The following is a 56,614-nucleotide window of genomic DNA, read 5'->3' on the forward strand; positions in this document are numbered from 1 at the left end:
CCGGCGGCGGCGTGGCCGATCCGGCCTGAGCGGGCGGCCATCGGCATCGCTATCGGCGCGCGAATGAGGGCCGCCATGCATCGCGCAAGTTATCGCGCCAGGCGGCAGCGCCCGCGCGATCAGGGCGAATCCGCCTGGACGGCCGGTTCCGGCTGGTACCGGACCGTGTTGTTGCGTCCATTGCGCTTGGCCTGATAGAGCGCGATATCCGACTTTTTCAGCACCTCGCCAACCTCCTCCGCCGACGAAGGAAAATGCGCGACGCCAAGCGAAACCGTCACGACCCCACCAGTGGGGTTGGGCGTCTTTTCCACGGCCTCGCGCAAGCGCTCCGCGATCAGGAACGCATTGTCCGCGGTCGTGCCGGGCAGCAAGATGACGAACTCCTCCCCGCCGTTGCGGCAGGTCATGTCGCCGCCCCGGGAGCCGGCCCGCATCAGGCTAGCAATGTGCGTCAGCACCTCGTCACCGACATCGTGCCCGTAGCGGTCATTGATCGACTTGAAGTGGTCCACGTCGAGCGTGATGACGGCAAAGGACTGCCCGCCAAGCTCGTACAGGCTGAGCGCATTGTCCAGCCCGCGGCGATTGCGCAGCCCCGTCAGTGCGTCGGTGATGGATTCATGATTGAGCCGGTCCAGCTTGCTGCTGGTCAGGCTCATGCCCCGCAGCAGCGCTTTTTTGAGACGATCGGCTTCGACATACCTGGCCTGGATCCGCTCGATCCGCGCCATCCCGTCGGGCGTGGTCCCCATCCGGGCATCATCGGCCAACTGCCCCAACGGCCGCGAGATCCAGCGGGAAAACCACAAGATAAAGACCAGCGACAGGAGCAGGATGGGAATGCTGTTGCCGAATGTCACCAGCACCAGGTCATTCAGATCGGCTAGCGTGGCTTGCGTGGATCTTTGCGCCACGATGCCCCACCCGGTGGACGCGACCGGCGCATAGCCTGCAAGCATCTCGACACCGTACTGGTTCAGTATCTGCTGCGCGCCCGCTGCGCCGCTGGTTACCGCCAGCACGACCGAATTCTTGAAGATCGACTTGCCAACATGGGTGTCGTCCGGGTGAAAAATCACGGTGCCTTTACGGTCCACCACATAGACATAAGAGCTATCCCGATAATAATGGTTATCGAGAATTTCATGCAGCAGGTTCTTGGCATTCAGGTAAATCGTGCCCCCGACATAACCAAGCAGCCGCCCCTCCGCATTAATAATGGGATGGGAAATAAAGATAATCAGCCGCCCGCTGGCGCTTGTAAAGGGCTCGCTGATCGCCGGGGTGCGGGTGCTCAGGAGCGTGTGCCCCCAATCGGTCTTCACGCTCTGTCCGCTCCGGCGCAAGGCCGCTGGCGACACGGATAGCACCATGCCGTCCTGGCGGACGATGGCCACCGAATTCAGGCTCCTGGTCTGCAAGCGCAAGCGCTCGGCCTCCTCGTCCACACGGGCCGGATTATCCATGGCCGCAGCTAGCAAACCGGCACTGTACGCCAACTGCTGCATGGTGCTTTCAAGATGGGCTCCCGTGGACTGCGCCAGCTTGGCCGCATAGACACGGTTGGCTTCCAGCGTATTGCGGATCAGCAGGTCACGCTGCACGCGGTAACTGGAGTAGAGCGCATTGGCCATGGTCAGCAGGACCGATCCCAGGGCCAGGAGCAGGATCAGACCACCTAACCCTATTTTGGGCGAGCGCTCCGGAAGCGGCTTACACGGTTGCGCTGACATCTCTTTTGCAGGCCGACAATCGTCTGAACTTCAGAAGGGGCCGATTTTAGCACGGTCCGCTGGCTAATATTCCTGCCACAACACGCAAATGCCAGCCCGCACGGTTAAAGATTGAGAAAGGGATTTCAAGTTTCCCCTCGACTGGCGTATTGATTTCCTCCGATATTTCCATTAACCGTATCCGAGAGACAAATAATGGAATGTACTAGGCAGGCCCTCCGGCACGCTCCCGTTCCGCCGCGAGGTAAGCATCGCGCGAGGGCAGCAGATGGCTACGGCATAGCGCGACAAGATCCTCGCGCCGGCCCTCGCGCAAGGCCTCGATCATGGCCCAGTGTTCCTGCCTGGCACGCTCGCGATAGCCCGCCGCAGCCAGCGACCCAAAGCGGATCGGATGCGCTCGGCGCGCGTATTCCTCGATGGCCTGCCGCAGCACCGCATTGTCGACCAGGGCGAACAACTCCCGGTGAAAGCGCTGGTTGATGCGGAACACCGCACGCGCATCGCCTGCGGCCACCGCAACGTCATGCTCCTGCTGCACGGCCACCAGCGCCTGCAAGCGCGCCGCAGGCACCGGCAGCGCGATCAGGCTGGCGGCATGCGTTTCCAGCACTTCGCGCAGTGCGTACAGCTCCATGACTTCGCGTGCAGGAAAGGCGCGCACCACCGCGCCAACGTTGCGCTTGCGCTCGACCACGCCCATGCCTTCAAGCGTGACGAGCAGCTGGCGCACCACATGGCGCTTCAGGTTGAAGCGCGCCATCAGGTCGTCTTCGACCAGCCGCTCGCGCGGACTCAGCAAGCCAAAGACGATGTCTTCCTCAAGGATCGCGGCGGCGGCCAGCATGGCTTGGGCGCTGCCGGCAGTATCGTCCTGAATGCTACGCGCCGCTTGCGCGCGCGTGCCTGCACGGGTTGGCCGATCCATGACTGGGCGCTCAGGACTTGCGCGGCACGGTTTCGCTGGTCCGCGCGGCACGCAGGAAATCGAAGTCCACGCCCTGGTCGGCCTGCGTCACCGTGGCCAGGAACAACTTGCGATAGCCGCGCTCGGCGGCAGGCCGCACCACTTCGTGCTCGGCCGCGCGGCGGGCCAGCTCCGCGTCGTCGATCAGCAGGGAGATTTCGCGCCGCGCCACCGACAGGCGGATGCGGTCGCCGTTGCGCACGTGCGCCAGCGGGCCGCCGATGGCGGCTTCCGGCGTCACGTGCAGCACGATGGTGCCGGCCGCGGTCCCGCTCATCCGCCCATCCGAGATGCGCACCATGTCCTTCACGCCAGCGCGCGCCAGCTTCCTGGGAATCGGCATGTAGCCGGCCTCGGGCATGCCGGGCGCGCCGGTCGGCCCGATGCGCTTGAGCACCAGGATATCGTCGGCTTTCACGTCCAGCGCGTCGTCGTCGATGCGCAGCGCCATGTCCTCGGCATCTTCGAACACCACGGCGCGTCCTTCATGCTCCATCAGCACAGGATCGGCGGCGGATTGCTTGATGATGGCGCCGCCCGGAGCCAGGTTGCCGCGCAGCACGGCCAGACCGCCAACCGGATAGATCGGCGCGTCGAACGGGCGAATCACCTCCTGCGCGAACGGCGCGGGCGCGGCGTCGAGCTCCTCGCCCAGCGTGCGGCCTGAGACCGTCAGCGTGTCCAGGTGCAGCAGCGGGCGCAGCTCGCGCAGCAGCGCGGGCATGCCGCCAGCCGCGTGGAAGTCTTCCATGTAATGCTGGCCGGAGGGCTTCAGGTCCACCAGCACGGGGGTCTCCCGGCTCATGCGGTCCAGCCCGGCCAGGTCGATGCCGATGCCCAGGCGCCCGGCGATGGCGGTCAGGTGCACGATGCCGTTGGTGGAGCCGCCGATGGCCAGCAGCACGCGGATGGCGTTCTCGATCGCGCGGCCGGTGAGGATGCGCTCCGGCGTCAGGCCGGAGCGGGCCATGGCCACGGCAGTGGTGCCGGTGCGCTCGGCCACCCGCACGCGGTCGGCGGTGACCGCCGGCGCCGATGCACCGCCGGCCACCATCATGCCGAGCGCTTCGGTCAGGCAGGCCATGGTGCTGGCCGTGCCCATCACCGAGCAGGTGCCCACGCTGGCAACCAGTTGGTTGTTCACGTCGGCAATCTCGGGCGCATCGATCTCTTCGGCGCGGTAGCGGCCCCAGTAGCGGCGGCAATCGGTGCAGGCGCCCACGCGCTCGCCGCGATGCGAGCCGGTGAGCATGGAGCCGGTGACCAGCTGGATCGCCGGCACGCCGGCCGAGGCCGCGCCCATCAACTGCGCGGGCACGGTCTTGTCGCAGCCTCCGATCAGTACCACGGCGTCCATGGGCTGCGCGCGGATCATTTCCTCGGTGTCCATCGACATGAGGTTGCGCAGGTACATGCTGGTGGGCGCGGAGAAGCTCTCATGCACGGAGATGGTGGGAAAGTCCACCGGCAGGCCGCCCGCCAGCATGACGCCGCGCTTGACGGCTTCCACCAGTTGCGGCGCGTTGCCGTGACAGGGGTTGTAGCTGCTGTTGGTGTTGACGATGCCGATCACCGGACGCGACAACGCGTCGTCGGTATAGCCCGCGCCCTTGATAAAGGCCTTGCGCAGGAACAGCGAGAAGCCTTTGTCGCCATAGTTCGTCAGTCCCTTGCCCAAGCCGTTCTCGGCGTCTTGCGCCGGCTCGAAGGGGTCCTGGCCGGCCTGTGCCGAGGCGGAAGGGTCCTTGGGGGAATCGTGGGAGCCGGCCATGCACATCTCCAATAATATTATTGATAATTTAGGCAAGCATCATAGCTGGCCTTGCCGCGCAGGTGCAATGGAGAATTTAGCCCTGCACCTTTAATTGAAGATTCAGATCAGTCGATAGAAAAATTTTGATTCTTCTATCAAGAGACGCCCCCTACACTCTGCCATGGCGACGAGCCGGGCGTCCCGCGCCGCACAGCCTTGCTGTGCCTTTCCATCCATACCAACCATACCAACCCGGCGCAGGAGATTCCCCTATGACCGGCATTCGACGCCACGCGCGAACGCGCGTTTCCGCGCCCAGGCGCCAACTGATCCGCTGCGCGCTGGCCGGCGCCATGCTGGCAGGCACAGCCGCCTTGCCTGGCCTGGCCGCTGCCGCCGACTATCCCACCAAGCCGATCCGCCTGGTCGTGCCCTACCCCCCGGGCGGCGCCACCGACGTCATCGGCCGCACCCTGGCGCAGCACCTGTCCACCGCGCTGGGCCAGCAGGTGGTGGTCGACAACCGGGCCGGCGCCGCCGGCAATATCGGCGCGGAGCTGGTCGCCAAGTCGCCCGCCGACGGCTATACCCTGCTGATGGGTGCCCTGACCAGCCACGCGATCAACGCGGCGCTGTACAAGAACCGCGTCTCCTACGACATCGAGAAGAGCTTTGCGCCAGTGGCCATCGTGGGTACCGTGCCGCTTGTGTTCGTGGTCAATCCCAGCGTCAAGGCCAACAGCCTGCCGCAATTGATCGCGCTGGCAAAAACCACCCCTGGCGCGATCACCTTTGCTTCCGCCGGCAACGGCTCGCCCCAGCACCTGGCCGGCGAGATGTTCAAGCGCATGGCCGGCGTGGACATGCTGCATGTGCCTTACAAAGGCAGCGGCCCCGCCATGACCGACCTCATCGGCGGGCAGGTGCTCAGCATGGTCGAGACCGTGCCGGCGGCGCAGTCCTACGTAAAAGGCGGCAAGATCCGCGCGCTGGCCGTCACCACCAGCGAGCGCGTGGCGGCACTGCCCGACGTGCCGACGGCGAATGAAGCGGGCCTGAAGGACTTCGAGGTCAACTCCATGTTCGGCATCGTGGCCCCGGCCGGCACCCCGGCGCCGGTGGTGGACCGGCTCAACGCCGAGCTCAAGAAGATCCTGGCCGAGCCCGATGTGAAGGCCTCCCTGCTCAAGCAAGGCGCCATCGCCACCTGGACCACGCCGGCGCAGACCCAGGCCCGCATCCAGTCCGAGCTGGCCAAGTGGACCGCGGTGATCCGGGAAGCGGGCGTCAAGCCAGAGTAAGCGGCGCCGCAGCCCGATCCCGGAAGCAGGTTGCCCGCGCCGCCCCGATGTGACGAAGTGGGCGCCTGCCGTCGTGCGCCTTGACACCCTGACGATTGCGCCTATGATGACTAGCGCAATGCTGCGGCGCAGCAAGTGACGATTGCCACCGGCGAAATCCCTCGGACGCGTTGCCTCGTCATGAACTATCGGAGACGCTCATGGCTACCCTCTCTTACGCTGAACACGTCGAGGCGCCTCTGCCTTACCCTGTCATCGATTTTGGCCTGGCAAACCCCTGGGCGCAGGTGGCGCAGAAGATCGGCGCGCTGAACCTGCAAACGGCAAAGACGCTCATTGCCGAAGGCACCGACTACTTGCGCGAGGCGGCCGCGCAACCGTTCAGCTTCACCACGTTCCGGCCCGAGCTGGCCGACGTGATGGCGCAGCACATTGCCGCCTACACCCACAGCCTGATCGAGATCGTGTTCGGCGCGAACGCTGACTTTTCCGACAACGTCCAACGCCATTTCGCCACGATCGGCGGCCAGGATCCGTTTCAATGGTGCCTGATGGGCCGGGATTTCCTGCCGGAGTACGGCAACGGGCTGCCCGCCATGGGCGCGGCGATGACGGGATGGGTCGCGGCCTACCTGCCAGGCGGCAAGCTGCTGCCGGAAGCAACCGTCGAAACCGCGCCGCGCAAGACTGCGCGGCTGGTGGCACCGGCCGACGTTGTGGAGCCGGTTGTGGAGCCGGTTGTGGAGCCGGTTGTGGAACCGGTTGTGGAGCCGGCCAGGCCGGCCGAATAAACCCGGCGCCCGCCTTGAGCGGGTGGCGCGAACGGGCGTGGCGAAGTCTCAATGGCAACCGGCCTGAAGTGGGGTTCCCCGGCTGCGCCATCCTGCTCGCGTAGCAAAAAAACGCTGATCCGATGCGTCTGAATCAGCGCTTGCACAGCGCTCTTGGCTACGTCATTGGCAGGCGGTGCCGGGCACAGGCTTGCCCGAGTTGGTCATGCCCTGGCAGGCGTCGCCAACGACGGTGTCGGAGTCGAAGGCGGCGTTGTTATATGGCTTGAGCCTGCCTGCCACCGTGCAGCAAAAGCGCGGCTCGCCCGGGACGGGCGTTGCCGGCGGCGCGCTCTTCACCGTGCGGGAGGACGCAGGCACCTGACTGGCGGCAGGCGTTGGCGCGGGAGCAATACGAGAGGCTGGCGGCTTGGCGGGCTGGTCGACGCTCTGGTCGTCGTCATCCGGAGACACGCACTGGCCCTTCTGGCAGATCCGCTCCCCTTTGCACTGCATGTCATATTGGCAACCCGCCGCGTATGCGTGCAGCGGCGACGCTATCGCCAACGTGGTGGCGAACAGCAAGCCCAGCGTTCTCATGTTTCCCCCTACTCGACTGCCAGCGCGAATCGTACGAACCGCCCGCACCGGATCCTGTATTCCGGCACTGGCGAGCGCCGGGCATCGTGCTGCTTCGCACGGGATACCCGACTCCGGCGTCGGCCGCCGCGTCAGCCGAAGCGATCCACCGCCACCTCTAGCATAGGCATCGGGACCCGCCACAGGGAACCCCGCCATGCAAGCGTGTGAGTGCCGCGCCACCAAGGGCGGCGACGGCAAGAGAGCGCTGCGCGCCGTGCCCGGCCAGGCCGTCCAAACGCCCGTGTGAAACGGCTTGCGACCGGCGCGCGCAACAATTCCAGGTTCTCAACGTTGCCTTTGTGGTGGCCTTCTGCGTAGGTGCCCGCCTGGTGCTGGACGGCGCGCCAGACGACACCCGTCCGATCTGGTCGATGCTGGTGGCGGCCAGCGTGCTGTTCTGCGCCTCCCTGCTGCCGCTGAGCACCAGGGCGTTTTTCGGCGTCATCGCGCTGGCCTGGGTCCTGCTCTTTCCCATGATGGCGGCGCAGGACCTGCTGGAACTCAAAGGCATCCTGGTCGTCTGCTACGCGCTCTATTTCACCGGCATCACGGTGTGCACATTCATCACGCTGCGGCGCGCGAAGCTGCAGAACTTTGTCATGGCGACGACCTTGCTGCAGCAAGCATATGTGGATGCGCTGGCTGAGATTCCCAACCGCCGGTCCTTCATGCTCAACGTAGGCAGCCTGGTACCGCGCGCCACCGCGGAGCAAGATCACTACCTGGCGATGGTGGACATCGACGACTTCAAGAAGGTCAATGACCGCTACGGCCACGATATTGGCGACGAAGTGCTCAAGCACGTGGCCGCAGGGATCAAGCTGGTGATGGGGGACTGCCACTATGCGCGTCTGGGGGGGAGAGGAATTCGGCATTTATCTCAAGGGGATGACGCGCGCCGAGGCGGAAGTCCGCATCGGCCTGCTGTGCCGCAACATCCGGGATGCGCCATCGCCCCCCCGTGACCATCAGCATTGGCGTCACCCACATGGTCAGCGGTGACACGCTCGCCAAGGCGTTCATCAAAGCCGATGAAGCGCTCTATGATTCAAAGAGGACCGGCAAGGACAAGTACACATTCCACCAGGCCCCCTGCCAGCCCGAAGGATCGCCATGACCCGTATCAACCTGCCATGCGCTGCCTGGCTGGCATCCGCCAGCTTTGCCGGCGCGGCGCTGGCTCAGCCAAGCACCGTGGTTATCAACCAGAGCGGCATTTCTGCCTCGGGCACGTCCGGGAGCAGTGTCGTCGTCGTCAATGGCCAGGTGGTGACGTCCCATGACGCCACCAAGGGAGGCGGCCCCGAGAAGACCGAGCAGCGCATGGTCGGCGCGTTCTCCGGCGTGCAGCTCAATGCGCCGGCCGATGTGGTGTTCTCGGTTGCGCGCGCCTACTCCGTTTCCATCACCGGCCCCGAGGACATCCTGGCGCTGGTGCTCACCAGCCTGGACGATGGCAAGCTGACAATCGGCCTGAGCGCGCCAGTCGTGCTCGCGGCGCCGCTCAGGGTGGCCATTACCGGGCCCTCGCTCCAGGCAGTCAGCATTCCCGGCGCCGGCACCCTGCGGGCGTCCGGCTTGCACGAGGCATCCATCGACCTGCGTCTGTCCGGTTCCGGCTCGATCGTGGCCGAGGGCACCGTGGGCAGCGTGCGCGCCGCCATCTCCGGCTCTGGCGAGGTGGATGCCAGCGCCTTGCGCGCGCAGCGGCTGGACGCGCAGCTCAGCGGCTCGGGCCGCATCCTCGGCTACGCGTCGGATGCGGCCAGCGTGGCGCTGACGGGATCCGGCGACATCATCGTGGCCGGCAAGCCGCACCAGCGCGCCGTCAGCCGGACCGGTTCCGGCCAGGTATCTTTCGAGTAGCCAGCCGCGCCGGGCAGGCGGGCGGCGGGCCGGGCAAACGCAGCGGTAAGCGAGCGCAGCGTGCGCTGAGCCTTGTTGACCGCCTCGCCCCGCCGACATGCGCGCGCGCACGACAATTTCCCGCGGCAACGCTTGTTGACGTTGCAGTGCAAGAATGGCAGCATTCCCGGCTTCGGTGGGCTGCCCACCTGGCCAACCACTCGCCCGCCGCCAAACGCGGGCTTCGGAGTATTCAAGTCATGCGCGTCGCATTTATCGGCCTGGGTGTCATGGGCTATCACATGGCGGGCCATCTTGCCGCCAAGGGCCATCAGGTCACCGTCTACAACCGCACGGCTGCCAAGGCCGAGCAGTGGGTCGCCGCGTTCGGCGGCAAGTCGGCCGCCACCCCGGCGCTGGCCGCGCAAGACGCCGAAGTGGTCTGCTCCTGCGTGGGCAACGACGATGACCTGCGCTCGGTCCTCACTGGCAAGGACGGCGCCTACAGCAACGCACCGGCGGGCTGCGTGTTCGTGGACCACACCACCGCCAGCGCCAATGTGGCGCGCGAGTTGTATGCCGCGGGCAGCGAGCGGGGCCTGCACTTTGTCGACGCGCCCGTCTCGGGCGGCGAAGTCGGCGCGCAAAAGGGCATCCTGACCATCATGTGCGGCGCCGACGAGGCCGTATTCGGTCGCGTCGAGGCCGTGCTGGGCGCCTATGGGCGCGCCGTCACCCGCATTGGCGGCTCCGGCGCGGGCCAGCTGGCCAAGATGGTCAACCAGATCTGCATCGCCGGCCTGCTGCAGGGCCTGTCCGAAGCCATCGCCTTTGGCGAGCGCGCGGGACTGGACATGAAGGTAGTGCTGGATGTGATCAGCAAGGGCGCCGCCGGCTCCTGGCAGCTGGAAAACCGCGGCCCCACCATGATCGAAGACAAGTTCGATTTCGGCTTCGCGGTGGACTGGATGCGCAAGGATCTGGGCCTGTGCCTGGACGAGGCGCGCCGCAACGGCGCCAGCCTGCCGGTCACCGCCGTGGTGGACCAGTTCTACGCCGACCTGCAGCAAGACGGCTGCGGCCGTGCCGATACCTCCTCGCTGATCAAGCGCCTGCGTTGATCCTGCGCTGACGCGAGCTGGCTTCCTCAGATAAAAAACGCGCCGCATGAAGATGCGGCGCGTTTTTTATTATTTTCATCGCTGAAAGAATGGCAGCGCCGCCGCACGGATTGGCGGGCAATGCATCAAGAGCGAGTTCAATACGACTTAGGCAAACCCAGCACGCGCTCGGCGATATGGCACATGATGAGCTGTGCGCTGACCGGGGCAATGCGCGGGATATACGACTCGCGCAGGTAACGCTCCACCTGGTACTCACGCGCATAGCCCATGCCGCCCAGCGTCAGGACCGCGGTCTGGCAGGCCTGGTGCGCGGCCTCCGCCGCGAGGTACTTGGCGGTATTGGCTTCGGCCCCGCAGGGCTTCCCGTTGTCATACAGCCAGGCCGCCTTCCACACCATCATATCGGCGGCCTCCAGCGCCATCCACGCTTGCGCCAGCGGATGCTGGATGCCCTGGTTCTGGCCGATCGGGCGCCCGAACACGGTGCGCTCCTTGGCATAGCGCGTTGCCGCTTCCAGTGCGACGCGGCCAAGGCCGACGGCTTCGGCGGCAATCAGGATGCGCTCGGGATTGAGGCCGTGCAGGATGTACTCGAAGCCGCGCCCTTCCTCACCGATGCGGTCGGCCACCGGCACCGTCAGCCCGTCGATAAAGAGCATGTTCGAGTCCACCGCGGCGCGCCCCATCTTGTGGATCTCGCGCACCTCGATGTGCCTGCGGTCCAGCGCCGTGTAGAACAGGCTCAGGCCCTGCGTCGGCTTGGCCACCTTGTCCAGCGGCGTGGTGCGGGCCAGCAGCAGCATGCGGTCGGCCACCTGCGCGGTGGAGATCCAGATCTTGCGGCCATCCACGCGATAGCTGGCGCCATCCGCCGACAGCACGGCCTGGGTCTTGAGATGGGTGGTGTCCAGCCCGGCATCGGGCTCCGTCACGGCGAAGCAGGCCTTTTCGGTCCCGGCGATCAGCGGCGCCAGCGCCGCCTCCTTCTGCCGGTCGTTGCCAAACACCACAACCGGATTGAGGCCAAACACATTCATATGGATGGCCGACGCGCCGGAAAAACCCGCGCCGCAGGCCGACACCGTCTGCATGATCAGCGCCGCCTCGGTAATGCCAAGCCCGGCGCCGCCGTACACTTCCGGCATCGCGATGCCGAGCCAGCCCGCCTGTGCCATGGCCTGGTGGAAGGCATGGGGAAACTTGCCTTCGTCGTCCAGCCCCGACCAGTAGTCGGCGCCGAAGTCGCTGCATAGCTGCGTCACCGCTTCGACGATGGCGCGCTGCTCGGGGGTTCTTTCAAAGTTCATGCCTACCTCATTCCGGCTGGATGCCAGCGTCCTTGACCAGCTTGGTCCACTTGACCAGTTCGCCAGCCACGAAGCCGGAGAACTGCTTGGGCGATTGCCCGAATGCCTCAAAGCCCAGCGCCTCGAAACGCGGAGCGACTTCCTTGCTCGCGGCGATGCGCGACAGCTCGCGGTTGAGCCGCTCGACCACCTCCGCAGGCGCCTTCGCTGGCGCGAACACGCCATTCCAGGACGTGATATCGAAGCCTTTCAGCTCAGGCGTGTCGGCCAGCGGCGGCAGCTCCGGCAGCAGCCGGCTGCGCTGCGCGGTAGTCACCGCCAGCGCCCGCAGCTTGCCCGCCTTCACGTTGGCAATGCCGGCCGCCACGTCGACAAACATCATCGGCACCTGCCCCGCGATCACGTCGGTCATGGCCGGCGGCGTGCTCTTGTACGGCACATGCAACAGGTCCAGCCCGGCCATGCGCCCGAGCGTGGCGCCCGACACGATGCCGGTGCTGTTGCCGCTGGCGTAAGACATGCCCGGATGCGTGCGCGCGTAGGCGATCAGGTCCGCCACGGTCTTGACCGGCAGCTTCGGGTTGACCACCAGCATGAACGGCAGGTTGCCCATGCGCGCCACCGGCGTGAAGTCGCGGATCGGGTCATACGGCAGCTTCTTCATCAGCGAAGGATTGGCCGAATGGGTCGTGTTGGTGGTCATGAACAGCGTGTAGCCGTCCGGCGCGGCCTGCGCGACGATCTCGGCGGCAATCGCGCCATTTGCCCCGGGGCGGTTGTCCACCACCACATTGGCCTTGAGTGCGTCGCCGAGTTCCTTGGCGGTGATGCGGGCCACCGCGTCAGTGCCGCTGCCGGCGGCGAACGGCACCACCATGCGGATCGGCTTGCTGGGATAAGCGTCGGCCGCCGCCGCGAACGGCGCTGCGGCGAGGCTCAGCAATGGCAGCGCGGCGCGCAGCAGCGTGGTGAGGCTTGGCATCGTGTTGTCTCCTGTTTTTTGGCTAGCCATCTCGTTGTCGTGGACTAGCTTTGTTAGCGTTGTCAGCTTTGTCTTTGCGATGCCCCTGGGCACCATGCCGCCTTATGGCGCGGTCTTCTCCTTGTAGTTCGTGTCCTTGACCAGCTTGGCCCAGCGCGCGGCGTCGTCGGCAATGACGGTGGCAAACTGCTCGGGCGTGCTGCCGACGGCCTCATAGTCGATGGCGGCAAGGCGCTCCCGGATATCCGGCATCGCGACGATCCGCACGATTTCCTGGTTCAGCCGGGTGACGATTTCCTTCGGCGTGCCCGCGGGCGCCAGCAGCCCGGCCCAGGAATTGAAGTTCATGCCCTGGATCCCGGCCTCCTGCATGGTCGGCACATCGGGCAGCGCTGGCGAGCGCTTGGGCGACAGCACGGCCAGCGGGCGCAGCCTGCCAGCCCGGATCATCGCCATCGAGTTGAAGGGATCGATGGTCATGTCGACCTCGCCCGCCACCACGGCCTGCATCTGCGGGCCGGTGCCCCGGTACGACACACTGACCACGTCCGGGGTGCCGGCGGTGGATTTGAACGTCTCCCCGATCAGCTCGATCATGCTGCTGCCGGCCGACAGACTCAGCGGACGGCTCTTGGCGCGGGCCAGCCCGACGAACTCCTGCACGGTCTTGGCGGGCACCGACGGGTGGACCACCATCACAAAGCCGATGCTGCTGATCAGGCTGATCGGCGCAAAGCTCTTCAGCGGCTCGTAACCGGCCTTGTACAGCACGGGGCTGAGCGTCTGCGCGCCCGCGGTGTTGAGCAGCAGCGTATAGCCATCGGGGGCGGCACGCGCGACCATATCGGTGCCGATGATGCCATTGGCGCCGGGGCGGTTCTCCACCACCACCGGCTGCTTCAAGGCCTCCGCCAGCCTCTGCGACACCAGCCGCGCCACCACGTCGGAGGCGCCGCCCGGCGCGAAAGGCACCACCATGCGGATCGGCTTGGCGGGATAGGTGCTGCTCCACGCCAATGCGGGCATGGCGCCCCAGATGGCGGCGCAAACGAGCAAACGGCGTCGCGAAGACAGTGTCATTGGAATCTCCTACCAGGCTTGAACAACAAACGTCGTATCGGGTGCGGGCACCCAGGCGAAATGGCAGCAAACTGCAGCGTTCGGCAGCGCTCCTCAGGCGGGACGGATCACGCGCTCCGGGGATTCCTCGTAAGGCGGGGCGTAGATCACCAGCAGCTTCACGGGCTCGTCGCTGATCACCGTGAACACATGCATGGCCTCGGCCGGGAAGAAGCAGCAGTCGCCGGGGCCGAGCTCGCGCGATTGCCCGTTCACCTCGGCGCGCGCCCTGCCCTCCAGCACATAGCAGACCTGCTCGATGCCGGGATGCGCGTGCGGCAAGGCACCTTTGCCGCGCTCGATGGTGCCGTGGATGACTTCCAGCTGGGTGGCGCCGACGTTCTCGCGGCCGATGATGCGTCGGTTCAGCGTGCCGACATGATTGGCCGGGTGGTAGCCGGGCACGTCTTCGGCACGGACAAAGTAGATCGGTGAGGACGACGAGGGGGTCATTGCAGTCTCCATGCCGGCTACGCCGCGACCCCATGAGGGCGGCTGTGATGCCCGGCTGTTTTTCATGTTTGTGAAAGTTATTTTATCCCCATGAAAAAACTAGTCAACTGTTTCAGCCAGCCTACGGCGCCTCAACCGCCTCCGCAGCAGATTTAAATGCCCATTTAGGCACAAAGCAGAAATTTACCGGCAACCCCGGCAGATTCCGCGATCTCGCGCATCAGGGATACAGAGACGCTGCAGCCTTTGCGGCATCGGTCCTGACGCATCTCTCATAGCGCTGTCTTCCCAACTTAGCCCGCCCTCGGAAAGGTAAACCGCACCTTGGCTTCCCGCCTGCCCCCGGACGCTGGACGTTCTCCCCGTTCCTTGCGCGCCTGCCCATCGCCGCGCTCGCCCGCCCCTTCGCTGGCCATGCGGATCGCCTCGCGCGCAGGCGCGGCGATCCTGGGTGGCTACCTGCTCGCCTCGGCCAGCATCGTGGCTCCCGCCGCCTTGCTGCCGGCCTTGCGGGCCGAGGCCGTCATGACGGCCAGCCTGTTCAGCTACGCCATCTACACCGGCGCCGCGCTCTGGGCCTTCGCCGCACGCACGCCCGGCCGCGCCTGGCTGGGCCTGCTGGCGCCCACCGCGGTGCTTCTGCTCGCGGCCGGCGCTGGCCACTGGATGCAGGGCCGGCCATGAAGACCTCTTTGCGCCAATCGATGGCGTGGCTGCATACCTGGTGCGGCCTGTGGCTGGGCTGGCTGCTGTTCGCGGTGTTCCTGACCGGTAGCCTGGGTGTGTTCCACGCCGCCGTCACACGCTGGATGCAGCCGGAACGGCTGATGGTCGCCGCTGGCGCGGTGGACAACGAACGCGCCCTTGCCCATGCCCAGCACTACCTGGAGCGCCATGCGCCGCAATCCGCCCATTGGGAGATCGCGTTTCCCGCCAGCGACGATGCCGCCATGCATCTGCACTGGGATGGGCAGGCCAGCGGCGGCGATGGCCAAGCCCGGGAGGTTCGCCTCGACCCCATCACCGGCACCGTGCTCCCGCCCGCCCGGGACACGCTGGGCGGGCAGCATTTCGTGCTCTTTCACTATGCGTTGCATGCGGGCATGACGGGCGTGTGGATCATCGCTGCCGCCACCATGGTCATGCTGGTGGCAATGGTGTCGGGCATCGTCACGCACAAGCGCTTCTTCAAGGACTTCTTCACCTTCCGCCCGGGCAAGGGCCAGCGCTCCTGGCTGGATGCGCACAATGCCCTGGGCGTGCTGACGTTGCCTTTCCTGCTGATGATCGCCTACACCGGGCTGGTCATCTGGTGGCCGGACACCATGCCAGCGGGCATCCGTACCTACTACGAAGGCAGCGAGGCCAAGCTGTTCCGGGCGCTCGGCCAGGCTGGCTGGCTCGAACCCAAGGCCCTGCCGCCAGCGGGCGCGCCGGCCGCGCTGGTGGCGCTGCCCACGCTGCTGGCTGATGCACGCGAACGCCTGGCCGCCGGGGCCGGCGCGGACAGCGCAGACAGCGCAGACAGCGCGATCAGATCGGTCGCCGTGACGCGGCCAGGCACCAGCACGGCCAGCGTCGCCATCGCAGGCCCCTATCGGTACGACGGCCTGGCCTTTGCCGCCCAGCGCGAACTGCACTATGACGGCGTGAGCGGCGCCTACCTGTCGACCAAGGCCGAGGATGAAATGGTGGGCACCGGCGGCGCCGCGCCGCTGGTTGCCGGCTCGGTCATGCGCACGCTGCACATGGCACGCTTCGGCGGTTATGCGGTGAAATGGCTCTACTTTGCCTGCGGACTGGCGGGCGCCGCCATGATGGCCACCGGCCTGCTGCTGTTTTCGGCCAAGCGCGGCAATCGCAAGGCCCAGGAGTTCGGCGCGGCCAGCGCGCGCGTCTACGGCGCCATCGACCGCCTGAACGTGGCGGCGATCGGCGGGCTGGCGATCGCGTGCGCGGGATACCTCTGGGGCAACCGGCTGCTGCCCGTGGCACTGCCAGAGCGCCACGAGTGGGAGATCGCAGTCTTCTTCGCCATGTGGCTGGCCGCCGCGGCCCACGCACTGGCCAGCCCGCCGGCTAGCGCCTGGCCCCGGCAACTGGCACTGGCCGGCCTGCTCTGCCTGGCCTTGCCGCTGCTCAATGCGCTCACCACCGGCTGGCACGTCCTGCGCTACCTGGCACACGGAGACGGGCAAAGCGCGGGGCTGGAACTCGGCGCTCTGGCCCTCGGCGCCCTGCTGCTGTGGGCCGCCGCCAGGGTCCGCCGGGGCGGCCGGGGCGGCCGCCAGACCATGCCCCGTTCACCGGCCAAGCGCGGCCGCGCCGTGGCCGCGCTTGGGGACGCATGATGGCGCTGAGTTCGATGCCCCCAACGCTCGCCGCCCTGGCCAGCGTGGCGTTCTGCTATGCCGGCATGGCCAGCCTCAGCCTGGCGATGGATCGGCACCACGGCCAGGTCCGGGGGCGCAATGCCGCGCCGCCGGCCGCCCCCGCGCGCTGGCTGCTGCGCAGCTGCGGCTGGCTGCTGCTGGCCCTGGCCGCGCTGCCCTGCCTGCGCGGCTGGGGCGCCAGCATAGGCGCGGTAGTGTGGGCAGGCTCGGTCAGTGCCGGGGCGCTGGCCTTCGTGCTGCTGCTGGCCTATTTCCCGCGCACGGCCGCGGCCCTGGCGCTGCCGGCCACGGCGTTCGCCGCGGCAAGCCTGGCGCTGCCGCCTTAGCCGGCACGGGGGCCGCGCCCACTCTCCCGCTTCTCGATGCCAACCTCCCGCGATACGGCCAGTCCAGCCCGTATCGCCACTTTCTCGACCGAAGACCCCTGACCCATGGCGCTGGCTCACCAACGCCTTCCTCTCACCGGCATCGCCATCCTGGCCATTGGCCCGGTCGAACACGGGCGCCACGCGGCGCGGGTGGACCTTTCACAAGCAGTGGCAAGCGAATGAACAAGATAAACACCCTGCATTCACTGACCCTCCTGGTCACGCTGGCCGCCGTCATGGCCGCCGCGGGCTGCGCCGCGCCGGCCGCGCCCGATGCCGCCCTGCCCACCGCGCCAGCGCAATGGCGCTTCGCGCCGCAGGACCGCGCCGGTGCCGATCCCGTCAGCGCGGCGTGGTGGGAGTCCATCGGCAATGCCGAACTGGACGCGCTGGTGCGGCGGGCCCGCGCGGACAACCCCAGCATCGCCGCAGCCTATGCGCGCGTGCAGCAGGCCCGCGCCAGCGTCGTCATTGCGCGCGCACCGCTGCTGCCGGCGCTTACCGGCTCGGCCGACGCGCAGCACGATGGCAGCTCAGGCGTCAGCAGCAGCGACAGCACCGCGAACTTGCGGCTGGGGCTGGCGGCCAGCTACGAGTTCGACCTGTGGGGCGGCAACCGCGGCGCCGCCGGCAGCGCCGCCGCATCGCTGCGCGCCGCGGGCTTCGCGCAAGATGCGGCAACACTTTCGGTCACCGCAGAAGTCGCGCTGGCCTGGCTGCAGACCGTCAGCCTGCGCGAGCGCATCGGCATTGCCACGCGCATGCTGGAGAACGCGCGCAGCGTGCTGGCCGTGGTCGATGCGCGCCAGCGCGCCGGCAGCGCCACCGCGCTTGAACTGGCCCAGCAGCGCGGCCTGGTGGCCAGCCGCGAGCGCACCTTGCGGCTGCTGGCGCAGCGCGCCAACGATAGCCTGGTCGCGCTGGCGATCCTGCTCGGGCAGTCCGCCAGCGGCCTGGAGGTCGAGACGGCCAGCCTTGCCAGCCTGCGCCAGCCCGCCATCGACAGCGGCCTGCCGGCCGCGCTGCTGACGCGCCGCCCCGACCTGGCCGCGGCCGAAGCCCGGCTCGCCGCCGCCGACGGCAACATCGCCCTGGCCCGCGCGCTGATGCTGCCGCGCCTTGCGCTGACGGCCAACGCCACCGTGGAGAGCGACCACCTGCGCACGTTGTTCGAGAACCCGGTCTACTCGCTTGCCGCCGGCGTGCTGGCGCCGATCTTCAACGCCGGCAAGCTGGCCGCCGGGCACGACCTGGCCATTGCACAAAAGCAGGAACTGCTGGCGGATTACCGCCGCGCTATCGTCGCGGCCTCGGGCGATGTCGAAGTCGCACTCAACACCATGGCCGGCGTGAACGCCCAGCGCATTGCCCAGGATGAGGAACTGGCACAGGCCCGGCACGCCTTCGCGCTGGCGCAGCGGCGCTATCGCGCCGGCGCGCAGACGCTGCTGAGCGTGCTGGACACGCAACGCACCCTGTACAGCGCCGAAGACGACGCCGCCCAGTTGCGCCTGGCGGGCCTGCAAGGCGCGGTGCTCTTGTACAAGGCGTTGGGAGGCGGATGGCAACCGGATGCGTAGCGGCGCCAGCGAGAGGCAGAGGGAAAGGGGATGTACCAATCCGTGCCGGCAGCGATGCATGCCTTGTCTTTGAGTCACGATCTCACATACAATGCGAATCATTCTCAATAGCGTTTGGCGCCGGGCGCCCGCATCACACAGGCGCCATGGTCACGGCAGACACCCTTCCCCAGTCGGAACTCCACGCGCTTTACCGCAATCACCACGGCTGGCTCGTCAACCTGCTATGGCGCAAGCTGGGCAATGCGGACAACGCAGCCGACCTGGCCCAGGACACGTTTGCACGGCTGCTGGTGGCTTGCGACGCTAGCTCGCTACGCGAGCCGCGCGCCTACCTGACCACCGTAGCAAGCCGCCTGACCGCGCAATATTTCCGGCGCCTGGCGCTGGAACGCGCCTACCTGGAAGCGCTCGCCCTGCAGCCCGAAGCCGCCGCCCCGTCGCCCGAGACCCGCGCGCTGGTGGTGGAGGCGCTCACCGCCGTCAGCACGGTGCTCGAGCAGCTTCCCCCGCGCGTGTGCGAGGCCTTCCTGCTGTCGCAACTGGACGGCCTGGCCTACAAGGACATCGCGCAGCGGCTCGGCGTCACCGTCAACGTGGTCCAGAAATGGATGAGCAAGGCCTTCCTGCATTGCTATACCGCGGTGTACGGATGACGCAGCCCGCCAAGGCGCGCATCGACATGCAGATCGTCGAAGCGGCGGCGCAATGGATGTCGCGCCTGCAATCCGGTGAGGCCACCGCTGCCGACCTTGCGGCTTGCGAGCAATGGCGCCAGGCCGACCCGGCTCACGAGCTCGCCTGGCGGCGCATGGCCCTGCTCGGACAGGACCTGCGCGCCGGCCTGGACCAGATGCCGCCGTCCGTCGCCCGCAAGGCGCTCCATGTGGCCAACCCTGGCGGCACCGCCGGGCGCGTGCGCCGGGCCAGCAGCGTCTCCCGCCGCAGCGCGCTGAAATCCATTGCTGGCGTAGGCATCGCGGCAAGCGGCGCATGGCTGGCGCGCGAGCAGCTCTCCTGGCACAGGTGGAGCGCCCTGAGCGCCCTTGCCGCGGACTACCGCACCGGCAGCGGCGAGCGCCGCACCATCGCACTGGCCGACGGCACCCGCGTGGTGCTCAACACCGGCACCGCCATCGACGTGCGCTTCGCGCCGGCGCTGCGCGAGTTGGTCTTGCTGGCCGGCGAAATCCAGGTCACCACAGGTCACGACCCGGCCGCCAGGCCCTTCACCGTCACGACCCGCAACGGCGGCATCACGCCGCTGGGCACGCGCTTCATCCTCCGCGAAGGACAGCTCTCGCCCGACGGCACCACCTACAAGCGCGACCCGATCAACGTCTCGGTGCTGGAGGGCGCGGTGCAGATCCGCACGCGCCAGGGCGGCGAGCCGTTTCGCCTTGATGCAGGCCAGGAAACCGCGTTTACGTCCACCGCCGTCGATACGCCATCAGCCATGCACCCGCAAGCCAGCGCATGGCTGGACGGCATGCTCGTGGCGGAGCAAATGCCGCTGGGCCAGTTCATCGCGGAGCTGGCGCGCTACCGCGCCGGCAGCCTGCGGTGCGATCCGGCGCTCGCCGCCCTGCGCGTGTCGGGCGCCTTCCCGCTCGACAACACCGATGCGGTGCTCGCCATCCTAGAACAAACGCTGCCCGTGCAGGTGCGTTACCTCACCCGCTACTGGGTCCGCGTGGCCCCCAGGTAAGCACGGCGCAGCGCATGCGCCTTGTTCGTCCGCTCTCTCCCGACACTATTTTTGCCGCGGGCGGCAGCTTTCCGTTTCTCGCGCATCAAGTGAATTAGCAACGCTGCAGCAGCCATGCCGCCATGCAGCCAAAAGCAATTCGATGACACGAGAACCAGGAGGAATCCGCACCATGGCGCACCGCCCCAACGCTTGCCCCAACCGGCAAGGGAACATGCCCTCGTCACAGCCTCGCGACCGCTACCGGCACACGCCGCTGGTGCTGGCGCTACGCGCCGCCCTGCTCGGCTGCGCGCTGGGCGCGACAGTGATGATGCCGGCCATCGCCCAGGCGCAGGCCGCCCCGGCCGGCAGCAAGGCATACGACATCGGCGCGGGCTCGCTGGACCAGGTGCTCGGGCGCTTTGGGCGCGAAGCGGGGGTGCTGGTCGCCATCGATCCGGAGCTCACCCAAGGCCTGCGCAGCGAAGGCCTGCGCGGCATCTACACCGTTGCCGAAGCGCTCGCCAAGCTGCTGTCCGGCCAGCAACTCGAGGCGGTCAGCGGCCCCAGCGGCGGCTATCGCCTGCGCAAACGCAGCGCGCCATCCGCCGCGCCTGCGCCGGATGGCGCCCCCATGCTGGCGGAGGTCAAAGTCACGGCCAGCGGCCCGGGCGACGGCATCACGCAAGGCAGCGGCTCCTACACCAGCGATGCCAGCAGCACCGCCACCCGCCTGGGCATCAGCCTGCGCGAAACGCCGCAGTCGGTCAGCGTCATGACCCGCCAGCAAATGGACGACCAGGGCTTGAACGCGCTGACCGACGTCATCACCCGGACCCCCGGCCTCACCATCAACCAGAGCGGCAACCTGGGCTCCGACAGCAGCAGCGCGTACGCGCGCGGCTTTGCCGTGGAGAACTACCAGCTCGATGGCGTGCTGCAGCTCAACAGCGGCTTTGGCGACTTGTTCCAGACCAGCGACATGGCCATCTACGACCGCGTGGAAGTGGTGCGCGGCGCCACCGGCCTGATGAACGGCATCGGCTCGCCCGGGGCCACCATCAACCTGGTGCGCAAGCGACCCACGCGGGACTTCCAGGCGTCGGCCAGCGTCGAAGGCGGCTCGTGGGACTATCGGCGTTTCGGGGTCGATGTTTCCTCCCCGTTCAACGAGGCCGGCACCCTGCGCGGCCGCGTGGTCGCCGCTTACCAGGAAAACAATAGCAGCGTGGAACGCCTGCACGAGCGCCGCGAGATCGTCTACGGCGTGGTCGAGGCCGACCTGACCCCCTCCACGCTGGCGGCCCTGGGCTTCTCGCTGCAGAGCTTCGATCTGCAAGGGCACGCCCGCTCCGGCCTGCCCCTGTACTTCGCGGACGGCACACGCACGGACTGGGCGCGCTCGAAATCGTCCGCCGCCGACTGGGCTTACTCGTACCGGCGCAACCAGAGCCTGTTCGCATCGCTCGAGCACCGTTTCGACAACGCGTGGCGCGTCAAGGGCACGGTCAGCCAGGACACCTACGGCTACGACGAGGTCTTCGGCTACGCGGGCAACGGCTTTCCCGACCGCAGCACGGGTGCCGGGCTGGCCCTCTGGGGCGGCCGCTGGGGCGGCAAGCCGGAGCAGACCAGCGTCGACCTCTATGCCACCGGGCCCTTCAGCCTGCTAGGCCGCGAGCATGAGATGGTGTTCGGCGCCACCTTTGCGCGCACCTCCTACGACAGCGCCACCTACCAGCTCTGGCGCCCCGATGGCTGGGACGGCAGCATTGCCAACATCTACACCTGGGACGGCCGCACGCCGGGCATCGCACCGAACCCGCCTGTCGGCAGGTACAACTACGCCGAGCAAACCACGGCCGCGTATGCCACGGCCCGGCTGCGCCAGACGGATGCCTTGTCCGTGCTGCTTGGCGCGCGCATCACCAACTGGAGCACCGACACCCGCGACTCGGTCAACAGCACTGGCGCGACCACCGTCGACAACCGCTCCGCGAATGGCAAGGTCACTCCCTACGTGGGCGTGGTCTATGACCTCTCCAGGCACTGGTCTGCCTACGCCAGCTATACGAGTATCTTCAAGCCGCAGAACAACCGCACCCTGAGCGGCAGCTTCATCGACCCGGTGGTCGGCAATGGCTATGAAGTGGGTGGCAAGGGCGCGTTCTTCAACAACCAGCTCAACGTGAGCGGCGCGCTCTTCTGGGTCAAGCAGGACAACCTGGCAGTGGCGATTCCCGGCGCGTTCGCGCCCGACGGCTCGCAGGCCTACTACGGCGCCTCGGGCGCCAAGACACGCGGCTTCGAGCTGGAAGCCGCCGGCCAGCTGGCGCGCGACTGGCAGGCCACCGTCAGTTTCACCCGTAGCCTGTCCCAGGACAAGGACGGCATTACGCTCAACACCAATATCCCGCAGAACACGTTCAAGCTGTTTACCACCTACCGCATTGCCGCCGTTGGCAACGGCCTGACAGTGGGCGGCGGCCTGCGCTGGCAGAGCCAGATCTACAGCGACAACACGGGCCCCCTGAGTGTGCGGTCCACGCAGGGCAGCTACTCGGTGGCGGACCTGATGGCACGCTACCCCATCACCAGGAAGATCTCGGCCACGCTCAACGTCTACAACCTGTTTGACAAGCGCTACCACACCACTTCCAACACGGCCTTCTACGGCACGCCGCGCAGCTTCCGGCTCGGGCTGAACGTGAGCTATTGAGCCGCGGCGCCGGACGGGCAGCGCGGTCGGCCATGGGGGCCATGGGACGATCGACTATGATAAGTGCTTCTCTTCCGGCCAATCCGGGCCTGACCCACTCATGACCGCCAACGACAACAAAGCGCCGCCGATGAACGTGAAGACGGCGTTGCGCGTGCTCGAGATCATCGAAACCTTCGCACGCGAGCGGCGTGCGCTGTCGCTATCGGAGCTGGCCCGGTTGCTGGCGGTGCCGGCATCGAGCTGCCTGGCGCTGATCCGCACCCTGACCTCGCTGGGTTACCTGTATGAGACCGGCCGCCGCCAGGGCTATTACCCCACGGGCCGCCTGCTGGCCATGGCGCAGCAGATTGCGCGGCACGACCCGGTGCTGGACCGGGTGCACGGCACCATGAACGAGCTGCGCGCGGCCACCGGCGAGACCGTGGTGATCGGCAAGCTGCATGAAGGCCGGTGGGTGGTGTACCTGGACGTACTCGAATCCCCGCATGCGATCCGCTATATCGCCACCGCGGGCGAGCGGCGCGAGCTCCATGCGAACTCGATCGGCAAGGCCTTGCTGTCCGTCATGCCCGAGGACGAGCGCAGCGCACTGATCGCGCAGCTCAGCTTCGAGCGCTTCACGCCACGCACGGTAGCCAACGCGGCGCAGCTCGAAGCCGAGCTGAAGAAGTCCGCCGAGCAAGGCTGCTTCATCAACCTGGGCGAGTCGCTGCCCGATGTTGGCGCGCTGGCCTGGCCGGTGCGGCTGTCGGGCGAGTGCTACGGGATTTCCATTGCCGGGCCGGCGTACCGCATCGAGCCCGCGCTGACGCGTTTCTCGGCCATCCTCAGGACGGCCTGCTCCGCGCTCGAGCGCGACGAGCGCAGCCGGTTCTCGCAATAGCCACCGGCATGGCCGTCGTCAATTCGCGGCGGGTGCTTCCGGCACGCCGCACTCGCGCAGCAGGTCGCGCAGTTCGTTGATGACCGGGAACACCTCCTGGTTCCAGTCGGCGCCCTGCTCATCATGCGCCGCCTGCTCGCTCTCGACGATCCAGCGGTCCTCCTTGAAGATCCGCTCGGTAAACCACACCAGCAGCGGCCAGGCCAGATCCAGTATGCCGGGAATGCCGGGCTTCTTGATCGAGAGCAGCCCGAACGTGCGGTTGGTGCGCTGCTCGGCGTCGAGCGGCACGTAGACGATCCACAGGTCCATCACCAGCGTGCCGTCCGAAGTACGAATCTGCAGGGTCTGGTAGGGATACAGGGTACGGACCGTCATCACGTCCTTGCCGCCTTGCCCACCCTTGCTGCCCTTGTTGCCACCGCCGAACACCAGCGCTTCGCCCACCGGCTGCTTGCCTTGCTCGCGAGCGAAGGTGTAATCGACCTCGACCCAGCCATCGCCGCGCCGGCGGCCCAGCGAGCGGGCGCGCATCTGCCCCATCTGCCGCCGGTGCAGGAACTGATGGTTCATGTCCATCAGGTTCTCGTGCATGAACGAGTAATGGCATTTCACCTCGCGGCCAAAACGCCGCGTCTTGTAGGCCTTGTTGGCCACCGAGCCCAGGCTGGGCAACGGGGTTTCGTCGGCCAGCACCGCGCTGCCGGGAAACACGAAGATCAGCCCTTCCACCTCGCGGCAAGGGTAGGAGCGCACGCCGTTGGGCAGGCGCTCGCGGCCCAGGTAGGGCACGTCGATGCAGCGGCCGGTGCAGTCATAGGTCCAGCCGTGATAGCAGCAACGGATCGACTCGCCATCGACCACGCCCGCATGCAACGGCACCTGCCGGTGCGCGCACCGATCCTCGAGCGCGAACACCGCGCCGGACGCCGTGCGCACCAGCACGATCGGCTCGCCGGCAAAGCGCACGCCATGCGCCTTGCCGCGCTTGACTTCGCGCGACCAGGCCAGCGGATACCAGTGATCGGGGTGAATGGTGACGCGGCGCAGGTCGCGCAGCGGGACTTCGGCAGGAGCGGGGGTATCGCTATCGTTGGCACTGCTATCCAGCAACGGAACTGCATGCATGGGGGACTTCTCCTTGCAAGACTGGTATCTCGATTAGCCGACTGCATGGGCGGGAGGGGCGAAACCAAGGACTAAGTCTAACCGAAGGCGTGCCGAGCGATGTGTTACGCGCCGCAGGGTAATGGCGGGCACCCGGGCTTACCCCGACACAGGCCGAACGTACCGGCAGTGGCGTGGATCGCGCCCGCGATGACGTGATACTCAGGACGCATCCGACGCTGGCGCCAGGCACCAGTAGCGCAGGCTCGCGGGGGCGGTATCCGGCAACGACAGGGGGGGCGTGGCGTGGATCGCCAGGACGGCATCGCCGTGGCGCCAGGTGCAAGCATTGGCGCTGGCCGGGGTTGCCGCCGGCGACACCGCTACCGCTTGTCCGAGCATGGTCTGGAACAGGCTCCCGCCGCCGCGCTTGAGCCAGGCTTCCTTCAGGGTCCAGAGCTGGAAGAAGGCCTCGCGCTGCGCCGCCGGATCGCCGCCCGGGCGCAATGCCGGCAAGGCGGCGCGCTCGGCATCGCTGCTGACCGCGAGCACCAGTGCATCCAGCCCCTTGCGCGGCAGCACGCGCTCGATGTCCAGGCCGAGCGGCTCCAGCCCGACGGCACAGGCGACGTGGTCGCCGCAATGGGAGAGGGAGAGAAAAGCGGATGCAGGCCCAATGGCCTGTGGCGGGCTGTCCGGCGCGGCGCTCAGCGTCCAGTCCCGCCAGCCGCCGCCGTAAGCTTGCGCCAGCAATTGGCGCGCAATCCAGCGGCCAGCCACGAACTGCGCGGCGCGCTGGCCGGCCTGCAGGGCGTCCAGGCGCCGCGCTTCGTCCGCGCCCAGCCATTGCCTGGCAGGCGGAACCTGTCCCGCCAGGCCAGCTACCGACGCAACGCGAACGTGGATCCGGGCGGCCGGCATGGCGGGGGGGGGCGCGCGGCCTTACTTGCCCGCCACCTTGGCGTACGTGCCCTTGAGCGCAACACCGGCCACCACGGCGCCGGCGTGGCATTCGTACTCGGTCGGGCTGGCGACCGAGTCTTTCTTGTAATAGCTCACCACATCGACCACGGCATTGGCGCCGAAGGTCTTGGCCTTGTCCTGGAGCGCGATCAGCGCGGACAGCGCGGCCCAGCGGCAGGCTTCTTCATCGCTCTTGCCGAAGCTGTTGGTCTTGCGGTTGGACACATCGCTCTCCTTGGTCTCCAGGACCTTGGGCGTCTTCTGCCCCGCCAGGAAGAACTTGACCGAGCCATCGAGCTTTTCCTGTGCTTCCGACATGTCCAGCACTTCCTGGAACGGCAGCATGTACTTGGTATCGCGCGCCGCTGCGGGTGTGGACAACAGCATGGCGGCCGAGGCGGTTGCGGCCAGGATGGAGAGAGCGTGCTTCATTGACCTTCCTTTCTTGGTGTTGTTGGTGTTGTTGGTGTTGTTGGTGTTGTTTATTTTGTTGATGAGGAAAATGCACGGTAGTACCGGCAGATCAACGCCAGCGGCGGAACACCAGCGACGTGTTGATGCCGCCAAAGGCAAAATTGTTGCTCATCGCATGATCGATGTCGAGCCGCCTGCCCTCGCCCATGATGTAGTCGAGCGACGCACAGCGCGGGTCGGGGTTGGCCAGGTTGATGGTGGGCGCAAACCAGCCGTCGCGCATCATCTCGACCGTCATCCACGCCTCGAGCGCGCCGCAGGCGCCTAGCGTATGACCCATATAACTCTTCAGCGAACTTACCGGCACCGCGTCGCCCAGCACCTCGCGGGTGGCATGTGACTCGGCGATATCGCCCTGGTCGGTGGCAGTGCCATGGGCATTGACGTAGCCAATCGCCGAGGCCGGCAGGCCGGCATCCTCCAGCGCCAGGCGCATGGCCTGCGCCATGGTGTCCGCCTTGGGCTGGGTCACGTGGGCGCCATCGCTGTTGGTGCCAAAGCCGACGATCTCGGCCAGGATGCGCGCGCCGCGCGCCAGCGCGTGCTCCAGTTCCTCCAGCACCAGCGTGCCAGCGCCCTCGCCCAGCACCAAGCCGTCGCGCTCGCTGTCGAACGGGCGCGGCGTGCCATGCGGCGCATCGTTGCAGGTGCTGGTGGCGAACAGCGTATCGAACACAGCGGCCTCGGTGGGATCCAGTTCCTCGGCGCCGCCCGCCAGCATGGCCACCTGCCGGCCACTGCGGATGGTTTCGTAAGCGTAGCCGATGCCCTGGCTGCCCGAGGTGCAGGCACTGGAGGTAGTGAGGATGCGCCCGGTAATGCCGAAGAACACGCCGATGTTCACCGCCGTGGTGTGCGGCATCATGCGGATGTAGGTGGTAGCGCTGACGTCCTCGGTGGTGCGATCTATCATCATGCGGCCAAAATCGGCCACAGCCGACGGCGTGCCGGTGGACGAGCCGTAGGCAATGCCAAGCTTGCCGCTGGTGACCAGCGGATCGCCAAGCAGCCCCGCATCGCGCAAGGCGGCCTCGCTGGCCAGCACCGACATCACCGCCACGCGGCCCATGGCGCGCGTGACCTTGCGGGTGTAATGCGCCGGCAGCGTGAACGGCGGCACAGGTGCTGCAAGCTGCGTGTTGAGGCCCTTGTAGACGGCCCACTCCGGCATCTGCACGACCGCGTTGCGGCCGCTGGCCAGGCGCTCGCGCACGCTCGCCCAGTCGTTGCCCAGGGAGCAGACTGCGCCGGCTCCGGTAATGACGACTCGCTTCATCCGAACATCCCCCCGTTGACCGAAATCACCTGCCGGGTGATATAGCCCGCATCGGCGGACATCAGGAACGCCACGGTCGCAGCCACCTCGTCCGGCGTGCCCATGCGGCGTGCCGGGATCATGCGCAAGGCTTCCTCCAGCACGTGTTCCTCGACCATTTCCGTATCGATCAGGCCGGGCGCCACGCAGTTGACGGTAATGGCGCGCTTGGCCAGCTCGATGGCCAGCGCCTTGGTCGCACCGATCACGCCGGCCTTGGCCGCGCTGTAGTTGGTCTGGCCCCGGTTGCCCACCAGCCCCGACACCGAGGACAGCGTGACGATACGGCCCGGCTTGCGCCGCTGCACCATGGGCATCACCACCGGGTTGAGCACGTTGTAGAAGGCGTCCAGGTTGGTGTGGATCACCTCATCCCACTCTGCCCCGGTCATGGCCGGGAACGCCGCATCGCGCGCGATGCCCGCGTTGCAGACCACGCCGTAGTAGCAGCCATGAGCTTCGATATCGGCCAGCAGCGCGGCCGCGGCCAGCTCCCGCTGGCTGACGTCGAAACAAAGCACGCGTGCGGTGCGGCCCAGGGCGCGGATCGCGTCGGCCACCGATTCGGCTTCATCGCGCCGGGCGCGGCAATGCACCACCACGTCGTAGCCCTCGCGCGCCATGCGCAGCGCGATGGCACGGCCGATGCCGCGCGAAGACCCTGTGACGAGCACGGTTCGGTTCGTCATGGTTGTTGTCCTTGCAAGAAAGCCTGCGCGTCGGCAGGCTGGAAAACGGAAACGTTGGCGCGCGCCACTTCGCGCTCGCCCAGCGACAGCGAGCAGGCAAACATGCCGAGCCCGTTGTCGCCGACCAGCTCGGCGCGCACTTGTATGGTCAGCACGCTGCCCACCGGGAACGCGGGCACATCGCATTCATAGCGCCGCGAGCCAAGCAGAAAGCCGATGCCAGGCGCCCGGCCGGCGCGCCAGTCCTGCGCGCCGGCCCAGGCGGCAATGGTCTGCGCCATGTACTCGATGCCGACCCAGCCCGGCATGCCGGACTCATCCACAAACAGCTGGGTGGCGCGCACCGTGGTGCGCGCCACCGCGTGTTCCTCATCGGCGCGCAAGAGCTCATCCAGCAAGCGCATCCCGCCGGCGTGCGGCAGCACCTCGGCGATTGCCGGCAACGCGGCAAGGGACGTCGTGGTCATGGTCAGCCGGCTCCCAGTATCACGGCGCTATTGCTGCCGCCAAATGCGAAGGAATTGCTCATCACGTAGCGCGGCGCGCGGCCCAGCGTTTCGCCGGGGGCCACCACGCGCAGCGCCGGCAAGGCCGGATCGGGCACGCCGTCCCACCAGTGCGGGGGCAGGCGGCCGTGCGGGTTGTCGACCAGCGTCAGCCACATCAGCGCGGCCTCAATGGCACCGGCCGCGCCGAGCGCGTGCCCGGTCATCGGCTTGGTCGAGCTAAGCGGCAGGTCGGCGCCGAACACCGCGGCGCATGCCAGCGCTTCCATGGCGTCGTTCTGCGGCGTGGCGGTGCCGTGCAGGTTGAGGTAATCGATGTCCGCGGGCGCAAGCCCGGCGCGCTCCAGCGCCTGCAGCATGGCGGCCCGCGCACCGGCGCCGCTGGGGTCCGGCGCCGACATGTGATGCGCGTCGGAGGTCTCGCCACAGCCGGCCAGGCGCACCGGTCCCGGTTCCGCGGACAGCAGGAACAAGCCAGCGCCTTCACCCAGGTTGATGCCGCAACGGTTGGCCGACAGCGGGTTGCAGCGCGACGCCGAGACGGAATCCAGCGCGCTGAAGCCGGCGACGGTGAAGGAGCACAGGGTGTCCGCTCCACCCGCGATCACCACGTCCGCCATGCCGCTGCGCAGCAGGCGCGCGGCAGCCGCCAGCGCCTTGGCGCTCGACGAGCAGGCGGTGGACAGCGTGTAGGCCACGCCGGTCACGCCCAGCACGCCAGCCAGGAACTGCGCCGGCGAGCCCAGCTCCTGCTGCCCGTAGTGGAAACCCTCCGGCCACGCGCCGGTGGCGGCGCGCGCGCGCACGGCCACGCCGCCCTCGGCAATGCCGGAGGTACTGGTGCCCAGCACCACGGCCACCCGCGCCGGGCCAACCCGGGCGATGGCGGCCTGCGCCTGCGGCATGAACTGGAGCGCCGCGTGATACAGCAGCGCATTGTTGCGGGTACGGTGCACCCGTGGCGTGTCGTCCGGCAGGCTGAGCGCGGTGTTGACCGTGCCGAGCTGCAGCGGGCGGCCCGGGCTGTACAGCTCGGTCACCTCGCCGCCCTGCGGGGCGTCGCCGCGCCAGAGCGCCGCGCGCACGGCATCGGCGCCGTCGCCCAGCGCGCAGGTCACGCCCAGTGCGTTAATAAAGACATTCATTTCGTCCCTCCTTGCCCTGCCGGCGGCAGGGTGCGGATGGTCAGCCGATAGCCATCGCGGTATTGCTCGAACTCGATCGTTTGCGGGTCCGGATAGCGCACCTGCGCCACCACCTCGCCACCCTCGCGCAGCACGCGCAGGCCGGCCTCGACCTCCAGGCGCCAGCCCGCCGGCAAGGCCGCGGCAATCGCCCCGACCGGCCACAACGACAACTGCATTTCACTCAGGATACGCTCCGGCACCAGCTCGGCCGGCGCCCAGGGCGAGCGCACCACGCGCAGGTCCTGCCCATCCCAGTCCAGCCGCGCCAGCACCTGCCCGCCAGCCAGCGCGGCCAGCCGCGTGTGGGTGGCGTCGGCTTCCAGCAGGGCCTGGATCTCGCGGCGCTCCTCCCCGCGCGGGGTGCGGTACACCACGGTGATCTGCTGCTGCAGCGCCAGCTCGCGGCCCAGCGATGCCGGCGGCAGGCGCAGCAACGGCACGGGCTGCTGCTCGGCAGGCAAGGCGGGCGCGGCAGGCGGCGCAGCGGAACCCGCCGCCGGCCCCGCGCCCGGGCCGGCACAGCCCGCCAGCAGCAACGCACACGCGGCAACACCCAGCAGCATCCGCGCCAGCGCGGCGCCAATGCAGTGATGCCTGGCGATCAGGCTTCGCAAAGCTGCTCCAGCACGCCAAGGCGGCGCCGCGACTCGGTGACGAACGGGTTGGTGCGGTCCCAGGCATAGCCCGCCAGGATGGCCGAGATCATGCGGCGGATTTCCGGCGTGGCATTGGGATGGAAAATCAGCTTCTGGAAGCTGCCTTCGTACCACGCTTGCACAAAGGTGCGGAAGCAATCCACGCCGTCCTTGAGCGGGCGGCCGTAGTCGGCCTGCCAGTCCACCGTCTCGCCATTCAACTGGCGCGCCAGGCAGGCCGTGGCCAGGCTGGCGGACTTGAAGGCAATGGTGACGCCGGACGAGAACACCGGGTCGAGGAATTCGCCCGCATTGCCCAGCAACGCATAGCCCTTGCCCCACAGCGACTTCACGTTGGCCGAGTAACCGGCGATCTGCCGGGCCGGGGTGTCCCAGTCGGCGTTGGCCAGCAGCTTGGCAAGGCCGGGCTCCTCGCCCACCAGCGCCCGCAGCCGCTCGGTCTCGGTCCCTGTGTACTGGTCGAGGAAGCGCTTTTCCGCCACCACGCCCTGCGAGCAGCGGCCGTCCGAGAACGGAATGGTCCAGTACCAGACATCGACATGCTCCGGATGCACGCTGACGCGGATCTTGTTGCGATCGAAGGTGCCCAGCGGGATGCGGTCTTCCACGTGGGTGAAGATGGCGCTGCGCACGGGGAAGTTCGACGGCGACTCCAGGTCCAGCAGGCGCGGCAGCACGCGACCGAAACCCGAGGCATCCAGCAAGAAGCGCGCGCGCACCTGGTACACCTTGCCATCCGGGTCGCGCACGGTGACGCAAGGCTGCTCGCCCTCCAGGTCGACCGCGCTCACCTGGTGCTTGAAACGGACCTCGGCGCCCTGCTTCTGCGCCTCGCGGATCAGCACGTCGTCAAAGCGCGCGCGCTGGACCTGGTAGGTGGTGCCCCAGCCGGCGGAGAATTTGTCGCGGAAATCGAAATCCGTATAGCGGTCGCCACGCACGAAGGCAGCGCCGTTCTTGTACTGGAAGCCGGCTTCGACCACCGCCTGCAGCATGCCCGCCTCTTCGATGTAGGCCATGCTCTGCGGCAGCAGGCTTTCCCCGATCGAGAAGCGCGGGAAGGTCTCTTTCTCGAGCACCAGCACATCAATGCCGCGCTTGCGCAAAAGGCCCGCCGCCACGGAGCCCGCCGGGCCGGCGCCGATGATAAGGACATCCACCTGTTCGGTATTCATTTGCAACCCTGTTTGACTCGTTGATCTTGTTGGTTTTATTTGTCTTGCTATCTGTCTTGCTACCTGTCTTGCTGCTACTTCAACATGCAACTAGTGCGTATGCCCATGCGGCACGTGCGGCGCGTGCGGCCGGAACCATGGCGACAGCACCCATACCGCCCCCACGCCCGACAGCATGGTCATGCCAAAGGCATGCAGCGCAGGCGTGGACGACAACGCCAGCAGGCCAAAGGCCAGCAGCGTACTGGCCGCGCCAAGCACGATCGCCGTCCATGACTCGCCGTCGCCGGGATGCTCCAGCAGGAAGATGCCGTAGTCCACGCCCACGCCAAGCAGCAACGCCAGCGCAAGCACGGAGAACAGTTGCAGCGGCACATGCAGCCAGCCCAGCAGCGCCACGCTGAATACCGCCGCCAGCAAGGTCGGCACCAGCGCCCGCCACGAGGCCCTGCCATAGCGCCATGCCAGCAACAGCGCCACGCCCAGCGCGCCGGCACCCAGCAGCCAGGTCATCAGCACGCGGTAATGCTTGAGCAGCGAGGACAGGTCGGCCACGCGGTCCACCCACTCGACGCCCTGCACCTTGGCCGCCGCCGCCTCGATCAGCGCAATGGTGGCGGGCTTGTCCAGCCCGCGCAGCAGCATGACGCTGGCGTAGCCCTGACCCTCGCGATCCAGCCAAAGGTGGCGCAACGTCTCGGAAACCGGGTTCGCCAGCCACGCCGGCAACGTCAGCACACGGTCCGGCGCGGCGGCATTGGGCGCACCCACGGCGCCGCCCACCGCGCGCGCCACGCGCTCGCGCACGGCGGCCTCCAGGCCGTGCGTCAGCGTGGCATCGGCATGCTGGCGGGACGCCGATGGCACCCAATCGGAGATGGCCAGGAAGCCCTCCAGCTCGCCGCGCGCCACCACGCCCGCCAGCGCCGCCTTGACCGCTTCCTCGCGCGCCAGCACCTGGTCCGGCGAGTCGCCGCGCACCAGCAGGAACTGGGCGGGGCTCGGCGTGCCCAGCAAGCGCCCGGCGGTGCGCTGCGCCTCGATCAGCGCCGGCGGCGAGCTTTGCAGCTGGCGCACGTCATCCGCCACCCTGACCTGCCACAGCCCCGGTGCGATGAACAAGGCCAGGGCGCCCAGCAGCAGCATCGAAGCGCGATCCATGCCCACGCGCGGCCAGCGCGCCAGGCTGGCGGTCAGCCAGCTCGACAGGCGCGTCTGGCGCAGCTGGCCGCGGTCGAGCAGCGGGAACCAGAACACCACGGTCAGGAAAGCCGCCACCAGTCCCACGGCCGAGAACAGCGCCATTTGCCGCAGCCCCGGGAACGGCGCGATGCCCAGCGCCAGGTAGGCCACCACGCTGGTCGACAGCGCCAGCGCCATGCCCGGCAGCAGCCGGCGCATCACCTGCGGCGGCGACACGCCAGGGCTGGCCTGGCGCGACACGAAATAGTGAATGCCGAAGTCCTCGGCCACGCCCACCAGGCTGGCCCCGAACACCAGCGTGATCAGGTGGACGCGGTCAAAGACCAGCGCGGTGGCCGACACCGCGGCAGCCGTGCCGATCAGCAGCGACAGCCCCACCAGGATGATCGGGCGCAGCGAACGGAAGGCCAGCCAGACCAGCAGCAAGACCGCCGCCAGCGAGCCCCAGCCGATCACGTTCATCTCCAGGTTGGCCTGGGATGCGGCGGCTTCCGCGTGCAAGGGAATGCCGGCGGCCACCACGTGGACGCCGTCATCGCCCTGCGCGGCGGCGCGCTCGCCCAGCTGCAGCACGTCGCCGTAGTCCGTATTTCCGCTCACCGAGAACGCAGGCTTGGTGATGCGATACGTCAGCAGCACCCACTCCTTGCCCTCGGCGCTGAGCGCTGCGCGGCCATCACGCTCATGCACGCGCGTAATCGCCGCGCGCGACAGCCACCAGTCCTGCCAGAGCCCGATCGGGTCGGCTGCCCAGTCGGTCAGGCGCGGGCCAGTGGAAAGCTGGTAGAGCCGGGTCAGCGCCTGTTGGGACAGTGCATCGGGATCCGCCTGGCGCAGCATGGCGCGCTGGCTGTCGGTAAGCAGGCGGTCGCGGTAAGGCCGGTAGAAGGCTAGCGCCGCGTCGAGGTCGAAACTGGCGATGCGGTCCACCGGCTGCAGCAAGCTTGCTTTCGGTTTCGCAGCCGCGCTGAAGCGGTCGGCGGCGGCGCGGGCGCGGGCCCAGTCGGGCGCGCCGACCAGCACCACGATCTCGCGCGAGACGCCATCGGCCAGCCGGCGCAGCACGCGGTCGGCGGTGGCGGTGCGCTGGCTGGTGGGCAACAAGGCCATCACATCGGTGTCGAGCCGCGAGGCGCGCCAGAACTGCAACTGATGCACCGTCAGCGCGATCACCAGCAGCAGCCACGCCACGGCCAGCACCCGCTCCAGGGTGCTGAGCCCGTGCGCGGGCTTGCCGGTGGCCGGGGCGGCCTTTGCGGCCTTCGCCACCTTTGCCGCCTTACTCAAAGCGCTTCTCCTCGTCCGCGCCAAGCTTGCCGGCCGCACTCGGGTCGATCAGCTTGACGGTGGTGCTGTCGCCGCTGCCTTCTTCCAGGCGCACGTTGCGCACAAAGCGGTCCCCGGCCAGCTCGATGCGGCTGAATACGCGCCGCATGCCGGCGTCGGTCGGCGTCAGCGTCAGGGTCCAGCCGCTCTTGCCAACCAGCTGGCCGGCCACCTCGAAACGTGTGGACAACGCGCGCAGGTCGCCGCGCAGCACGGCAATCACCGATTCGCCCACGACCCGCATGGCGGGCTGGGCGTCTGCCTGCAACTGTTGCTGCACGCGGCCATCGGCACCGCGCATGACCAGCCGGTCCGGCGTGACCAGCAGGCTGGACGCAAACGGCTCACGGGTGCTCCACACCACGCCGCGCTCGCGCGCGAGCACGAAGTCACCGCGCGAGACCAGCGGATTGGCAAAGCCGGACAGGCGGCGCGTCTGCTCGAAGCGTCCGTGGATGACCGGGGCATCGGACAGGCGCGCAGCCACCGAGGCCAGCAAATCCGGCGCGGCCGCGACGGCAAGGCCAGGGCCAGCCAGCACGGCGCAGCACAGCACCAGCAACAGGCGGCGGCGCATCATGCCTGGCGCTCCGGCTGCGCCCCGTCTTGCAAGCCAAGGCACGCCAGCAGGACCGGCGGGCAGACGTACTGCATCTCGCCACTGGCCATGTCCACCGCCACCTGGATGGTGTAGCCCTTGGTCAGGCGCCGGCCGCTGGCGGCATCGCGGACCACATACTCGATCTTGAGCCGGTTCTCCCACTCGACGATGGTGGCGCGCACGATGAATGACTGGCCGTAGGTAAGCGGCCCGACATACTTGACGCGCATGTCCACCACCGGCCACGCATAGCCCGAGTCCCGCATGGCGGGGTAGTCGTAGTGGTAGCGCGCCAGCAGCGCGCAGCGCGCCTGCTCGAAATAGCGCACGTAGTTGCCATGCCAGACCACGTTCATCGGGTCGAGGTCGTGGAAGGCCGCGCTGAGCGTGATCTCAAAGCTGAAGTCCAGGGAGGCTTGGGGCATAAGATTGGGTATCGCGATATCCGGATTGAGGTCAGCTCTCGATGGGCGCGGCGCTGGCGCGCGCTGCGTCCGGCACGGCGCCGCCCTGCCCCCAGAAATCGTAGAAGTTGAACCAGTCGTAGGGCGACTCCACCAGCAGTTGCGACAGCCATTGCGCATAGCCGGCCGCATGCTCGGTCAGGATCGCGTCGCGCCGCGCGCGCGGCAGGCGCACTGCACGGGCCAGCTCGGTAAAGCGCAGCAGATGGCCGTCGCCCGAACGCACGCAGCCCATGGCGAACAGCGGGCATTCCAGCAGCGCCGCCAGCACATAGGGCCCCACGGGAAAGCGCGCGGGCGCGCCCAGGAACGGCACCGTCACGGCGCGGCCGCCATGCACCGGGACGCGGTCGCCGGCAATGGCCACGAACTCGCCCGCGCGGACCTTCTCGGCCAGCTGCAAGGCGGTGGCCGGCGAGATATCGTCGACCTGGAACAGCTGCAGTCCCGAGCGCGGGTCCAGCCGCGACAGGATGCGGTTGAACTGCGCCGCGTGCGCGGTATGCACCAGCACCGTCAGGCGCAGGCCGGCGCGCTGGTTGGCCAGCACCCGGCACAGCTCCAGGCAGCCCATGTGGGCGGTCACGATGATGCCGCCCTGCCCGCTGGCGATCTGCGCCAGCATCACCTCGGCGCCTTCGCGCCGCACCGCGCCGTAGCGATAGCCGCCGCCGATGGCCAGCAGCTTGTCTAGCAACGTGTCGGCAAACGAGAACAGGTGGCGCAGGCTATGGCGCAGCCCCGGCACCATGCCCGCCGGGCCAACCGCGCCCGTGGCGGCCTGGATGCGGCGCAGATAGTCAAGCGACGCACGGCGCGCCAGCGGCTTGGCAAGCCAGTAGTAGGTCACCACCGGGTACAGCACCACGCGGAACAGCACGCGGCCGCACAGGCGATACAGCCAGTACAGGCTCCACACGCCCCATACGCAAGTGGATTCGCGGATCTGGCTCCAGTGACGGGCCATGCGCCCGGGTTGCGCCGCTTGGGTGGCTTGGGGTGCGCTCATGCCGGCCGCACCTTGCGCCACAGCAGTACCGGCAAGCGCTTGAGCATGCCGAAGAAGAGCCGCGTATGCATGGACGAGATCAGCACATTGTCGCGCCAGACCTGGAAATGGGAGACGCCGTCGGTGGGATACGTCACGCGCGTGGGTACGTTGACGATGCGCACGCCGCGCCAGACCAGATGCACCAGCACCTCGGTATCGAACTGCATGCGCCGGCCCAGCTTCACCTGGCGCACCAGCGGAAGCACGTGCCCGAGAGGATAGACGCGCAGGCCGCACATCGAATCGCGCACGGCGAACGACAACGTGTTGATCCAGACCCAGACGTGGGTCAGGTAGCGCGCCAGCAGCCGCACGCGCGGCACCGACTCGTCGTAGACCGGGCAGCCGCAGATCATGGCGTGCGGGCTGGCTTGCGCCAGGGCCAGGAACTGGGGGATGCAGCCGGCATCATGCTGCCCGTCGGCGTCGATCTGCAGCGCATGGGTAAATCCCATGCGCGCGGCCTGCTCGAAGCCCGCCATGATGGCCCCGCCCTTGCCCTGGTTCTGCGGCAGGCGGATCAGGTGGACCCGGTCGGCATGGCTTGCGGCAAGCTCGCGCAGCACACGCTCGCAGGCCGGGTTGCTGCCGTCGTCCACCAGCAGGCACGGCAACGGGTGCGCGAGAATGGCTTGCACCATCGCGCCGATGGCACGTTCGTGGTCGTAGACCGGGACGAGCGCCACGGGCTTAAACATCCGCCTCTCCAAAAATGATGCGCCCGCTGGCGTGCGGGCCGCGCGCCGAACTCAGGCGAAAGGCCAGCGCGCTGCGCTCGGGCTGCCAGGCCAGCGTCATGTGCACCAGGGTGCCGGGCGTGATCACAGCCTGGAACTTGAGTATCTCGATGCGGCGAAAGCGCGCGCGCGGCGGCACTGGCAGGCGCTCTGGCGCCAGCGCCATCACCCAATCGACCTGGGCCACGCCCGGCACGATGGGGCTGCCCGGGAAATGCCCGTCGAACACGGCCAGGTCCTCGCAGACCTCCAGCTCGGCGGCGGCGGACAGCGCGTCCTGTGCGGCGTGTGCGGCCTGCCAGCGCACGGCCGGCAGCACGCGGCGGAACACGTCGCGCAGCATGGCTTGCGTAGTCTTGCCCTGCGCGTTGCAGGGCAGCGCCTCGGCAAAGCTCCAGCGCCGCGGCAACGCCACCGCGTCCACGGCATCACCAAGGCGGGCGCGCAGCGCGGCAAGCAGGGCCGCGCGGCCTTGCCCGGCCAGCATGGCCGCGCCGCTCTCGCTGGGCACCACCACGGCGCCAAGGCGCGTGCCGACATCCAGCTCCAGCAGCACAACGCGCGCCTCGCGCACCAGCGGCGACGCGGCCAGCGCCTGCTCGACCTGGGTCAGCGATACGCGCTTTTCCTCGATCTTGACGATGCGGTCGGCGCGGCCCGCCAGGGTGAAGCCGCCATCCGCGGCGGGCAGCACATGGTCCGCGCACTGAAACCAGCCGTCGTCCGGAAGGTGCGCGGAGCACACCGCCAGGAAGCCGTCCTGCAAGCGCCATTGCACGCCCGGCAGCGGAGTCCAGCGGTCTTCGTGGCGGGCACGCTGCCGCCAGGCGATGCCGCCGGTTTCCGAACTGCCAAACACTTCGATGGGCGCTTGTCCCAGATGGCGCAGCGCATCGGCCGCGGCCTCCGGCGGCAAGGGCCCGCCCGACGAGAACACGGTGCGCAGCACGCCGCGGGCGGCAGACCAGTCGAGCGCCTGCGGCATGCGCCGCAGGTGTGCCGGGCTGGTGACCAGCAGCGCGGGTGCATCGCCGCACGCGCGCACGATTTCCTCATGGAAAGAGAGACGGTCCGCCGGCATGGCACGCGCCGCGGCAAGCGGCCACAACACGCAAAACAGCAGGCCGTAGATGTGCTGGTGCGACACCGTTGCCAGCACCCTCACCTGCGCCGGCAGCGCCGCGCCGAACGCTTCTTGCAGCGCCTGCACTTCCGCGTCGAGCTGCGACAGGTGCTTGACGATGGCGCCGGGCGCGCCGGTGGAACCCGAGGTAAACATCGTCACCAGCGTGTCGCGTGAGGCCAGCGCAGGCCAGTCCATGCTGTCGGCCGGCTCGACCCATGCTTGCGGCCAGAGGCCATCGGGCAACTCCCCGGCGCAGCCGTCGGCGCGCTCGCGCAATGCCGCCAGCGTTTCGGCGCGCGTGTCGCCGGGCAGCACCACGTGCTTGCCCGCGTGCCACGCGCCAAACAGCGCCGCCGCGAACTCGGTGGTCGATTCGATGTAGAGCGCCCAGGACTTGCCCGGTGCCGCGGTAAACGCTTGCCGCCAGGCGGCCACGCGCCGCACGAACTCCGGTGCGGTGGTCACGCCGGCCGCGCCATGCGCGACCACGTGCGAGCGCCGGGCCAGCGCTGCCATCAACCCGCTTACGCCCAGCCACTCAGCCATGCCGCCCCCTTGCCATTACACGCTGGCGCACAAGCCATTCGCCGGCGAACATGGCGCCGATCAAGCCGTAGGCGATGCCGCCGTTGTAAAGCGCCCAGATGCGGTCGCTGGCCAGCACGGCGGTCAGCGCGGCTACCGTGCCGTTGCACACGAAGAACACGCACCAGGCTTGCGTCACGCGGCGCGTGTACGCCACGCCCGAGGGCGGCAGGTCCGGCTCGCGCAGCCGCGCCAGCCGCTCCACCAGGCTGGGCGGGTGCCGCAGGCTCCAGCCAAACAAGCCCAGCATCGCGGCATTGACCAGCACGGGGTACAGCTTGAGGGGCAGCGCGTGGTTGGACGCGGCCACGATCGCGGCCAGCACGGCGGCGGCCACGGCAAGCAGGCGCCAGCCGGCCTGGCGGCTGGTCAGGGCGCGCAGCAGCGCCAGTGCCACCAGCGCCAGCGCCATCACGCGCGGCGACCAATGCTGCAGGCCGAAGTAGATCGCCACCGGATAGCACAGCGTCAGCACGCCGAGCAGCAATTTGCGCACGGGCATGCGCACTCAGGCCGTGGCGGGCGAGTCGATCAGCAAGGCCAGCGCCTGCACCACGTCTTGCACGGTGCGCACGGCCTTGAACTGCTCCGGCTTGATCGGCTTGTTCAGCATCGGCTTGAGCTTCACCAGCAGGTCGACCGCGTCGATGCTGTCGATGTCCAGGTCGTCGTAGAGACGGGCTTCGGGACGAATGCGGGCCGGATCGATCTCGAAGGTTTCCTCGAGCACCGCGGCCACCCGCGCAAAAATTTCGTCATGGGTCATGATGGGCTTCCCCCTGTTCGGCTATGACCGGCCATGGTTGCCGGCCTGGCAAGTGGTATGTGGATCCTTGGCGTGTCGCGGGCGGGTTCAGGCAGAAGCCTGACCAGCGCGCTGCTGAGATGCGACGAACGTGGCCAGCGCTGTGACGCTGGCAAAGCGCGCGCGCATGTCTTCCTTGTCGCCGTTCATGGTCACGCCGTAGCGCTTTTGCAGCGCCAGCCCGAGTTCGAGCGCATCGATCGAATCCAGGCCCAGCCCTTCGATGAACAGCGGCGCGTCGGCGTCGATATCGTCCACGCCGATATCCTCCAGCGACAACGATGAAATGATCAGTTCCTTGATTTCTTGCTCAAGCGCCTTCACAGCGGACCTCCCTGGAAAAAAACTCGGATAGCGATTGGGTCAGGTGCCGCACCGCCAGCGCGTCGTCCAGTCCGGACGGCACCATCTGGGCGACACTGACATCCTCTCGCACGTCAATGATGTAACGGGGCCTGCGGGCCGGCACGCGGTACCACTTCTCACCCTTGGTGAGCGTGGGCGGCTCGCACCGGATCACCACAGGCGTCAGCGCAAAGCCGCCGCGCACCGCGACATTGGCCGCACCCCGTTGCAGGCGCAGCGGGCCATGCAATGGCGTGCGCGTGCCCTCGGGGAAGATAACGAGATTATTGCCCGCGCGCAGCGAGGCAATGCAGTCATCCACCATGCCCGCGCCGGAGTCATTGCAGACGTAACCGGTGGCGCGCACCGGCCCACGGGTAAACGGGTTGTGGGCCAGGCCGGAGCGCACCACGCAATCGGCCTGGCGCGTCAGCGCGATCAGAAAGACGACATCGATCAGCGACGGATGGTTGGCCACGATCAGCAAGCCCTGGCGGCGCAGCCGCTCGGGATGCAGCACCTCGTAGCGGATCACCCCGACCGAGCGCATCAGCCACAGGAAAAGCCGGAATGCGTAATGCACCACGTTCTTGCAGACCCGCTGCCGGCGCGCCGAAGACCACAGCAAGACCGCAAGCAACGGAAACACGATCACCCGCAGCACAAGCCCGCCAACGCCGAAGCTGGAGAAGCACAGCCCGGTCGCGCAGACGCGCCAGGCCCGGTCCAGGCGCTCAACCATGTCGCAGCCACCTCCAGCCGGCGCGCTCCCCGGCGTGGCGCAACTCGGTGTCGCCGGACAGCATGAAGCGCAGCACCTCCAGCCCGTGCGGCAGTGTCGCGCCGGCGGCGGCCGGCAGGGCCTCCCCCACCACGTCAAGACTGAACACCGGATGCCCCGCCTGCGGCATGCCGACCCGCCACGCCCACCCGAACAGGCACTCCGGTTCGTCCGCAAAGACGGCATAGGCCTCGGGCAGCGGCGCCTCGTAGTGCACCAGCAAGACTTCCGGGGCGCCGTCTGCCAGCAGGCTGCACGCTTCCACCACCCCCGCTTCCACCGTATCGCGGCCCGCGGCCAGGGCTTGCAGGTTGCCCGGGTCGCCCCGGTCGATCGAATACAGCGCGCCGATGGCGTTATGCACGGACAGGCCGAAGGCCGTGGGCGACAAGGGCTCGCCGTCGGCAAGGTCCCCGAGCATCTGCAGCGGGCGCAGGGTGTCGCCGTGGCGCGATGCGAAGATCACGGGAATGCCGTCCACGCCCGGCTGGCAGGCATAGGCGGGGTGCAAGGCCGCGCGACCCAGCGCGGTGATCCTGCGGCGCAGCATCGGGGCCATGGCGGCCAGCGTGGGCAATGCGTCGCCTTTGGGCAGCCAGGGCGCGCGGCTCCAGGCCTGCCAGGCTTGCTGCGTTTCTAGTTGTGCTGCACATGCCGCCCATGCGCGAATACCAAATTCCATTGCCGTGCCGTTCGCGTAGGGTGGATGAAAAGGCGGGTCGCTGCCGGCCCGCGGGTGATGCCGGTTGATGCCGGGTGATGCGCACCGAAGCCAGCAGACAGGCAGGCGATTTCGCGCACATCACGAACGCGCCCGTTGCCGCATTTTATGGGCTGATGCCGCCTGCTTGCCCGGGTTTACCGCTTGATTGCTGCTTGATTACCATTTTTGCATTGACCCCGGGGCCGCTGCCGTGACGGACAAGGCTGCCAGCCGGTAATCCGGTGTTAAATCGGCATTAATTCGGTGTTTACGACCGGAAACCCGCGAAACTGACCCCGGCGACCCGCCGGCGGAAGCCGTGGGACATCAAAACATCATATTTGCCAGGAATGCCGAACTTTGGCCTGTCCTTTTTGTCAGGGCCGAATTCTCGCACAAAGGCGCGGCAACAGGGGATGCAAGAAGGTTAAGAAGGTTGTCAATTGTAACGGCGCGCGCCTGCCGGCCATGCGGTGGCGTAGCCATGCCTGTCAAGGCCAGGAGGGAAATGGGGGATGAGAGCGAGGGGGAACGTGACCGGGTGTATCCCCCGCCCGGCGTAGCGCGGCGGGGGCCCATGGCAAAACGAGCGTGATGCGGCTTACAGCGCGGGCAGGATCTTCCCTGCCACCTCGCCGAAGCCGACGCGGTAGCCATCGCCCTGGCACCAGCCGGCCATGACCACTTCGTCGCCGTCTTCCAGGAAACCGCGCTTGCTGCCGTCGGCCAGCGTCAAGGGCTCGGCACCGTTACGGGTCAGTTCCAGCAAGCTGCCGTAGGAATCCGGCGTGGTGCCGCTGATGGTGCCGGAGCCCATCAGGTCGCCCACACGGACATTGCAGCCGGACACGGTGTGGTGCGCCAGTTGCTGGACCATGGTCCAGTACATGGCCTTGAAGTTGGTGCGGCAGACGGTGGTGGCCTGCGCGGCGCCTTCAGGGCGCAGCGAGACTTCCAGCGCGATGTCATAGGCGTTGCGCTCGGGCTGCTGCAGATACGCCAGCGGCTCGGGCGATTGCACCGGATTGTCGCGGCGGAATGGCTCGAGCGCGTCCATGGTGACCACCCATGGGGAGATCGAGGTGCCGAAGCCCTTGCTGTTGAACGGGCCCAGCGGCACATACTCCCACTGCTGGATATCGCGCGCGCTCCAGTCGTTGAGGATCACCATGCCGAACATGTGCCCGGCGGCCGCAGCGGTGCTGACCGGCTCGCCCAGGGTCGACGGCTTGCCGACGATGAAGGCCATTTCCAGTTCGTAGTCGAGCTTCTGGCAAGCCGTAAAGACCGGGCGCGGCGCGTTCGGCGGCTTGATCTGCCCCTTCGGGCGGCGCAGCTCCGTGCCGCTCACCACCACCGAGCTGGCGCGGCCGTTGTAGCCGATGGGAATCTCCAGCCAGTTGGGCAGCAGCGCATTGTCCGGATCGCGGAACATGCGGCCGACGTTGGTGGCGTGCTCGCGCGAGGAGTAGAAATCGGTGTAGCCGGGGATGTCCACCGGCAGGTGCAAGGTCGCCCAGGCCATCGGCACCAGGGCCTGCTCATGCAGGGCCGACTTGGGATGCAAGGTGGTGTCGTCCGCCGCCAGCATGGACGTCAGGCGCTGGCGGGTTTCAGTCCATGCCGGCTTGCCGAGCGCGATGAAGGCGTTGAGCGTGGCGCCGCCAAACACGCCTTTGACGCAGGCAGGCAGCAGGCCAGCCTCGTCCAGCACCGACAGGTCGAGAATGAAGTCGCCGATGGCGACGCCTACGCGCGGGCCCTGCCCGTTCGGGGAAAAGATGCCGTAGGGCAGGTTCTGCAGCGGGAAATGCGTAACGCCATCATTGGCGGATTCGATCCAACTTTGCTGGACAGTGGTCATCGGGGGCTCCGGAGGGCAATGACAAGGGTGCCGGCGACATGCGCCGCGCGGGCACCTTGGATTCATGATGGTTGGCCGGGTGAAGCCGGCCTTGGGACTTGAGGATCAGCGCTCGTTGGGGTTGAAATGCTTCTTCAGGCCCTGCCAGCACCTGTAGTAGTCGTCCTGCAACTGCGCCGACTCCGCTGCATACGGCGTCGGCCGGATCACGGCCGGTGTCTCGAACATGAACGCCATGGTATCGCCGATGCGATGCGGCTGCGAGGTATCCGCGGCGGTGGCCTTGGCGAACGTCTCGGCATCCGGGCCGTGGCCGCTCATGCAATTGTGCAGGCTGGCGCCGCCAGGCGAGAAGCCATCGGCCTTGGCGTCGTAGACACCCTCGATCAGGCCCATGAACTCACTGGCGATGTTGCGGTGGAACCAGGGCGGGCGGAAGGTGTTCTGCATCGCCAGCCAGCGCGGGCCAAAGATGACGAAATCGATGCTGTCCACGCCCGGGGTGTCGGACGGGCTTTGCAGCACCAGGAAAATCGAGGGGTCCGGGTGATCGAAGCTGATCGAGCCAATGGTATTGAAGCGGCGCAGGTCGTACTTGTACGGCGCGTAATTGCCATGCCAGGCCACCACATCCAGCGGCGAGTGCCCGATAGCGGCGCGCCACAGGTTGCCCTGGAACTTCGCCACCAGCTCGAAATCGCCCTCACGATCCTCATACCATGCATGCGGCGTGAGGAAGTCGCGCGGATTGGCCAGGCCATTGGAGCCGATGACGCCCAGGTCGGGCAGGCGGAACAAGGCACCATAGTTTTCGCAGATATAGCCGCGCGCCTCGCCATCCGGCAGCTCCACGCGAAAGCGCACGCCGCGCGGGATCACCACAATCTCCTGCGGCTCGACGTCCAGCAGGCCCATCTCGGTCGCCAGGCGCAGCCTGCCCTGCTGCGGCACGATCAGCATCTCGCCATCGGCGTTGTAGAAGAAGCGATCCGTCATCGACCGGTTGGCCAGGTACAGATGGATCCCGCAACCCGACATGGCCTCCGGGCCGCCGTTGCCGGCCATGGTGATGATGCCGTCGACAAAGTCGGTGGGCTCCTTGGGCATCGCCGGCGGGCTCCAGCGCATCTGGTTAGGCGATGGCGGCACTGCATCGAAATGACTGACGATGCGCGACTGCTCGACCCGCGTGAACGGCTCATGCATCGCCGCCGCACGGATGCGATAGCACCAGCTGCGCCGGTTGTGCGCGCGCGGCGCGGTAAACGCCGTACCGGAAATCTGCTCGGCATACAGGCCATACGGCGCGCGCTGGGGCGAGTTCTGCCCCACCGGCAGCGCACCAGGCAATGCCTCGGTGGCGAACTCATTGGCAAAACCGGATTGGTAGCCGGGCGTGCCGTGATCGGGCGCCTGCCCTGTCACGTTCACAACATTCAATTGCGTCTGCGTCATGTCTTGGGTCTTCCTCTTACGCTTGCGCTTGCGATTGCGCTTTCGATGAATCGAGCACGCCCGCGCGGGCTAGCTCCATGGCTTCCTGCAGAACAGCAAGATCGCCGATGTGGTTGGCCAGCAGCAGGATCAGTTGCGCGTTGGCGGACTGGCTCTGCGCGTCGGTGAGATCGCGATGCATGTCGATCAGCGCCTCGTAGAAGTCGTCCGGACGGGCAAGGTTGGGTTCGGTACTCAGCGGCATTGGCTTGTCTCCCTACGCCTCAGGCCACTGCCGCGGCGGGCATGGTGGCCGAGTGATCACACTGGCGGTGTCTTTCGAACTTTGGATCTTGAATTTCACAATCCGTAATCGATTTACCATATCGTAATCTTACGCTCCGGACGTGTCAAACCGGTATCTGCCCTTATTTCGCTGCGGACGGCAAAAAACGGTGGGCACTACGTTTGTAGGTTAGGCGCGAAGGACGGGGGGAGACAAAGACATGACGCCAGACGGCGAACAAGCGCGGGCAGCCCGAGCAATGTCAGGCGGAGAAGAGAATCACGAAGTGCAGGGAGAAAGCGACAGGCTCGACAGGCAAACGCATGACCCGGCCTCGACGCGGGTGCGAGGCCGTCAAAGACAGACGGACGCCGCCAGGCGCGGCATCCGGCCATCCATGCAAAGCAGGCAAAACCCCAACAGCAGGCACGTGGGGGCGTGCCCGCTGCAGGCATGGCAAGCGCACGCCAGTCCGGCCGCAGACCCGGCCGGAACCAGCGCGAGTGCTCAGGCTGGCTTGTGACCTTCGCCCGGGCTCGACGCGAAGCCTGTGCTGACCGGGGTGGCCGGTGCAGGGCTTACGGCAGTGGGCGTTGCGGCAGGCGCCTGCCCGGCCATCGAAGCGGCCGTGACGCCGCCATTGCGGCTGGCAATAAACGCGTTGACGTCGGCAGCAAGATGCTGGGGTGCCAGCACCACTTCCAGGCCAAGCGCCTCGCAAGCCGCTAGGAAAGTCGACATGCGGGGGTCGGCCTGACCCGATTCTGCCCGCAAGTAAGCTTCCCGGGAGATCCCGGCCTTACGGGCGACGTCTTCCTGCTTGAGCTTTCGCGCTCGGCGCAACGCCCGCAGTTGCCGGAACGGTTCGCTAGCGCCTCTAGGCACGGCTGTACTGTTCATGTCGGTCTCCAGTCACCAGTGAAAAAAAAGTGCGCGGACGTGCATTCGAGTATAGAGCACGCAAAGCGTTCCGTATGTAATCAGGGCAACACTTTGTGCAGATTTCTTGTTGGCACCCTGCACAGGCTAATCCTAGTCTGTCAATAGGTCCGATACAGCACAATTATCTGCCTCCGTGGTGACATAACGGGCGGCGGTGAAATAGGTTGACGAAACTGCACAAGCGCGAGATTGACAATACGACCGGTCGTGCTATTCTTTCGCGATGCAGAAAGGACAACTTACCCGCGCAGCCATCATCGAGCAGGCCCTGGACACGGCCGCCCAGGTCGGGTTCGAGCAATTGTCGCTAGCCACATTGGCCGCCGACACCAGCATGTCCAAGAGCGGGCTTTACGCGCATTTCAAGTCCAAGGAAGCCTTGCAGCAGGCAGTTCTGGCGCTCGCCCTGGAGCGCTTTTCGGACATCGTCATCAGGCCGGCCATGCGCCTGCCGCGCGGCACGCGCCGGGTGCAAGCCCTCTTCGAAGGGTACATGCTCTGGCTCGGTGGGTCGGTCAACAAGGGCCGCTGCCTGTTCATGGCGCTAGGCCAGGAATACCGCGACCGCCCCGGTGCCGTCAGGGATCAGGTAGTGGAGTCGCTGAAAGACTGGCACAGCCTCATCGCCAGGGCCGTGACCGACGCGATCGAGGAAGGCGATCTTTCTCCGGCACAGGACGCGCGGCAGTTCGCCTTCGAGATGGTCGGCATCGGCATGTCCTTTCAACAGTCTTACAAGCTACTGGGCCGTGAAGACACCGAGACCATGGCCCGCCGGGCGTTCGAGTCGCTGCTCCGCCGCGCCGAGCTTGCGCAACCCGCGCGCAAGTAGCCAAGGGCGCGCAGACACTTGCGCGAGACGCCTTGCGCGAGACAGACCGGGATGAAATTCGAGACGGCAGGATGTCGTCTTTTTTTGAAATAAAAAAATAGCACGACTGGTCGGTCTTACGGAGGGGTATCACCCCACTCCAATGACCCGGCCCGGAATGCCAGAAGGCTTCGCTGGAGGTGACCACCGTGACGCAAGCGATTTACTCATCGACCAAGAACCGCCAGGCAGCGCCAAGAACCAAGGCGCCAGTACGCTTGGGGCGCCTTGGCTGGCAATTGGCCGAGCTGCTTTATCCGGCCGGCGTAGCGCGCGCGCTCGAGCACGCATGGTTCCGCCCTCCCCATGGCAATGGCCCGGATGGCGCAGGCCGCGAACTGCTTGACCGTGCGCGCGCAGACTGGGCGCTCGTGACCGGCCAGGGAGCGAGCCGGCGTGTGCGCGTTTATCGATGGGGCAACACCGGGCCGACCGTCTTGCTGGCCCACGGCTGGGGTGGCCATGCCGCCCAGTGGCAGCCGCTGGTTGCGCCGCTGCTGGCGGCTGGCATGCGCGTGGTCGCCTTTGACGCGCTATCGCACGGCGGCTCCGACGCGGGTGCGCGCGGCGCGGGCCAGACTTCTGTTGTGGAAATGTCACATTCGCTGTTGGCCACGGCGTGGCACGCCGGCCCGATCCACGCAGTGATAGCGCATTCGCTCGGCAGCGCCGCGCTGGCGCTGGCCGTGCGCGAAGGCTTGCACCTGCAGGCTGCCGTAATGATCGGCCCGCCGGCCGACATGCACACTGCCGCCTCGGCATTGGCCTGGCGGCTCGGCATTGGCCCCGGCGTACTGGCCCGCATGCAGCGCAACAGCGAGCGCTGGTTGGGCATGCCGTGGTCTGCGTTCAACGTCCCGGCCATCGGGCGCGCCCGCCCGGTGCCGCCCACGCTGGTGATCCACGACCGGCAGGACAAGGAAGTGGGCTGGGAAAGCGGCGCGGCCATTGCCGGTGCATGGCCTGGCGCGCAGTTGATGGCCACGGACGGACTGGGCCATCGCCGTGTCCTGCACGACGCGCAGGTCATCGCGCGGGCGGTATCGTTCATCCACGGCGCCGCGAACGCGCCCGGGCTTGCCGAGGCAACTCGCAGGATGCAAGCCCAGGCCGATGCCTGACTGACTCCCAAACCCTGCTTGCGGCAGCGATTTTGGGGCATGCCCCAAAATCGCCGCTGGCGGTTTGGGTCCGGTCTTGGCGGTTAATTGCCGATTCAAACAAAAAAGGAAGGCCGGCAGGCACCTCACCCACCGGCCTCCTCCCTGGCGGCGCGTCATACTCCTGCGTCAGAACCCTTCCAGCACCAGCTTGCCGATGGTCCGCCCGCTCTCCAGCATGGCATGGGCGCGGCGCAGGTTGGCCGCGTCGATCCGCCCGAGGTTCTCGCCCAGCGTGGTCCGCAGCCGGCCGGCATCGACCAGCCGTGCCACCTCGTTGAGCAAGAGATACTGCTCGATCATGTCCGGCGTGCCAAACATCGAGCGGGTGAACATGAACTCCCACACAAAGGTGGCGCTCTTGCTCTTCAGGTCGCCCACGGCCAGCGGGCCGCTGTTCTCCACGATCGAGCAGATCTTGCCTTGCGGCGCAATCACGGTCGCCATGGCAGCAAAGTGGCGGTCCGTGTCGTTAAAGCACAGGATGTAGTCGACCTCGGCAAACCCGAGCTTGCGCAACTGGGCCGGCATGTCGCCACGGTGATCGATGGTGTGGTCAGCGCCCAGATCGCGGCACCAGGCAGCCGACTCCGGCCGCGACGCGGTGGCGATGACCGTCAACCCCGCCAGCGTCTTGGCTAGTTGAATGCCGATGGAGCCCACGCCCCCTGCCCCGCCGATGACCAGCACGCTGCGCCCGGCATGCTCGCCCTGCGGCGAGACGCCCAGGCGATCAAACAAGGCTTCCCACGCCGTAATAGCGGTCAGCGGCAACGCTGCGGCCTGGGCAAAGTCGAGCAATGCAGGCTTATGGCCGACGATGCGCTCATCCACCAGGTGAAACTCGCTATTGGCGCCAGGCCGGGTAATGCTGCCAGCGTAGAAGACCGGGTCGCCCACCTTGAACAGGGTGACATCCGGGCCCACCGCGGCCACTGTGCCTGCCGCATCCCATCCGAGCACGCGCGTGGCGGGCTCGACCTTGTCCTTGGGCGCGCGGACCTTGGCATCCACGGGATTGACCGAGATGGCCGCCACCTTGACCAGCAGGTCGCGGCCTTCGGGCACGGGGGTGGCGATGTCCACGTCGACCAGGGATTGCGGGTCGTCGATCGGCAGGTAACGGGTCAGGCCAACGGCTTTCATTGCGGGTTCCATCAGGTCAATCAAGCAGGTTCTGCGGCGCGGGATTGCGCCATGGCCACAGCGTATCCCCCTTGCCGCGCATTGATTAGCCGGAAAATCCAACAATCAATTTCCCGATTTTCCGGAAAATCTAGCCATCTCCTTGTTTGCTGCCCGCCGCAAGGATCTGTCCGCCCCCAAAACTGGACTGCCGTGGCACCTCGCCACCCAGCGTGATGCGGATCGCGCAGTACTTGAACTCCGGGATCTTGCCGAAGGGGTCCAGCGCCGCATTCGTCAGCTTGTTGATGGCGGCCTCGTAGTAGCAGAACGGCACGAACACCGCGCCGCGCGGCGTACCGTCGTCCACCCGGGCAAACAGCGATACCTGGCCCCGGCGCGATGCAAGCGTTACCACGTCGCCCGGCTGGCCACCGATGGCGGCAAGGTCGAGCGGATGCACCAGCGCCACCGGTTCCGGTTCGATGGCATCCAGCACGCCCGCGCGCCGGGTCATGCTGCCGGTATGCCAGTGCTCGAGCTGCCGGCCGGTGATAAGCACGACCGGGTACTCCTGGTCGGGCCGCTCGGCCGCGGGAATGATGTCGGCAGGGACGAATCGGGCCCGGCCCGAAGCCGTCGGAAACGCGTCCGTAAAGATGACCGGCTCCCCCGGGTCGCCTTCAGCGCGGCAGGGATAGGTCACCGCGCCCTCCCGCTGCAAGCGTTCCCAGGTAATGCCGCCGATGCTGGGCATGGCATGGCGCATCTCGTCGAACACGTCGGCCACGCTCGCGTACGACCAGTCCAGCCCCAGCCTGGCGGCCATCTGCTGGATGATCCACAGGTCCTGCCGCGCTTGCCCGGGCGGATCGATCGCCTGGCGGCCAAGCTGCACCGTGCGGTCGGTGTTGGTAAAGGTGCCCGTCTTCTCGGGGAACGCCGAAGCCGGCAGCACCACATCGGCGAGGTAGGCGGTCTCCGTCAGGAAGATATCCTGCACCACCAGGTGGTCCAGCGCCGCCAGCGCCTCGCGCGCATGCTGGGCATCGGGATCCGACATAGCCGGGTTCTCGCCCATGATGTACATCCCGCGCACTTCGCCCCGCTCGATGGCCCGCATCACTTCGACCACGGTCAGCCCCGGCTGGCGATCCAGCGTCATGCCCCACAACGACTCGAAGCGCGCAACAGCCTCGGGATCGTCGACACGATGGTAGTCCGGATACATCATCGGGATCAGTCCGGCGTCGGAGGCGCCCTGCACGTTGTTCTGGCCGCGCAGCGGGTGCAGCCCCGTGCCCGGCCGGCCGATCTGCCCCGTCATCAGCGCCAGGGCGATCAGGCAACGGGCATTGTCTGTGCCGTGGATATGCTGGGAGATCCCCATGCCCCAAAGGATCATCGAGGCTTTGGAACTGGCGTACAGCCGTGCCACATAGCGGATGGTGTCTGCGTCGATGCCGCAAACCGGCGCCATCAGCTCCGGGCTGTAGGCCGCCACATTGCGCTGCAGTTCCTCATAGCCAATGGTGCGGCTGGCGATGAAATCCTGATCGACCAGTCCTTCGGCCACGATCACATGCATCATGGCGTTGAGCAGTGCCACATCGGTATCGGGCTCGAACTGCAGGAAGCGATGGGCGAAGCGCGCCAGGTCGCCGCGGCGCGGATCTGCCACGATCAGCCTGGTGCCATTTTTTACCGCGTTCTTGATCCAGGTTGCCGCCACCGGATGGTTCACCGTTGGATTGGCTCCGATCACGATCACCACCTGCGCGCGCGCCACATCCATCACCGGGTTGGAAACCGCGCCCGAGCCGATGCCTTCGAGCAGCGCCGCCACCGACGACGCGTGGCAAAGCCGCGTGCAATGGTCCACGTTATTGCTGCCGAAGCCGGTGCGCACAAGCTTTTGAAACAGGTAGGCCTCTTCATTGCTCCCCTTGGCGGAGCCAAAGCCGGCCAGCGCGCGCTTGCCGTACGTGTCGCGGATGGCCATCAGGCTGGTGCCAGCGAGGGCAAGGGCCTCATCCCAGCTGGCTTCGCGGAACACATCCATCACGCGCGCAGGATCCATCACGAAATCGCCCCGCTTGGGGGCGCCTTCGCGCCGCACCAACGGCACCGTGAGCCGGTGCGGATGCTGGGCGTAATCGAAGCCATAGCGGCCTTTCACGCACAGGCGCATCTGGTTGGCCGGCCCAGGACGCCCTTCGACAAACAGGATGCGGTTGTCCTTGACGTTGTAGGTGAGCTGGCAGCCCACCCCACAGTACGGACATACCGATTCGACCTGGCGATCCGGCACCGGCAACGCGGCGTCGCGGGCCGGCATCAGCGCGCCGGTCGGGCAGGCCTGCACGCACTCGCCGCAGGCCACGCAGGTGGAGGCGCCCATCGGGTCGCCCATGTCGAACACGATCGCCGCCTGGTCGCCGCGAAAGGCCAGCCCGATCACATCGTTGACCTGCTCCTCGCGGCAAGCGCGCACGCAGCGGGTGCACTGGATGCAGGCATCGAGATTGACGGCGATGGCTGGATGGGACAAATCGGCCGGCACGGCGGCGCGCGGCGCAAAGCGCGGCTTGCCGACGTCCAGCCGGGCCGACCAATGATCCAGCGCATTGTTGCGCGTGTAATGCGCCTCGCGCATATCGGACTGAAGCAGCGCCAGCACCATGCGCTGCGAGTGCAGCGCGCGCTCGGAGGCGGTCAGCACCTCCATGCCCTGGGCAGGATAGCGGCAGCACGACGGCGCCAGCACGCGCTCGCCCTTGATCTCCACCATGCAGGCGCGGCAGTTGCCGGCGGTGTCCAGGCCGTCCTTGTAGCACAGGTGCGGGATGTCGAACCCCTCGCGCTGCGCCACCTTGAGCAAGCTCTCGCCAGGCCCTGCGCACACGTCCCGGCCATTCAGGCGGAACGTCACCGTGGTACCCGAGGAGGCATCCACTTGCGCGCGCTCGGCGCGGGTCAGTGCATTCATCTCGCCCTCGCTTATCAGGCCAGTTCCTGGGGAAAATACTTGATCACGCAATCCACCGGGTTGGGCGCCGCCTGCCCCAACCCGCAGATCGACGCATCCCGCATCACCGCAGACAAGTCCGCCAGCGCGGCCAGGTCCCATTTCGGCTGTGCGATCACATCCAGCGCCTTGGCCGTGCCCACACGGCATGGTGTGCACTGTCCGCAGGATTCATGCTTGAAGAAGTGCATCAGGTTGCGCGCCACGGCCACCGCACTGTCCTGCTCTGAAAACACCACGATGGCGGCTGATCCGATAAAGCAACCGTAGGGCTGCAGCGTATCGAAATCCAGCGGAATATCGCCCAGGGACGCCGGCAGGATGCCGCCCGAGGCGCCGCCCGGCAGGTAGCCATAAAAGCAATGGCCGTCCTGCATGCCACCGCAGTATTCCTCGATCAGCTCACTCACGGTGATCCCCGCTGGCGCCACGTGCACGCCGGGCAGTTTCACGCGCCCCGACACCGAGAACGAGCGCAGCCCGTGCCGGCCATGGCGTCCCTGCGCGGCGAACCAGCCCGCGCCTTTTTCAAGGATCTCGCGGACCCAGTAAAGGGTCTCGAAATTGTGCTCCAGCGTGGGCCGGCCGAACAAGCCGACCTGCGCCACATAGGGCGGACGCAGCCTGGGCATGCCGCGCTTGCCTTCGATCGATTCGATCATGGCAGACTCTTCGCCGCAGATATACGCGCCGGCGCCACGCCGCAGCTGGATCTGCGGCATGTCCGGGATCGGCGGCTCGGCCTGCAGCCGGCGCAGCGCTTGGCCAAGCACGGCACGGCAGCCTGCGTATTCGTCGCGCAGGTAGATGTAGATGGCGCTGACCTGGGTCACCGCGGCGGCGATCAGCATGCCTTCCAGGAAGCGATGCGGGTCGCGCTCAAGGTAGACGCGGTCCTTGAAGGTACCGGGCTCGCCCTCATCCAGGTTGACCGCCATCAGGCGCGGGGCCGGCTCCGCCATCACGATCCGCCATTTGCGCCCGGTGGGGAAACCCGCGCCACCCAGCCCGCGCAAGCCGGAATCCTCCATTGTGCGCAGCAATGATTCGGAATCATGCTCCCCCGAGGCCACTGCGCGCAGCAACTGATACCCACCTTGCGCGCGATAGTCGTCATAGCCCAGATGGGCTTCGGGCGCGTGATGCACGGCGCGCGCAGCCACCGTGTCCGCAATGGTCTGCGCACTCGCAAAATCCACCGGGTTCTGCCCGACCAGCGCGGCGGGCGCGCGCTCGCAGCGGCCGATGCAGGGCGCCGCCACCACCTTGACTTCGCTGCCCAGCAGGGCCGGCAGCCGGGCGAGCAGGTCGCGCCCCCCGCCCAGCTCGCAGGCGATGCCTTCACACACGCGCACCGTCACGGCGGCCGGCGGCCGGATGACGCCATCTCCATCCTCGCGCACTACATCGAAATGATGATAGAAAGTGGCGACTTCATAGACCTCCGCCATCGACAGCCCCATCTCTTGCGCCAGCGCCACCAGGTGCGGGATCGCCAGCTGGCCGAAGCGATCATTGATGGCATGCAGGTGCTCGATCAGCAGGTCACGCCGGCGCGGTGCGTCGCCCAGGGCTGCCTGGACTTCGGCCAAGGCTGCCGGGTCGGGCTGCCTCCCCTTGGGCTGGCGGCGCTTGCGCGCCTTGCCGATATCCTGGACCGCGATGGGAATGACGACCTGGTTCATGGCAATCTCGAAAAGCAGTCTCTTGGGGGTGCCAAATGGCAACGGGGCAAGCGCTACACGTGCTTGCCCGCCGCTCCGGTTTTATCTTGCACTGCACGCGGCTCCCGCTACCCGCAGCGGGAGCCGCGGGAGGGTTTTCGCTTTCGCCTTCGATCATATCCCTAATCCCGCGGCGCATTGACCGCACCGACCCACGCCGGCAACCCCCTCAGGTCAGGTCCTCCGGCACCGCGCGATATCCCATCGGCGCGCTGGTGTTGGCATGCACATATTTCTTGGCGTGGGCTTCGCGCATTGGCTTGAGCACGAACAGGGCCAGGAAGGCGGACAGCGCCGCCATGCCCGAGGCAAGCATGAAGACCGCGTGCCAGTCGCCGGTGGCGGCGGTGATGACGCTGGAGAACGGCACCAGCAGCGCAGCCGTGCCCTTGGCGGTGTACAACAGGCCAGCATTGGTGGCGGCAAACCTGGGCCCGAAGGTGTCGCCGCAGGTTGCCGGGAACAGGCTGTAGATCTCCCCCCAGGCGAAGAACACGATACCGGTCAGCACCACGAAAGCGATGGGATCCTGCCCGTACTTAGCCAGCAGCAGAATGCCCACCGCCTCGATCGCAAAGGCCAGGAACATCGTGTTCTCACGGCCAATGTTGTCCGAGATCCAGCCAAAGAAGGGACGCGTCAGCCCATTGAGCACGCGGTCGATGGTGAGGGCGAAAGTCAGTGCGGGCAACGTCAGGCCGAGCAGCGAAACCGGCACGCCATCGAGGCCGAAATCCTTGGCGATCGGGCCCAGTTGGGCGGTCGCCATCAGGCCGCCGGCCGCCATCATCACGAACATCGCGTACATCACCCAGAAGATCGGCGAGGACAGGACCTGGCGCGGCGAGGCATTGTAGGCAGCCGTCTTGACCGCGGACGTGACCTGGTTCAGCACCTTGGCCGAAGGGGGATAGAGCGCCATGCCCAGGAAGAAGACAATCAGGCCCTGGCCCAGGCCGAACCACAGGAACGTGGCCTCGTAGCCGCTGGCCTTGATCATGTTGGCAATCGGCACCACGGTCAGCGCGGAGCCCGCGCCAAAGCCGGCGGCGGTGATGCCTGCCGCCAGCCCGCGCCGGTTGGGGAACCACTTCAACGCATTGCCCACGCAGGTGCCATACACCGCGCCCGCCCCCACCCCGCCCACGGCTGCCGCGAAATAAAGCATCGGCAGCGACGCGGCCACGGAGTTCAAGGCCCAGGCAATCGCACACAGCAGGCCGCCACCCACCACGACCGGACGCGGGCCGTACTTGTCCACGAGGTAGCCCTCGATCGGCACCAGCCAGGTTTCCGTAACAACGAAGATGGTGAACGCCACCTGGATCGCCGTGCGGCCCCAGTGGTACTTGTCATCGATCGGGTTGACGAACAGTGTCCAGCCGTATTGCATGTTGGCGATCATCGCCATGCAGATCACGCCAAATACGAGTTGAACCCAGGGTGAGGCAAAGCGTGACTCGGGCGCGTTTTGCTGATGCTCCATGGTGTCTCCTTATGGCGGGCGGGGCCGCCTTATGTGGAAAGGGCGTCTTCGGACACCTCTTTTGGGACGGCACCGCTTGTGCTGCATCCCAGATACTGCGGTCGTTTCAGTGCTATACAGTATGTGATATATCAATATAGTCAAGACGCTTTTAGCCCACTTGGCGGACCATGAAACTACCCGGAAATGGCGATGGCAATGCACCGGAAAGCGGCATGAAGGTTACTCGTGCGCCACGCGCATCAAAGTGGGCGAGCGGCGCAAGCCGGCTTGCTGAAGGATCAATGACTTAGGGGTTTTACGCCGCATCAATGGCGCGCGTGGACAAGCGGTTATGGGGCACGACAAGTTGGTGCGGGGACCTGGCCGGCGCGGCGCCGCAAAGTCCATCCTCGGGAAAGTCCCTAGATAAAGTCAGGCAGACCGGCGCATCAATGTACTGAATGTCTGGCCCTTCAGGACAGAAGAGCGGAGGGAGCGAACAAGGAGCTTGCGATCCGCGCAACGGCGAAAAGGTGCCCTGGAAGGCTCTATGCAAGCGAACCCTGCAATCAAACCAAGGGAATCTGGCGGAGGAATCTGGCGGGACAAGGCCCCCGCTCCAGCGCAGCGGCAGCGATTGGCGGCCAGGTGGCCCGCCAATCGCACCACGCGAGCATCAGGCGCGGGCCAGTTTGGGTCGCGCGCTCACGCCGGACGGAGTCGGGCTGGCGCGGCCGATGCCGGCAGTTTCCTGCGAAGCGCCAAGGCCAGCAAAGCGTCCATGCTCCTGGGCGCGGGCCAGCACAGGGGTCGGCACGCGGGTAGCAATCAGGAAGGTAACGCCGACGCCGAGGGCAATCAGACCAAAGGCAAGACCGAGAAGAAGAGCGCTGTCCATCAGAAAACTCCGCTAGGGATGGTGAGTAGGAGTTTTCATTATATGCTGCGGCGCACTATGTGTAAATATCCTGTATGTAATATATCACAAGATTTTTGGCGCTAACGCAACAGCCTTTCGCAACACCCTTCCCCTGCCCTACCCTACGCGCGCCAGTAACGTCTGCTCATGTTCCATGCCTCGCAGCACATCCCAGACGGCAGCGGCATTGGGCTTGAGCGACCGGCTCTTGCGCCGTACCAGCATCACCGAGGACGTGACCTGTGGGCGCAATGGCCGCATGACGGCAGCCGGGCCCAGCCCGGCCACCTGGGCGCGCGATGGCACGATGCCGATGCCCAGCCCCAGCGCCACCATGCCGAAGATCGCAGCAAAGTGGC

At 67.1% G+C, this 56,614-nt stretch carries 55 protein-coding genes (2 of these 55 only partly in view); 17 read left to right on the forward strand and 38 right to left on the reverse strand.

Annotated features, from left to right (window positions below):
• Positions 1-29, forward strand: the 3' portion of a protein-coding gene (locus RR42_RS31055; protein WP_043358251.1) for a LysR family transcriptional regulator. It extends 898 nt beyond the left edge of the window; only the last 29 of its 927 coding nucleotides appear in the window; the start codon falls outside the window, past its left edge; it ends in the stop codon at positions 27-29.
• Positions 30-119: 90 nt separating this feature from the next.
• Here the strand turns inward: RR42_RS31055 and RR42_RS31060 are convergent, their stop codons facing one another.
• The 3 genes from RR42_RS31060 to RR42_RS31070 form a co-directional block, all read right to left on the reverse strand.
• On the reverse strand, positions 120-1,691 hold the full coding sequence (locus RR42_RS31060; protein ID WP_043358252.1) for a sensor domain-containing diguanylate cyclase: 1,572 nt from the start codon (positions 1,689-1,691) through the stop codon (positions 120-122).
• Between the two features lie 250 nt (positions 1,692-1,941).
• Entirely contained in the window at positions 1,942-2,583 is a 642-nt protein-coding gene (locus RR42_RS31065; RefSeq protein WP_052495292.1) for a GntR family transcriptional regulator, read from the reverse strand.
• A 91-nt stretch (positions 2,584-2,674) separates the two neighbouring features.
• On the reverse strand, positions 2,675-4,474 hold the full coding sequence (locus RR42_RS31070) for an IlvD/Edd family dehydratase (protein WP_236702082.1): 1,800 nt from the start codon (positions 4,472-4,474) through the stop codon (positions 2,675-2,677).
• Between the two features lie 254 nt (positions 4,475-4,728).
• Between RR42_RS31070 and RR42_RS31075 the strand changes: the two genes are divergently transcribed.
• Positions 4,729-5,757 (forward strand): Bug family tripartite tricarboxylate transporter substrate binding protein, encoded by a 1,029-nt coding sequence (locus RR42_RS31075; RefSeq protein ID WP_043355672.1) that lies wholly within the window; start codon positions 4,729-4,731, stop codon positions 5,755-5,757.
• A 200-nt stretch (positions 5,758-5,957) separates the two neighbouring features.
• Positions 5,958-6,548, forward strand: coding sequence for a phasin family protein (locus RR42_RS31080; protein WP_063778470.1), 591 nt, complete (start codon positions 5,958-5,960; stop codon positions 6,546-6,548).
• 162 nt (positions 6,549-6,710) lie between these two features.
• Here the strand turns inward: RR42_RS31080 and RR42_RS31085 are convergent, their stop codons facing one another.
• Positions 6,711-7,127: a hypothetical protein gene (locus tag RR42_RS31085; RefSeq protein WP_043355674.1), complete on the reverse strand. Its 417-nt coding sequence runs from the start codon at positions 7,125-7,127 to the stop codon at positions 6,711-6,713.
• 413 nt (positions 7,128-7,540) lie between these two features.
• Between RR42_RS31085 and RR42_RS31090 the strand changes: the two genes are divergently transcribed.
• The 4 genes from RR42_RS31090 (at position 7,541) to RR42_RS31100 (ending at position 10,135) form a co-directional block, all read left to right on the forward strand.
• Complete coding sequence (locus RR42_RS31090; RefSeq protein ID WP_144409996.1) at positions 7,541-8,134, forward strand: GGDEF domain-containing protein; 594 nt, start codon at positions 7,541-7,543, stop codon at positions 8,132-8,134.
• Positions 8,131-8,286, forward strand: a complete 156-nt coding sequence (locus RR42_RS40130) for a hypothetical protein (protein WP_158408326.1) — start codon at positions 8,131-8,133, stop codon at positions 8,284-8,286. Before RR42_RS31090 ends, RR42_RS40130 begins: the two co-directional genes overlap by 4 nt.
• Entirely contained in the window at positions 8,283-9,035 is a 753-nt protein-coding gene (locus RR42_RS37980) for a head GIN domain-containing protein (protein ID WP_052495096.1), read from the forward strand. The genes RR42_RS40130 and RR42_RS37980 overlap by 4 nt, the downstream gene beginning before the upstream one ends.
• 188 nt (positions 9,036-9,223) lie before the next feature.
• Complete coding sequence (locus RR42_RS31100; RefSeq protein WP_082055312.1) at positions 9,224-10,135, forward strand: NAD(P)-dependent oxidoreductase; 912 nt, start codon at positions 9,224-9,226, stop codon at positions 10,133-10,135.
• Between the two features lie 137 nt (positions 10,136-10,272).
• On the opposite strand, the gene RR42_RS31105 is transcribed toward RR42_RS31100, so the two are convergent.
• The 4 genes from RR42_RS31105 to RR42_RS31120 form a co-directional block, all read right to left on the reverse strand.
• Positions 10,273-11,445: an acyl-CoA dehydrogenase family protein gene (locus tag RR42_RS31105; protein WP_043355678.1), complete on the reverse strand. Its 1,173-nt coding sequence runs from the start codon at positions 11,443-11,445 to the stop codon at positions 10,273-10,275.
• 7 nt (positions 11,446-11,452) lie between these two features.
• Positions 11,453-12,427: a tripartite tricarboxylate transporter substrate binding protein gene (locus RR42_RS31110; RefSeq protein ID WP_043355679.1), complete on the reverse strand. Its 975-nt coding sequence runs from the start codon at positions 12,425-12,427 to the stop codon at positions 11,453-11,455.
• Between the two features lie 102 nt (positions 12,428-12,529).
• Positions 12,530-13,507, reverse strand: coding sequence for a Bug family tripartite tricarboxylate transporter substrate binding protein (locus RR42_RS31115; protein ID WP_043355681.1), 978 nt, complete (start codon positions 13,505-13,507; stop codon positions 12,530-12,532).
• Positions 13,508-13,600: 93 nt separating this feature from the next.
• Positions 13,601-13,999 (reverse strand): cupin domain-containing protein, encoded by a 399-nt coding sequence (locus RR42_RS31120; protein WP_043355682.1) that lies wholly within the window; start codon positions 13,997-13,999, stop codon positions 13,601-13,603.
• A gap of 324 nt (positions 14,000-14,323) precedes the next feature.
• On the opposite strand from RR42_RS31120, the gene RR42_RS31125 reads away from it, so the two are divergent.
• The 8 genes from RR42_RS31125 to RR42_RS31160 all read left to right on the forward strand — a co-directional run bounded on the left by RR42_RS31125 (position 14,324) and on the right by RR42_RS31160 (position 23,635).
• Positions 14,324-14,683, forward strand: coding sequence for a DUF3649 domain-containing protein (locus tag RR42_RS31125; protein ID WP_236702083.1), 360 nt, complete (start codon positions 14,324-14,326; stop codon positions 14,681-14,683).
• Entirely contained in the window at positions 14,680-16,350 is a 1,671-nt protein-coding gene (locus RR42_RS31130) for a PepSY-associated TM helix domain-containing protein (protein WP_052495097.1), read from the forward strand. The genes RR42_RS31125 and RR42_RS31130 overlap by 4 nt, the downstream gene beginning before the upstream one ends.
• A 14-nt stretch (positions 16,351-16,364) precedes the next feature.
• Entirely contained in the window at positions 16,365-16,718 is a 354-nt protein-coding gene (locus RR42_RS31135) for a DUF3325 domain-containing protein (RefSeq protein ID WP_043358258.1), read from the forward strand.
• Positions 16,719-16,939: 221 nt separating this feature from the next.
• Positions 16,940-18,340 carry an efflux transporter outer membrane subunit gene (locus RR42_RS31140; protein WP_043355686.1) on the forward strand — a complete coding sequence of 467 codons (1,401 nt, stop codon included), beginning with the start codon at positions 16,940-16,942 and terminating at the stop codon, positions 18,338-18,340.
• A gap of 146 nt (positions 18,341-18,486) precedes the next feature.
• A complete protein-coding gene (locus tag RR42_RS31145) occupies positions 18,487-18,996 on the forward strand; it encodes a sigma-70 family RNA polymerase sigma factor (RefSeq protein ID WP_043355688.1) in 510 nt (169 codons plus the stop codon).
• Positions 18,993-20,048, forward strand: a complete 1,056-nt coding sequence (locus RR42_RS31150) for a FecR domain-containing protein (RefSeq protein ID WP_043355689.1) — start codon at positions 18,993-18,995, stop codon at positions 20,046-20,048. The genes RR42_RS31145 and RR42_RS31150 overlap by 4 nt, the downstream gene beginning before the upstream one ends.
• A gap of 214 nt (positions 20,049-20,262) precedes the next feature.
• Positions 20,263-22,749 (forward strand): TonB-dependent siderophore receptor, encoded by a 2,487-nt coding sequence (locus tag RR42_RS31155; RefSeq protein ID WP_043358259.1) that lies wholly within the window; start codon positions 20,263-20,265, stop codon positions 22,747-22,749.
• 130 nt (positions 22,750-22,879) lie between these two features.
• The gene (locus tag RR42_RS31160) at positions 22,880-23,635 is read left to right on the forward strand and encodes an IclR family transcriptional regulator (protein WP_043358260.1); all 756 of its coding nucleotides are present in this window, start codon (positions 22,880-22,882) and stop codon (positions 23,633-23,635) included.
• Positions 23,636-23,653: 18 nt separating this feature from the next.
• Here the strand turns inward: RR42_RS31160 and RR42_RS31165 are convergent, their stop codons facing one another.
• From RR42_RS31165 to RR42_RS39060, 24 genes are all read right to left on the reverse strand, one after another.
• Positions 23,654-24,763, reverse strand: a complete 1,110-nt coding sequence (locus tag RR42_RS31165; protein WP_043355690.1) for an aromatic ring-hydroxylating oxygenase subunit alpha — start codon at positions 24,761-24,763, stop codon at positions 23,654-23,656.
• Between the two features lie 201 nt (positions 24,764-24,964).
• Positions 24,965-25,663, reverse strand: coding sequence for a 4'-phosphopantetheinyl transferase family protein (locus tag RR42_RS37985; protein ID WP_052495098.1), 699 nt, complete (start codon positions 25,661-25,663; stop codon positions 24,965-24,967).
• A gap of 21 nt (positions 25,664-25,684) precedes the next feature.
• Positions 25,685-26,137 (reverse strand): hypothetical protein, encoded by a 453-nt coding sequence (locus RR42_RS31180; protein ID WP_043355692.1) that lies wholly within the window; start codon positions 26,135-26,137, stop codon positions 25,685-25,687.
• Positions 26,138-26,228: 91 nt separating this feature from the next.
• Positions 26,229-27,455 carry a beta-ketoacyl-ACP synthase gene (locus RR42_RS31185; protein ID WP_043355695.1) on the reverse strand — a complete coding sequence of 409 codons (1,227 nt, stop codon included), beginning with the start codon at positions 27,453-27,455 and terminating at the stop codon, positions 26,229-26,231.
• Complete coding sequence (fabG, locus tag RR42_RS31190) at positions 27,452-28,183, reverse strand: 3-oxoacyl-ACP reductase FabG (RefSeq protein ID WP_043355697.1); 732 nt, start codon at positions 28,181-28,183, stop codon at positions 27,452-27,454. Before fabG ends, RR42_RS31185 begins: the two co-directional genes overlap by 4 nt.
• Positions 28,180-28,650 (reverse strand): hotdog family protein, encoded by a 471-nt coding sequence (locus RR42_RS31195; protein ID WP_043355700.1) that lies wholly within the window; start codon positions 28,648-28,650, stop codon positions 28,180-28,182. Before RR42_RS31195 ends, fabG begins: the two co-directional genes overlap by 4 nt.
• A 2-nt stretch (positions 28,651-28,652) precedes the next feature.
• Positions 28,653-29,834, reverse strand: a complete 1,182-nt coding sequence (locus RR42_RS31200; protein WP_043355703.1) for a beta-ketoacyl-ACP synthase — start codon at positions 29,832-29,834, stop codon at positions 28,653-28,655.
• The gene (locus RR42_RS31205) at positions 29,831-30,490 is read right to left on the reverse strand and encodes a DUF3261 domain-containing protein (protein ID WP_236702084.1); all 660 of its coding nucleotides are present in this window, start codon (positions 30,488-30,490) and stop codon (positions 29,831-29,833) included. The genes RR42_RS31200 and RR42_RS31205 overlap by 4 nt, the downstream gene beginning before the upstream one ends.
• Positions 30,478-31,707 carry an NAD(P)/FAD-dependent oxidoreductase gene (locus RR42_RS31210; protein WP_043355707.1) on the reverse strand — a complete coding sequence of 410 codons (1,230 nt, stop codon included), beginning with the start codon at positions 31,705-31,707 and terminating at the stop codon, positions 30,478-30,480. Before RR42_RS31210 ends, RR42_RS31205 begins: the two co-directional genes overlap by 13 nt.
• 90 nt (positions 31,708-31,797) lie before the next feature.
• Complete coding sequence (locus RR42_RS31215) at positions 31,798-34,197, reverse strand: MMPL family transporter (protein ID WP_236702085.1); 2,400 nt, start codon at positions 34,195-34,197, stop codon at positions 31,798-31,800.
• Positions 34,190-34,816 (reverse strand): LolA family protein, encoded by a 627-nt coding sequence (locus RR42_RS31220; RefSeq protein ID WP_043355709.1) that lies wholly within the window; start codon positions 34,814-34,816, stop codon positions 34,190-34,192. The genes RR42_RS31215 and RR42_RS31220 overlap by 8 nt, the downstream gene beginning before the upstream one ends.
• Complete coding sequence (locus tag RR42_RS31225) at positions 34,813-35,262, reverse strand: acyl-CoA thioesterase (RefSeq protein WP_043355712.1); 450 nt, start codon at positions 35,260-35,262, stop codon at positions 34,813-34,815. The genes RR42_RS31220 and RR42_RS31225 overlap by 4 nt, the downstream gene beginning before the upstream one ends.
• A 31-nt stretch (positions 35,263-35,293) precedes the next feature.
• Positions 35,294-36,310: an acyltransferase gene (locus RR42_RS31230; RefSeq protein ID WP_052495294.1), complete on the reverse strand. Its 1,017-nt coding sequence runs from the start codon at positions 36,308-36,310 to the stop codon at positions 35,294-35,296.
• A complete protein-coding gene (locus RR42_RS31235) occupies positions 36,307-37,050 on the reverse strand; it encodes a glycosyltransferase family 2 protein (RefSeq protein ID WP_043355715.1) in 744 nt (247 codons plus the stop codon). The genes RR42_RS31230 and RR42_RS31235 overlap by 4 nt, the downstream gene beginning before the upstream one ends.
• Entirely contained in the window at positions 37,043-38,761 is a 1,719-nt protein-coding gene (locus RR42_RS31240; RefSeq protein ID WP_043355717.1) for an AMP-binding protein, read from the reverse strand. The genes RR42_RS31235 and RR42_RS31240 overlap by 8 nt, the downstream gene beginning before the upstream one ends.
• Positions 38,754-39,302 carry a membrane protein gene (locus tag RR42_RS31245; RefSeq protein ID WP_043355718.1) on the reverse strand — a complete coding sequence of 183 codons (549 nt, stop codon included), beginning with the start codon at positions 39,300-39,302 and terminating at the stop codon, positions 38,754-38,756. The genes RR42_RS31240 and RR42_RS31245 overlap by 8 nt, the downstream gene beginning before the upstream one ends.
• Positions 39,303-39,308: 6 nt before the next feature.
• Positions 39,309-39,566: an acyl carrier protein gene (locus RR42_RS31250; protein WP_043355719.1), complete on the reverse strand. Its 258-nt coding sequence runs from the start codon at positions 39,564-39,566 to the stop codon at positions 39,309-39,311.
• 87 nt (positions 39,567-39,653) lie between these two features.
• Positions 39,654-39,929, reverse strand: coding sequence for a phosphopantetheine-binding protein (locus RR42_RS31255; RefSeq protein WP_043355720.1), 276 nt, complete (start codon positions 39,927-39,929; stop codon positions 39,654-39,656).
• Positions 39,916-40,692, reverse strand: coding sequence for a lysophospholipid acyltransferase family protein (locus tag RR42_RS31260; RefSeq protein WP_043355721.1), 777 nt, complete (start codon positions 40,690-40,692; stop codon positions 39,916-39,918). The genes RR42_RS31255 and RR42_RS31260 overlap by 14 nt, the downstream gene beginning before the upstream one ends.
• A complete protein-coding gene (locus RR42_RS31265; protein ID WP_043355723.1) occupies positions 40,685-41,413 on the reverse strand; it encodes a beta-ketoacyl synthase chain length factor in 729 nt (242 codons plus the stop codon). The genes RR42_RS31260 and RR42_RS31265 overlap by 8 nt, the downstream gene beginning before the upstream one ends.
• A 622-nt stretch (positions 41,414-42,035) precedes the next feature.
• Positions 42,036-43,298, reverse strand: coding sequence for a fumarylacetoacetase (gene fahA, locus RR42_RS31270; protein ID WP_043355724.1), 1,263 nt, complete (start codon positions 43,296-43,298; stop codon positions 42,036-42,038).
• A gap of 105 nt (positions 43,299-43,403) precedes the next feature.
• The gene (gene hmgA, locus RR42_RS31275) at positions 43,404-44,753 is read right to left on the reverse strand and encodes a homogentisate 1,2-dioxygenase (RefSeq protein ID WP_043355726.1); all 1,350 of its coding nucleotides are present in this window, start codon (positions 44,751-44,753) and stop codon (positions 43,404-43,406) included.
• 16 nt (positions 44,754-44,769) lie between these two features.
• The gene (locus RR42_RS31280) at positions 44,770-44,997 is read right to left on the reverse strand and encodes a DUF2783 domain-containing protein (RefSeq protein WP_043355728.1); all 228 of its coding nucleotides are present in this window, start codon (positions 44,995-44,997) and stop codon (positions 44,770-44,772) included.
• A gap of 528 nt (positions 44,998-45,525) precedes the next feature.
• A complete protein-coding gene (locus tag RR42_RS39060; protein ID WP_082055166.1) occupies positions 45,526-45,918 on the reverse strand; it encodes a helix-turn-helix domain-containing protein in 393 nt (130 codons plus the stop codon).
• A 265-nt stretch (positions 45,919-46,183) separates the two neighbouring features.
• Here RR42_RS39060 and RR42_RS31295 point away from each other — a divergent pair, with 265 nt between their 5' ends.
• Entirely contained in the window at positions 46,184-46,792 is a 609-nt protein-coding gene (locus tag RR42_RS31295; protein ID WP_043355730.1) for a TetR/AcrR family transcriptional regulator, read from the forward strand.
• 188 nt (positions 46,793-46,980) lie between these two features.
• Positions 46,981-47,952: an alpha/beta fold hydrolase gene (locus tag RR42_RS31300; RefSeq protein WP_082055314.1), complete on the forward strand. Its 972-nt coding sequence runs from the start codon at positions 46,981-46,983 to the stop codon at positions 47,950-47,952.
• Between the two features lie 168 nt (positions 47,953-48,120).
• On the opposite strand, the gene RR42_RS31305 is transcribed toward RR42_RS31300, so the two are convergent.
• From RR42_RS31305 to RR42_RS31330, 6 genes are all read right to left on the reverse strand, one after another.
• The gene (locus RR42_RS31305) at positions 48,121-49,137 is read right to left on the reverse strand and encodes a zinc-binding alcohol dehydrogenase family protein (RefSeq protein WP_043355734.1); all 1,017 of its coding nucleotides are present in this window, start codon (positions 49,135-49,137) and stop codon (positions 48,121-48,123) included.
• Positions 49,138-49,267: 130 nt separating this feature from the next.
• Positions 49,268-52,105 (reverse strand): formate dehydrogenase subunit alpha, encoded by a 2,838-nt coding sequence (gene fdhF / locus RR42_RS31310; RefSeq protein WP_043355735.1) that lies wholly within the window; start codon positions 52,103-52,105, stop codon positions 49,268-49,270.
• 14 nt (positions 52,106-52,119) lie between these two features.
• Positions 52,120-53,829 carry an NADH-ubiquinone oxidoreductase-F iron-sulfur binding region domain-containing protein gene (locus RR42_RS31315; RefSeq protein ID WP_043358267.1) on the reverse strand — a complete coding sequence of 570 codons (1,710 nt, stop codon included), beginning with the start codon at positions 53,827-53,829 and terminating at the stop codon, positions 52,120-52,122.
• Between the two features lie 208 nt (positions 53,830-54,037).
• Positions 54,038-55,354: an oxalate/formate MFS antiporter gene (oxlT, locus tag RR42_RS31320; protein WP_043355736.1), complete on the reverse strand. Its 1,317-nt coding sequence runs from the start codon at positions 55,352-55,354 to the stop codon at positions 54,038-54,040.
• A gap of 658 nt (positions 55,355-56,012) precedes the next feature.
• Entirely contained in the window at positions 56,013-56,234 is a 222-nt protein-coding gene (locus RR42_RS31325) for a hypothetical protein (RefSeq protein ID WP_043355738.1), read from the reverse strand.
• Between the two features lie 138 nt (positions 56,235-56,372).
• Positions 56,373-56,614: the final stretch of a LysR family transcriptional regulator gene (locus RR42_RS31330; protein WP_043355739.1), read on the reverse strand. It continues 670 nt past the right edge of the window; 242 of the gene's 912 nt are visible here — the last part of the coding sequence; its start codon lies off the right edge, out of view; it ends in the stop codon at positions 56,373-56,375.

Origin of the sequence: Cupriavidus basilensis, assembly GCF_000832305.1 — a bacterium.
GTDB lineage: Bacteria > Pseudomonadota > Gammaproteobacteria > Burkholderiales > Burkholderiaceae > Cupriavidus > Cupriavidus basilensis_F.

Bases quoted from the DNA above. Each gene is read 5' to 3' on its own strand.
- RR42_RS31210 (WP_043355707.1), bottom strand. From the start codon at position 31,707: ATGAATACCGAACAGGTGGATGTCCTTATCATCGGCGCCGGCCCGGCG.
- RR42_RS31240 (WP_043355717.1), bottom strand. From the start codon at position 38,761: ATGGCTGAGTGGCTGGGCGTAAGCGGGTTGATGGCAGCGCTGGCCCGG.
- RR42_RS31220 (WP_043355709.1), bottom strand. From the start codon at position 34,816: ATGATGCGCCGCCGCCTGTTGCTGGTGCTGTGCTGCGCCGTGCTGGCT.
- RR42_RS31140 (WP_043355686.1), top strand. From the start codon at position 16,940: ATGAACAAGATAAACACCCTGCATTCACTGACCCTCCTGGTCACGCTG.
- RR42_RS31110 (WP_043355679.1), bottom strand. From the start codon at position 12,427: ATGCCAAGCCTCACCACGCTGCTGCGCGCCGCGCTGCCATTGCTGAGC.
- RR42_RS31195 (WP_043355700.1), bottom strand. From the start codon at position 28,650: ATGACCACGACGTCCCTTGCCGCGTTGCCGGCAATCGCCGAGGTGCTG.
- RR42_RS31260 (WP_043355721.1), bottom strand. From the start codon at position 40,692: ATGGTTGAGCGCCTGGACCGGGCCTGGCGCGTCTGCGCGACCGGGCTG.
- RR42_RS31065 (WP_052495292.1), bottom strand. From the start codon at position 2,583: ATGCTGGCCGCCGCCGCGATCCTTGAGGAAGACATCGTCTTTGGCTTG.
- RR42_RS31265 (WP_043355723.1), bottom strand. From the start codon at position 41,413: ATGGAATTTGGTATTCGCGCATGGGCGGCATGTGCAGCACAACTAGAA.
- fahA (WP_043355724.1), bottom strand. From the start codon at position 43,298: ATGACCACTGTCCAGCAAAGTTGGATCGAATCCGCCAATGATGGCGTT.
- RR42_RS31135 (WP_043358258.1), top strand. From the start codon at position 16,365: ATGCCCCCAACGCTCGCCGCCCTGGCCAGCGTGGCGTTCTGCTATGCC.
- RR42_RS31245 (WP_043355718.1), bottom strand. From the start codon at position 39,302: ATGCCCGTGCGCAAATTGCTGCTCGGCGTGCTGACGCTGTGCTATCCG.
- RR42_RS31225 (WP_043355712.1), bottom strand. From the start codon at position 35,262: ATGCCCCAAGCCTCCCTGGACTTCAGCTTTGAGATCACGCTCAGCGCG.
- RR42_RS31150 (WP_043355689.1), top strand. From the start codon at position 18,993: ATGACGCAGCCCGCCAAGGCGCGCATCGACATGCAGATCGTCGAAGCG.
- RR42_RS31185 (WP_043355695.1), bottom strand. From the start codon at position 27,455: ATGAAGCGAGTCGTCATTACCGGAGCCGGCGCAGTCTGCTCCCTGGGC.
- RR42_RS31130 (WP_052495097.1), top strand. From the start codon at position 14,680: ATGAAGACCTCTTTGCGCCAATCGATGGCGTGGCTGCATACCTGGTGC.
- RR42_RS31295 (WP_043355730.1), top strand. From the start codon at position 46,184: ATGCAGAAAGGACAACTTACCCGCGCAGCCATCATCGAGCAGGCCCTG.
- RR42_RS31080 (WP_063778470.1), top strand. From the start codon at position 5,958: ATGGCTACCCTCTCTTACGCTGAACACGTCGAGGCGCCTCTGCCTTAC.
- RR42_RS31200 (WP_043355703.1), bottom strand. From the start codon at position 29,834: ATGAATGTCTTTATTAACGCACTGGGCGTGACCTGCGCGCTGGGCGAC.
- RR42_RS31105 (WP_043355678.1), bottom strand. From the start codon at position 11,445: ATGAACTTTGAAAGAACCCCCGAGCAGCGCGCCATCGTCGAAGCGGTG.
- RR42_RS37980 (WP_052495096.1), top strand. From the start codon at position 8,283: ATGACCCGTATCAACCTGCCATGCGCTGCCTGGCTGGCATCCGCCAGC.
- oxlT (WP_043355736.1), bottom strand. From the start codon at position 55,354: ATGGAGCATCAGCAAAACGCGCCCGAGTCACGCTTTGCCTCACCCTGG.
- RR42_RS31155 (WP_043358259.1), top strand. From the start codon at position 20,263: ATGCCCTCGTCACAGCCTCGCGACCGCTACCGGCACACGCCGCTGGTG.
- RR42_RS31120 (WP_043355682.1), bottom strand. From the start codon at position 13,999: ATGACCCCCTCGTCGTCCTCACCGATCTACTTTGTCCGTGCCGAAGAC.
- RR42_RS31305 (WP_043355734.1), bottom strand. From the start codon at position 49,137: ATGAAAGCCGTTGGCCTGACCCGTTACCTGCCGATCGACGACCCGCAA.
- RR42_RS31165 (WP_043355690.1), bottom strand. From the start codon at position 24,763: ATGCATGCAGTTCCGTTGCTGGATAGCAGTGCCAACGATAGCGATACC.
- RR42_RS31085 (WP_043355674.1), bottom strand. From the start codon at position 7,127: ATGAGAACGCTGGGCTTGCTGTTCGCCACCACGTTGGCGATAGCGTCG.
- hmgA (WP_043355726.1), bottom strand. From the start codon at position 44,753: ATGACGCAGACGCAATTGAATGTTGTGAACGTGACAGGGCAGGCGCCC.
- RR42_RS31070 (WP_236702082.1), bottom strand. From the start codon at position 4,474: ATGGCCGGCTCCCACGATTCCCCCAAGGACCCTTCCGCCTCGGCACAG.
- RR42_RS31090 (WP_144409996.1), top strand. From the start codon at position 7,541: ATGCTGGTGGCGGCCAGCGTGCTGTTCTGCGCCTCCCTGCTGCCGCTG.
- fdhF (WP_043355735.1), bottom strand. From the start codon at position 52,105: ATGAATGCACTGACCCGCGCCGAGCGCGCGCAAGTGGATGCCTCCTCG.
- RR42_RS37985 (WP_052495098.1), bottom strand. From the start codon at position 25,663: ATGCCGGCCGCCCGGATCCACGTTCGCGTTGCGTCGGTAGCTGGCCTG.
- RR42_RS31075 (WP_043355672.1), top strand. From the start codon at position 4,729: ATGACCGGCATTCGACGCCACGCGCGAACGCGCGTTTCCGCGCCCAGG.
- RR42_RS31230 (WP_052495294.1), bottom strand. From the start codon at position 36,310: ATGAGCGCACCCCAAGCCACCCAAGCGGCGCAACCCGGGCGCATGGCC.
- RR42_RS31235 (WP_043355715.1), bottom strand. From the start codon at position 37,050: ATGTTTAAGCCCGTGGCGCTCGTCCCGGTCTACGACCACGAACGTGCC.
- RR42_RS31280 (WP_043355728.1), bottom strand. From the start codon at position 44,997: ATGCCGCTGAGTACCGAACCCAACCTTGCCCGTCCGGACGACTTCTAC.
- RR42_RS31160 (WP_043358260.1), top strand. From the start codon at position 22,880: ATGAACGTGAAGACGGCGTTGCGCGTGCTCGAGATCATCGAAACCTTC.
- RR42_RS31115 (WP_043355681.1), bottom strand. From the start codon at position 13,507: ATGACACTGTCTTCGCGACGCCGTTTGCTCGTTTGCGCCGCCATCTGG.
- RR42_RS31145 (WP_043355688.1), top strand. From the start codon at position 18,487: ATGGTCACGGCAGACACCCTTCCCCAGTCGGAACTCCACGCGCTTTAC.
- RR42_RS31315 (WP_043358267.1), bottom strand. From the start codon at position 53,829: ATGAACCAGGTCGTCATTCCCATCGCGGTCCAGGATATCGGCAAGGCG.
- RR42_RS31250 (WP_043355719.1), bottom strand. From the start codon at position 39,566: ATGACCCATGACGAAATTTTTGCGCGGGTGGCCGCGGTGCTCGAGGAA.
- RR42_RS31325 (WP_043355738.1), bottom strand. From the start codon at position 56,234: ATGGACAGCGCTCTTCTTCTCGGTCTTGCCTTTGGTCTGATTGCCCTC.
- RR42_RS39060 (WP_082055166.1), bottom strand. From the start codon at position 45,918: ATGAACAGTACAGCCGTGCCTAGAGGCGCTAGCGAACCGTTCCGGCAA.
- RR42_RS31180 (WP_043355692.1), bottom strand. From the start codon at position 26,137: ATGAAGCACGCTCTCTCCATCCTGGCCGCAACCGCCTCGGCCGCCATG.
- fabG (WP_043355697.1), bottom strand. From the start codon at position 28,183: ATGACGAACCGAACCGTGCTCGTCACAGGGTCTTCGCGCGGCATCGGC.